This is a genomic window from Micromonospora sp. DT68 (genome assembly GCF_049847245.1).
Classification (GTDB): domain Bacteria; phylum Actinomycetota; class Actinomycetes; order Mycobacteriales; family Micromonosporaceae; genus Micromonospora; species Micromonospora profundi.
The window spans coordinates 56,297-110,389 of record NZ_JBNCNZ010000017.1 but is presented as its reverse complement, the minus strand read 5'-3'; the positions used below and the strand labels follow the sequence as shown (position 1 = coordinate 110,389).

The window sequence follows — 54,093 nt, the reverse complement described above, 5'->3', positions numbered from 1 at the left end:
GGGGGCACGAGATGGCGAGCACGTACGGCGGTGGCCGCCTGCGGCGGATCGCGGCGGTGACCGCGCTGTCCGCCACCGGGCTGCTGCTCTGGTCCGGCACGGCGGCGTACGCGGCGGATGTGACGACCACTCCGACCCAGGCCCGGCAGGGTGACGCGGTACGGCTGGAGTTCAACGTGCCCGAGGACCGGGCCGGCACCACCACCCGCCAGGTGGAGGTCCGGTTGCCAGCCGACGCACCGGTGGCGGAGGTCTACCCGATGTCTGTCGACGGCTGGGCTCCCAAGATCAGCTCCCGTACTCTCGACAAGCCGGTCGCCGGTATGCACGCCCCCGGGGTGACGAGCGTGACCACCGCGGTGACCTGGGTCCGTGTCGGCGCGAGCGCGCCTGGCCCGGCCCGCCTGGCTCTGTCCATGGGGCCGTTGCCGCAGACCGAGCGGCTCACCTTCGAGGTCGTCCAGACGTACGCCGATGGCACGGTCATCCGCTGGACGGGCACGGACGGCCCGCACCCGGCCCCGGTGCTCACCCTCCTGCCCGCGGCGGCAGGCGCGGGCGGACCCGCCGGGCATGGCGGCCACGGCGCTCCGGCAGCCGGCGCGGCATCCGGCCCGGGAGCCGACGCGGACGGCGGCAGCGTCGGCGGCGCTGGTCGTGACGGCGGCACTGGTCGTGACGGCGCGGCGGTGGCCGGGGCGGACGCCGCGGGTGGGGAGTCTGGCAGCGCCGACGCCATGTTGGCTGCCGGTCTGTTGGCAGGGCTGGGTGGCGGCGCGGCGATCGGCTGGCTGGTCAGCCGGTTGCGCCGCCGCGACCCGGCCGAACGCGCGGCGCTGGCCGAGGTGACCGACGCGGCGGAGGCCGAATCGGTGCCGGCAGCTACGCCGCCCGACAGCCCGGCCTCGTCCACGGGGCCGGCCGCCGCAGAACTGGCCTCGGCAGCAACTCCCGCCCGCAGCAGCTGACGCAGCTCACCGGCAGGCCTTCCCTCGGCCCGAGCGAGCGAACCCCGGGGCCCCCATGCGTCCTTTGCTCTGCTTCAACCCGCGCAACAGTTTGAGGGCCTTTGTGTTGCGTAGGTTGAAGCAGAGCAAAGGTGACGTGACCCCCCGGCGGGCTGTCGAGCGCAGCCTGTGAGGCCAGGCAACCAAGCGGTCACGACGCCCCACGGTCACGACGCCCCACGGTCACGACGCCCACGCGGTCACGACGCCCGCCAGTTAGAGCACTCCCAGCTTGGCGGTCAGGGCAGCCAGTGGGGCAGCGGCTCGCGCGCCGCCAGCCAGGCCTTGGGCACTCCCCCGGGCGTGCCGACACCGGTGTACGCGGCGACGACCGCGCCTGCGATGGCGGCGGTGGTGTCGACGTCCCCGCCGGCCTGAACGCAGACCCGGATCGCCGCCGGGTAGTCGTCGAGGTACGTGGCCGCGACCCAGAGGGTGAACCCGACGGTGTCCTGGGCGGTCACGCGCGAGCCGTTGCCGAGCGCCGCCACCACCCGGGGCAGCGGCCGGCCGAGCAGCCCGATGGCCCGCTGCACACAGCGGTGCACCTCGGTGCCCGGGTCGATGGCGGCGGCGATGCCGGCGAGCAGCCGGTCCGGTGCGGGCCGATGGCCGTCGAGGCGGGCTCGGGCGGCGAGCGCGGCGGCGACGGCCACGGCGACCGCGCCGGCGATCCCCTCGGAGTGCGCGTGGGTCACCTCGGCCGAGGCGCGGGCCTGCGCTGCGGCACGGGCCGTGGAGTCGGCGAAGTACGCGCCGAGCGGGCCGACCCGCATGGCCGCACCATTGCCGCAGGAGCCCTGCCCGTCGAAGGCGGAGGCGGCGGCCACCGGCCACGGGGTGCCGGTGCGGATCAACCGCAGGATCATCATCGCGCCGGGGCCGTAGCCCCGCTGTGCGGCGCAGCGCTCGGCGAACGCCAGTGCCAGTCGGTCCCTGTCGATGCTGCCGGACGCGGCCAGCTCGGCGACCACCGAGCAGGCCATCTCGGTGTCGTCGGTCCACTCCCATGGCGCCGGCGGCAGGGTCGCCTCGGTGAGCTGCTCCAGCGCCGGCCCCGACAGGAAGAACTGCGCGCCGAGCGCGTCGCCGGTGGAGAGGCCGGCGAGGCTGTCCCGGGCGAGCGCCAGGCGGGCGTCGGCAAACAGGGTGAAGGACATCGTTGTACCAGCTTGCCCCGTTCCCAGGTACGTCGCAACGCGATCAACTTGCCAGGCAAAGTACGGTCTTGTCGTGGCCTCCGTACTCCTGGTCGAAGACGATCACGTCGTACGCGGCGCGATGCTGCGGTCCCTCGCTGACCGGGGGCACGCGGTGCACGCCGTGGGCACCGCGCTGGACGCGCTGCGCCGGGTCGCCGCGGAGACACCTGACCTGGTCGTCCTGGACCTCGGCCTGCCCGACCTGGACGGCTCGGACGCGTTGCGGATGCTGCGGGGCATCACCGACATCCCGATCATCATCGCCACCGCTCGCGACGACGAGCAGTCGGTGGTCAAGCTGCTGCGCGCCGGTGCCGACGACTACATGGTGAAGCCTTTCACCGGCGCGCACCTGGATGCCCGGATCACCACGGTGCTGCGTCGGGCCGGGCGGGCCAGCCGCACGGTGCAGCCTGCGGTGCACACGGTGGGCGGGCTGCGGGTGGACGTCGGTGAGCGCAGCGCCGTCCTCGACGGGGAGCCGCTGGCGCTGACCCGCAAGGAATTCGACCTGCTGGCCTATCTCGCCGCACGACCCGGGCGGGTAGTGTCCCGCCGCGAACTCTTGGAGGAGGTATGGCGGCAGCCATCGGTCGGCGAGGATCAGACCATCGACGTTCACCTGTACTGGCTTCGCCGAAAGATGGGCGAGTCCGCGGCGAAGCCGCGCTACCTGCGCACCGTGCGGGGGGTCGGGTTCCGGCTGGTGGCACCGGACTGAGGACGGCGCTGGCCCTCCTCACGGCCGGCATGTGCAGCCTCGTCGCGCTCGTCTTCCTGGTTCCCCTGGGGTTGAGCCTGCGTGAGCAGACCCGCGAGGAGGCGATCGCCGACGCGGCCCGCCGCAGCGCGCTGGTGACCGGGGCGCTGGCGGTGAGCACCGACCCGGCGGTGGTCGAGCGGGCAGTGGTGGCCAGCGCCGAGGGCGCGCCGACGCGCCCGGTGGTGCACGGGCTCGGGTTGGACGAGTCCGACGGCCGGGCCAGCGGCAGCGACCTGGCGCAGGCCCGCGCCGACCTGCGCTCGCTTGTCGCTGACGTCGACGGCGGGGTGGTCCGCCTCGACCCGGTGGTCCTGGGCGACCAGACGGCGGTGGTCGAGGTTTTCGTACCGGATTCCCGGCTGGGCGAGGGTGCCGGCGGCACGTGGTTGCTGCTGTTCGCCGTCGGCGCGGCGATGGTCGGCGCGGCGGTGCTTGTTGTCGACCGGGTCGCCGCCCGCGCGGTGGACTCCACACGGGGTCTGGTCAAGGCGGCGCTCTCGATCGGCGACGGCGACCTGGGCGTACGCGTGGAGCCGACCGGCCCCCGCGAGCTGGCCGAGGCCGGGTACGCGTTCAACCGGATGGCCGATCGGCTGGACGCGGCGCGTACCGACGAGCGGGAGTTGGTGGCGGACCTGTCGCACCGGCTGCGTACGCCGTTGACAGTGCTCCGGCTGGACGCCGAGGCGTTGGAGTCCGACGACACGAGCGTGGGTTCGTTCAGTCAGGCGGAGCTGGACCGGCTGCGGGGCATCCGGCGGATCCGGCAGGCGATCGTCACCCTTGAGGGTGAGATCGACGTGCTGATCAAGACCACCCGCAAGGCGGTGGCGCACGAGGCCGGGCCTGCGATGTGTGACGTCAGCGAGGTGGTCCGGGACCGGATGGTCTTCTGGGCCGCGCTGGCCGGCGACCAGAACCGCCCGCACCGGGTGATCGGCGCTCAGCTGCGCATTCCCGCTCCGGTGCCGCGCTCCGAGTTGGCCGCCGCCCTCGACGCGGTGATCGGCAACGTCTTCCGCTACACCCCGCAGGGGACGGCGTTCGAGGTTGCCGTGTCCCGCCGCGACGGGTACGTGGCGATCCGGGTCGACGACGCGGGCCCCGGCATCCCCGACCCGGACCGGGCGCTACGCCGGGGCACCAGCGACCAGGGCTCGACAGGGCTCGGCCTGGATATCGCCAAGCGTGTGTCGTTGCAGGCCAACGGGTCGGTGAGCATCGACCGGGCTCGGCTGGGCGGCGCCAGCGTGGTGATGTTGCTCGCCGACCCGGAGGCGACGCCCCGTCAGGTCAACCGGTTCGGCCTGGTCGGGCGGATGGCGCGGGACGCCCGGGACCCGAAGACGAGCGGCCGGCGCTGGCCTCGGCAGCGCCCCACCGACACCTGATCGGCGCCCTCCCGAGGGCGGCTGACGGGCGCGGGCTGTGCGCTGGCGCAAGTCTTCCTTAGATCGCAATTAACGAGCGTGATGGAGCGGTCGCGGGCTGCCAGGATCGGTAAACGAACCCACCAGTTCCACCGGTCAGCGCGCAGCGCACCCACGGGCCGGTGGAGCCGCGCGCGCGGCGGGAGTCCAGGTCCCCCCACACCCCACGCTCCCGCCGCGCGCCCTGCTCCCCCGCCGCGAACGCCCGCTCGGCCCGCGCCCAGTGGGCTCAGCTCGCGGCGGCGAGGTGGGCGTCGATCTCGGCGAGGATCCGCTGCTTGCCGGCGGGGTCGAGGAACGACGCGGTCACCGCGTTGCGGGCCAGCCCGGCCACCTCTCGCGGGCCCGCCGCGAGCAGACGGGCCGCCACCGCGTACTCGTCGTTGAGGGTGGTGCCGAACATCGGCGGGTCGTCGGAGTTGATCGTGACGAGCAGTCCGGCCTCGACCAGCCGGGGTAGCGGGTGCTCGTCGAGGTTCCCCACGGCCCGGGTCCGTACGTTGGACGTCGGGCAGATCTCCATCCCGATCTGCCGCTCGGCCAGGTACGTGAGCAGTTCCGGGTCCTGTGCGGCGGAGATGCCGTGCCCGATCCGCTCGGCGCCCAGCTCGCGCAGCGCGTCCCAGACCGTCTGCGGGCCGGTGGTCTCGCCGGCGTGCGGCACCGAGCGGAGCCCGGCGGCGCGGGCCTGGTCGAAGAAGGGCCGGAACTGCGGCCGGGGTACGCCGATCTCCGGGCCGCCCAGCCCGAAGCTGATCAGCCCGTCGGGGCGCTGGTCGAGCGCGATGCGCAGCGTCTCCTCGGCGGCGGGCAAGCCTGCCTCACCGGGGATGTCGAAGCACCAGCGCAGGTCGAGGCCGAAGTCGGCGGCGGCGCGTTTACGGGCGTCCTCGATCGCCTCGCAGAACGCGGGCGCGGGGATGCCCCTGCTCACGTGCGAGTAGGGGGTGATGGTCAGCTCGGCGTACCGGACCTGCTGGCGGGCCAACTCCCGGGCCACCTCGTGGGTGAGGATCCAGACGTCCTCCGGGTCGCGGATGAGGTCGACGACGCTCAGGTAGACCTCGATGAAGTGCGCGAAGTCACGGAACTCGAAGTAGTCGGCGAGCGCCTCGGGGTCGGCCGGCACCGGCGTGCGTCCCTCGTGCCGGGCGGCCAGCTCGGCGACGATCCGGGGCGAGGCGGAGCCGACGTGGTGCACGTGCAGCTCCACCTTGGGCAGGCCGGCGATGAAGGTGGACAGGTCGGTCACGGATTCTCCTGGGCACGGTCGCCGGTGCGGGCGACGACGAAGACACGACGGAACGGGAAGTACACCTGACCCTGCCGCACCGGGTACGCGGCGGCGAGCCGTACCCCCAGTTCGGCCCGGAAGGCCGACCAGCCGGCGGCGTCCAGCGCGGCCCGGACCGGGCGTAGCGCGGTGCCTTCCATCCAGGCCAGCACCGGGTGGTCGGCGGCGGGTCCGGCCGGCAACAGATGCACGTAGGTAGTTTCCCAGGCGTCCACGGCGCATCCGACGGCGGTCAGCAGCTGCGCGTAGTCGGCAGGGTCGTCGACCGGGTCGGCGCGCAGCAGCGGGGCCAGCGCGGCCTGCCACACCTGCCGGTTGGCGACCTCGCGCAGCGCCCGGTGCGACGGCGCGTCGAAGTTGCCGGGGACCTGCATGGCGAGCCAGGCACCGGCCGGCAGGTCGGCGGCCCACCGTCGCAGCAGCTCCTGGTGGCCGGGCACCCACTGCAACGCCGCGTTGGTGACGACCACGTCCTCGTCGCCTGTCGGCCGCCAGTCGCGCAGGTCGGCCACGGTGTACTCGACGGGCGTCGGCAGGGCTTTGGCCTGGTCGATCATCTCGGGTGCGGAGTCGAGCCCGAGGACCCGGGCGGTGGGCCACCGCTCGGCGAGGGTCGCGGTGAGCTGGCCGGGGCCGCAACCGAGGTCGACCACCGCGCGGGGTCGGGTCGCCCCGACCCGGGCCACCAGGTCGTGAAACGGCCGGGAGCGCTCGTCGCCATAGCGCAGGTACGTCGTCGGATCCCACATCGCAGCCTCCCAAACCGTACGTCCGTCTTGTTTGACGATATGACTCGCGTGGCAGGCCGGCAACCCGATCACTAGGCTCGGGGCATGGAACAGCGCAGCTTCAACCGGCTCGGCCGGACCGTCGGAGTGGTCGGCCTGGGTGCCTGGCAACTCGGCGCCGACTGGGGCACCGTCAGCGAGGCCGACGCCACGGCGGTGCTGACCGCCGCCGTCGACGCCGGGGTCACCTTCCTGGACACCGCCGACGTGTACGGCGACGGCCGCAGCGAGCAGCTCATCGGCCGCTTCCTGCGCTCCCGTCCCGACGCCGGCCTGACAGTGGCCACCAAGATGGGCCGCCGGGTCGAGCAGCGCCCGGAGGCGTACACCCTCGCCAACTTCCGGCAGTGGACCGACAGGTCCCGGGCCAACCTCGGCATGGACACCCTGGACCTGGTCCAGCTGCACTGCCCGCCCACCGCCGTCTTCGCCGACGACGCGGTCTTCGACGCCCTGGACACCCTCGTCGCCGAGAAGGCAATCGCCGGGTACGGCGTCAGCGTGGAGACCTGCGACCAGGCGCTCACGGCCATCGCCCGGCCCGGCGTGGCGAGCGTCCAGATCATCCTGAACGCGGTTCGGCACAAGCCGCTGGAGCAGGTGCTTCCGGCGGCGGCGCAGGCCGGGGTCGGCATCATCGCCCGGGTGCCACTGGCCAGCGGCCTGCTCTCCGGCCGGTACGACGAGAACACCGAGTTCCCGGCCGACGACCACCGCAACTTCAACCGGCACGGCGCGGCGTTCGACGTCGGCGAGACGTTCTCCGGCGTCGACTACGCGCAGGGCCTGGCCGCGGTCCGCCGGCTCGCGCCTCTCGTCGACTCCGACCGCACGATGGCGCAGTTCGCGCTGCGTTGGGTGCTCGACCAGGCCGGCGTCACAGTCGTCATCCCCGGTGCCCGCGACGCCGAGCAGGCCCGGCGCAACGCCGCCGCCGCCGACCTGCCGGCCCTCACGGACGCGCAACTGGCCGGGGTACGCGAGGTCTACGACGAGCTGATCCGCCCGCAGGTGCACGACCGGTGGTGATCCGCGCACCGGGGATGCCCGCGCCGTCCGGCTCGAACGGCCAGGCTGAGGCGTCCCAGCCGCGTACGGCCGGATCCGGTGTGGAGGGAGCACGATGAGGGGCTGGCTGACACTCACCCTCGGCCTGCTCGCGCTTGTGGTCGGTGCCCTGTGGACGGTGCAGGGCCTCGGGTACGTCGGCGGCAGCGTGATGACCGACGAGCCGCTCTGGGCCGTACTCGGGCCGATCGTGGCCGTGCTCGGGCTGGCGACGCTCTGGTGGGGTCTGCGCTCCCGGCGCCGCTGACCCGCACCGCCGTCCACAGTGTCGCGTGGTGCGCGGCCACCGGCTGGCCCGGTGGTCGGCCGGTCGCCTCTGGCGTGGAAGCCCCGCATCCCGGGCAGGATGCGGGGCTTCCCAACTACCCCTGGTCGGATCGTCTTACTGGCCGGTGGGGGCCGACCAGTTTTGTCAGAGCGGACGGACCTGCTCGGCCTGCGGGCCCTTCTGACCCTGAGCGATCTCGAACTCCACCCGCTGGTTCTCCTCCAGCGTGCGGTAGCCGCTGGTCTGGATGGCCGAGAAGTGGACGAACACGTCAGCACCCCCGCCGTCGACGGTGATGAAGCCGAAGCCCTTGTCAGCGTTGAACCACTTCACGGTTCCCTGCGCCATGTGTATCTCCTTCTAAAACTGGCGGCCGTGCACGCCGTGCGGCCGATTGGCCGTTTTCGAGCAGCGGCGTCTGAGGCGGCCCCCACGAAGGAGACTTCTCTCAACCCACGCCATCTCGCAACAGCGTGGAACAGCAAATCACGTACGCAAAAAGTCTGCACGACCTGTCCGACGAATTTCTCCGACATGTGACCTGACGGATGCCTGACATCGCTGGGCGGTCCGCCAAGGTATGCGAAAGGCCCCCTTCCCGCTGTTGCGGAAAGGAGGCCTTCGAGTCATACGCCGTCAGTCCGGCCAGTGGCCGGTCATGCGGCGGACGCCCACCGCCCCGCCCCGGTCCACTGCGGCCCGGACGACAGCGAAGATGGCCCCCTGCAACGCCGCGGCGGCCAGGATCTCGCCCCAGCGACGGTCCTCGTCGGTCGCATTGGGCGCCTCACCGTCGCCCGCCGTGACCTTCCAGACCTGCCGGAAGATCGCGCCGGCCACCGTGCCCGCCGCGATTCCCAACAGCACGCCGACCGGCCGGTACGCGGTCCTGCCGATGCTCTTGCTCACCTACGCCTCCCCCGCACGATCATCAGCACGACCACGGTGACCACCGCGCCGGCGGCGATCGCCGCCCACGGCACCGGGTTGCGCCGAACCAACTCGCCCTTCTCGTGCGCCTGTGCGCGCACCAGCCCACCCTTGTCGTACGCCTGCGCGCGGGCCACCTCGGCGCCGCGCGCGGCCTGCCCGCGGACCCGGGCCACGGTCTGCGCCGCCTGCTCGCGCATGCGCGCCCGTGCCTGGTCGGCGGACTCCTTCAGGCGGGCCTTGACGTCCGCCTTGGCGGCCAGCGCCTCCATCGTCTCGCCCAGCTCGACCCGGGTGCGGCGGATCTCCTCACGGAGCGCCTCGGTGTCGCCCGTCCCGTTGCCCGTCATGCCCGTCCCCTGTCCGTCACCGCGGCACCCTTGTCCCGCACCGCGGCTCGTCCGTCCTTCACTGCGGCGGTGACGGTGTCCACGTCAGCCCGGAGGCTGCGGACCGTGGCCGCCGGCACCGGCGGGACCGCACGGCTGACCTGCTTCTTGCCGACCAGGGCAAGGATGCCGGCCACCAGGAAGAGCGCCACCGCCACGATCAGCGCGGCAGCCCAGGCGGGCAGCACCAGGTCGAGCAGCAGGATCGCCGTGACGACCAACGCGCCCAGCCCGTAGAACGCCAGTGCGCCCCCGCCGCCGAACAGACCGATCCCGATGCCGGCGTGCTTGCCCTTCTGGGTCAACTCCGCCCGGGCCAGCGCCAGTTCGTCCCGCACCAGGCGGGAAACCTGTTCGGTGGCCCGTTGCACCAACTCGGCGGTGGAGGGCTCACTCCCATTGCGGGACGTGCGGGAATTCGTCACGTCAGCCATGCTGTCCTCCTTTCCTCATCACCGCGCTGTATGCCCGGAGTTGCCGCTCGTCAATCCTAGAGCGCACCGAGCGAGTAGCTGTCCGCGTTGTCCGGTAGCCACGCCGCCAATCCGCCGCGCAACCCGGACCGGGAAAGACACCCGGCAGCAGATCCCCGCCCCAAGCCCAACCAAACCTCCCACCTCACCCCACTCCACCCCGCCCGCCGGCCTCCCCACCCACCCCGGGGCCTGTTGATCATGAGGTTGGCGGATCAGCAGGGCTGGTCGGGCCCCGCCAACCTCATGATCATCGGGTCGGGGGGACGGGGACGGTGGACGGGGGCTGGGCGAGGGCTGCGGGTGCGGTTTGGGTTTCATCTGGGCCGATGAAAGCTTCGCTGCGGGCTTCGCCGTCGTCGCTGCCGCCGAAGACCCGCGCGTCGTCGGGGACCTCGGTGTCGCTCGGACGGCGGGCCGGGCGGCGAGGCTGCACCCACTGCCAGGGAAGGTTGCTTGTGGCATCGCCCAACTCGGTACGCATCCGGGGCATGGCGGTGGGGCGGTTGTCGCGGACCCAGGCCACCATGTGTTCGCGGACCAGGCAGCGCAGGTCCCACAGGCTGCCCGCGTCGGCGGCGCTTACCAGCGCGCGTAGCCGCACGGTCCCGCCGGTGGCGTCGGTGACCTGAAGGACGCAGACCCGGCCGTCCCACAGCTCGGTGCCCTCGGCCAGGCGGCGCAGTTCCTCGCGCATGACCTGCACCGGCACCGCCCAGTCCACGTCGAACTCGGCGGTGCCGAGCACCGCCGCCTCGGTCCGCGTCCAGTTCTGGAATGGCTTGCTCGTGAAGTACGAGGTGGGCAGGATCAGCCGCCGGTCGTCCCAGATCTGGACCACCACGTAGCTGAGGGTCAGCTCCTCGATCCGACCCCACTCCCCCTCGACGACCACCACGTCGTCGAGGCGGACCGCGTCGCTGAACGCGAGTTGCAGGCCGGCGAAGACGTTGCCGAGCAGGCTCTGCGCGGCAAGCGCGGCGACCACACCGACGACACCAGCGGACGTCAGCACGCCGGCGCCGATGCCGCGCACGCTCGGGAAGGTCATCAGCATGACGCCGACGGTCAGGATGACGATCACCGCGATGGTCAGCCGGCGCAGCATCACCACCTGGGTACGTACCCGTCGGGCGTGCCGGTTGTCGGGTACGTCGACCCGGAACCGGGCCAGCGCGGTGTCCTCCACGACCACCAGCAGCGACGCCACGAGCCAGGCCGCGCTGGCGATGGCGCAGAGCACAAGCAGGTGCAGCAGTACCTTGCGCCAGGGGGTGCCGATCGCGTACCCGGTGCTGAACCGAACGCCGAGTTGCACGGCCAGGACGGTCACCGCGACCTGGAACGGGCGGTGCGCGTGGTCGGTCAGCTCGGTCAGCAGCAGCGACCGGCGACCGAACCGCCGGGTGAGGCGGTGGGTGACAGCGGCCAGGAAGAGAGCGACCGCCGCCGCGGCGAGCGCGGCGACGGCCGTTACGAGATAACTCTGCACGGGTGTGGTGCTTCCCTTCGACCAGGGGGACGGATCTCGGGCAAAAGCCCAATAGTGCCCGGCGCCCCCGGGATCGGCCAGCTCAGACCTTGCGGTACCGGGACTGGAGGAAGCAGTAGATGCCGAAGGCGGCGATGCCGAGAGCGACGAGGGCCAGCAGGAACGTGCCGTAGGACTGCTCGCGCAGCGTGTGCAGCGCGGCGTCCAGACCGCGTGCCTTCTCCGGGTCGTAGTTCACCGCCGCAACGATGATCAGCAGGCCGGAGATGCCGAACGCGGTGCCCTTGGCGACGTACCCGGCCATGCCGAGGCGGCGGGCCAACTGCCGGGTCTTCGGGCTCATCTCGCCGGTCTTCAGGTGCTTCTCGAACTTCTTGCGGATGCCGTAGATCACCAGGCCGACACCGAGCGCGGCGAGACCCAGCCCGGCCAGACCGACGAGCCAGCGACCACCGGTGGAGGTCATCAGCTGACCGGTCAGGGCCTCCTGGTTGTCGGCGCTGTTCGAGTCGGCGTCGGAGAAGACCTTGAACGCGGTCCAGGCGAAGTAGAGGTAGACGATGGTCCGCCCGACCGAGGCGACCCGTTCCATGACCCGTTCCTTGCCCCGCTCGGCGCGGTGCCCGACCGCCGCCTCCAGCGCCTGCCAGATCGCCATGGCGAGCAGACCGACAGCGATGGCGATGACGAGGAACTTGCCCAGCGGCTGCTGGGCAAGCGTCCGCAGCGCACCGGACTGGTCTCCGTCCTCGGAGGGCGAGCCGAATGCGATCTGCAACGCCAGCCAGGCGAAGAGCAGGTGCACGATGCCGTAGCCGATGAAACCGGCACGGGCTAGCAGTTCCAGCCACCTGCTGTCCGCCGTGCGGGAGGCGGTGGCTTCGGCGTTACGAGTAAGTGACATGGCGCCACAATCTCCGATTGGGAAGATTCTCAAACGTCGGCCACCGCCGCCCGCCCCAGGTCAGTTGCCCGGGTTACGCGAAACGCGAATCTTGACCTGCTGGTCAGTGACGCTGTCCAGCGTGACAGCGAAGCCACCGGCCTCGGTGGCCTGCTGGCCGGTGGTGAGGGTGAGCTGCTCGCCGGCGACCTCGATGGTCACCTGGTCTCCTTCGGCGCCGACCAGTTTGGCCTCGACGCCCAGGATCGTGGCGCTCGCCTCGACACCTCGCTCGAAGGTGACAGTGCAGGCGTCCAGCCCGCAGTCGGTGGAGGCGCCCTGCGAGCTGCAGCCAGCCAGCACGGCGAGGCCGAGCGCCAGACCGGCGAACAGGCCGGCGGCGCGGCGGACGGGAGGAATCGGTTTGGTGGCGGGTCTGTTCGTCACGCCGCCAAGCGTACGAGACCGCCGCGAGGCCACCTCCTCCGTCGATCAACACGGTGGCTGACCGGCGGCGCGAGCGCACCGGCTAGGGTCCCGGCATGGCCTTCGACATCGCCCGCACCCGGGCCGCATATCCCGCCCTGGCCGAGGGCTTCGTCCACTTCGATGGGGCCGGAGGCACGCAGACAGCGGTCGGCGTGATCGACGCGGTCACCGACGCCATGCGTACGGCCCTCGGCAACCGCAGCGCCGCGTTCGTACCGGGCCGCCGTTCCCTGGAGATGGTGGCCGCCGCCCGCTCGGCGGTGGCCGACCTGCTCGGCGCCGACCCGGCAGGGGTGGTGCTCGGTCCGAGCGCCACAGCGCTGACGTACACCCTGGCCCGGACGCTCGGCGCGGGCTGGCGGCCGGGCGACGAGGTGGTGGTCTCGCGGCTCGACCACGACGCGAACGTGCGCCCGTGGGTGCAGGCCGCCGAGGCGGCCGGCGCCACGGTGCGCTGGGCCGAGTTCGACCGGGCCACCGGTGAGCTGCCCGTCGGGCAGTACGCCGATCTCGTGGGTGAGCGGACGCGGGTGGTGGCGGTGACCGGGGGCAGCAACGCCATCGGCACCGTGCCGGACGTGCCGGCGATCGCCAAGGTGGCGCACGCGGTCGGCGCGCTCGTCTACGTCGACGGGGTGCACGCGGTGCCGCACGGGCCGACCGACCTGGCATCGCTCGGCGCCGACGTGCTCGTCACCAGCGCCTACAAGTGGTCCGGGCCGCACCTGGCCGCGATGGTGGCTGCCGACCCGGCCCGGCTGGCGGCGCTGCGTCCGGCGAAGCTGATCCCGTCGCCCGACGCGGTACCGGATCGCTTCGAGTACGGCACCCCGAGCTTCGCGCTGCTGGCCGGCGTGACAGCAGCTGTGGATCACCTGGCCGGGCTGGACCCGGACGCGGTCGGGGACCGGCGGGCGCGGCTGCGTGCCGGGCTGACCGCCGCGCAGGCGCACGAGGCGGCCCTGCTGGACCGGCTGCTGGCCGGGCTCGCCGAGCGGCCGGCCGTCACCGTGTACGGGTCACCGGCCCGGCGCTGCCCGACGATCTCCTTCCGGGTCGCCGGGATGTCGCCGGTGGCCACCCAGGAGGCGCTGGGGGCCGCCGGGTTCTGCCTGTCGTCGGGTGACTACTACGCCTACGAGTACTTCCAGACGATGGGGCTGCGTGACAGCGGTGGCGCGGTGCGGGCCAGCATCTACCACTACAACACTGCCGACGAGGTGGACCGGTTGCTCACCGAACTGGATGCGGTGGCCGCCGACGGGGAGAGAATGGCCAGGTGAGCACCCTCGTCGAGGACAACCCCGCCAAGAACCGTTTCGAGATCCTGGTCGACGACGCGCTGGCCGGTTTCACAGCGTACGTACCGCGCGGGGAGGTGCTGGTCTTCACGCACACCGAGGTGGACCGGGCCTTCCAGGGCAAGGGCGTCGGTGGCGCGCTGATCCGGGGCACGCTGGACCAGGTCCGCGCCCGGGGCGGCCGGTTGGTGCCGCAGTGCCCGTTCGTGGCCGCGTTCATCGACAAGCACCCCGAGTACGCCGACCTGGTCGTCGAAGCGCCGTGACCCCGGGGCCGCCAGCCGTGAGCTGACGGCCTCGGTGCGCGGATGGGGTCAGCGGAGGCGGCCGGTAAGCGTCTCGGCGGCGGCCTGCCCGCTGGCCTGGGTGCCGCTGTGGGTGGCCAGGTGCACCGCCCCGGCGACCAGTTCGGGCACGCCCAGCTCGACCACGATCCCGTCGGGCCGGGCGGCCAGCGCCCGGTGCACGGCGGCGCGCATCCACTCGTGCCGGTGCAGGTCGCGGACCACGAGCACCAGCGGGCGGTCGCCGGCCGCGACGCCCGGGTCGGCAGGTACGTCGGGCTCGCCGTAGCGGACCGTCGTCGTGCCGGGCAGCATGTCGCCGAGCGGCTCGCCGATGCCCCACGGTGTCTCCGCTCCGATGGCGATGTTGCGGGGCGCCTCGAACTCGACCACGTACGCTGCGCGGGTCAGCGGCAGCGTTTCCCGGCCTGCCGGCGCGGTGGTGACGCGTACGGCTCGGCGGGCGGCGACCAGCCCGACGTCGCTGCCGCCGCGCGGTGCGGCGTTGCGGGCGTTGCGGGCGGCGACGGTCCAGGCCGCGAGTTGTCCGACCCGTTTGGCCGCTTCGGCGAGGCGCTCTTCGGGCAGTTCGCCGGAGACGACCGCTGCCACGATGGCGTCGCGCAGTTCGCGGGCGGCCTGCTCGTCGGCCCGTTCGCCGCCGATACAGATCGCGTCGGCACCGGCGGCGAGTGCCCGGACCGCAGCCCCGGCGAAGCCGTAGCGGTCGGCGACGGCGCGCATCTCCACCGCGTCGGTCACCACCACGCCGGAGAAGCCCAGCTCGTCGCGGAGCAGGCCGCCCAGGATGCGGTGGCTCAGCGTGGCCGGAAGCTCCTCGTCGAGTGCGGGCACCAGCAGGTGGCCGGTCATCACCGCCTGCACTCCGGCGGCGATGGCGGCCCGGAACGGCGCCAATTCGCAGGCGTCCAGCCGTTCCCGGTCGGCGGTGATGCGGGGCAGGTCGTGGTGGGAGTCGACCCGGGTGTCGCCGTGCCCGGGGAAGTGTTTGGCACAGCCGGCGACGCCACCGGACTGGAGGCCGCGTACCCAGGCGGCGGTGTGCCGGGCCACCAACTGCGGGTCGGCCCCGAACGAGCGGACGCCGATCACCGGGTTCTCCGGGTTGGAGTTGACGTCGGCGTCCGGGGCGTAGTCGAGGGTGATGCCTGCTGCCGCCAGTTCGATGCCGAGGTCCCGGGCGACCGCCTCGGTCAACTGCGGGTCGTCCACAGCGCCGAGGGCGAAGTTGCCAGGCCGGGAACTGCCCCGCGCCGACTCGATCCGGGTGACGTCGCCGGCCTCCTCGTCGATCGCCACGATGACGTCCGGCCGCTCGGCGCGAAGCGTCGCGGTCAGGGTCGCCACCTGGGCGGTGTCGACGACGTTGCGGGCGAAGAGCACCACCGAGCCGAGCCCTTCGCCGAGCCAGCGGCACACCCACTGTGGTGGGGTGGTGCCGACGAACCCGGGTTGCAGGACGCCTGCGGCGAGCTCCGACAGGTGCCCGGTCGGCGCGGTCACGCCGCCCCCTCGTGGCGGTCGGCGTCGGTCGCCGGTGCCGGCGCGGTTGCGTCGACCCGCTGGTTGCGCTCGCTCATGCGGCCCCGTACCCCATCTCTTCGCGCGCCGTAGGCGCACCGCCACGGGCAGGCGGTGCTGCCATGGTCACACCGAGCGATTGAATAGTCAATAAACCTTACAGTTGCCCGGCGGCAGGTCCCCCGGGGAGAGTGCGGGGATGGAACCCGTTCTCCTGGCCGACGCGACGAGCCCTGCCGACATCCCCGGCGTACGCCTGCTCGGCCTGGTGGTCGGCGCCCTGCTGCTGCTCGCCGCGATCCGGGCGATGTTCGGTAAGCGCTGAACGCGGCCCTCCGACCCGCCCCGGTGTGACCGGCGGCGACCGGGGTACGGCTCTCCCCATCAGCAGGCTCGCGTGCCGGAGGGAAAGCCATGAAGATCGGTTACTTTTTGTCCAGTGAGGAGTACACGCCCGCCGAGTTGCTGGCGCAGGCGCGCGGTGCCGAGGAAGCCGGCTTCGAGGCGCTGTGGATCTCCGACCACTACCACCCGTGGGTGGACGCCCAGGGCCAGAGCCCGTTCGTCTGGTCGATGATCGGCGCGCTCAGCCAGGTCTGCTCGCTGCCTGTCACCACGGCGGTGACCTGCCCGACCGTGCGGATCCACCCCGCCGTCATCGCCCAGGCGGCGGCGACAAGCGCGGTGCTGCACGGCGGGCGGTTCGTGCTCGGCGTCGGCACCGGTGAGGCACTCAACGAGCACATCTTCGGCGACGCCTGGCCGCAGGCCGACGTCCGGCTGGAGATGCTGGAGGAGGCCGTCGAGGTGCTCCGGAAGCTGTGGGAGGGCGGCTTCGTCAACCACCACGGCAAGCACTACACAGTCGAGCACGCCCGCATCTACACGCTTCCCGACACTCCCCCGCCGATCTACGTCTCGGGGTTCGGCCCGAAGGCCATCGACCTGGCCGCCCGCATCGGCGACGGCTACGTGAGCACGATGCCCGACGGCGACATGGTCCGGCGCTTCCGCGAAAACGGCGGCGGCGACAAGCCGTGCCAGGCCGGGTTCAAGGCGGCGTACGCGGCCAGCGAGGAGGAGGGCCTGCGCATCGCGTACAAGCGGTGGCCCAACGCGGGGGTGCCCGGTGAGCTGTCCCAGGTGCTGCCCTCGCCCCGCCACTTCGAGCAGGCCTCGGAGCTTGTCACGCCGGAGATGGTCAAGGACGCGTTCGTCTGCGGCAACAACGCCGAGGCGCACCTGGAGATGATCGACAAGTACGCCAAGGCCGGCTTCGACGAGGTGTACCTGGCAAACACCGGCCCGCACTTCCAAGGGCTTTTCGACCTGTACCAGCGCGAGGTCCTGCCCCGCCTGCGCTGAGTCCAGCACCAGCGAGCCCATGATCGTCGAACAGGGTTTCGACGGTCATGGGCTCGGGTACCTCCGGCCCTCGATGAAACTGTCCACGCACTCGATGACGTTGCGCCGCGCGGCGCGGAGCCTCTTCGGCTGGACCGCGCTACGGCCCAACCAGTTGGCCGCCATGCGCGCGGTCATGAAGCGACGTGACGCTCTGGTGGTGTTGCCCACCGGCGCTGGCAAGTCGGCCATCTACCAGATCCCGGCGAGCCTGATCCCTGGGCCGACAGTGGTGATCTCCCCGCTGCTGGCGCTGCAACAGGACCAGATCGCGGCTCTCAACGAGCGCCAGCGCCCCGAGCTGCGGGCGGTGCGGATCAGCTCGAACGAGTCGGCCGCCCAGCAGGCCGAGGCGATCACCGAGATCCGCGAGGGCCGGGCGGAGTTCCTGTTCATCACCCCTGAGCAGTTGAGCAACCCGGACCGGATGGCCGAGGTCGCCGCGCTCAAGCCGGCGCTGGTGGCGATCGACGAGGCGCACTGCATCTCGGCGTGGGGGCACGACTTCCGCCCTGACTACCTGGCGCTCGGTCACCTCATCGAGGGCATCGGCCGTCCCCCGGTTGTCGCGTTGACAGCCACTGCCTCCCCGCCGGTACGCGACGACATCATCGCCCGGCTTCGGCTGCGCGAGCCGGAGGTCGTGGTGTCCGGGTTGGACAGGCCCAACCTGTTCCTGGAGGTGGCGCACTGCCCCACCGAGGACTACCGGTGGCGGCGGCTGATCACGTTGCTCCAGGACGACGAGCGACCCGGGATCATCTACGTGCCGACGCGCCGCTCGGCCGAGGAGTTGGCCACCCGGTTGACGGACGCCGGCTTCCCGGCGCAGTTCTACCACGGTGGAATGGCGGCCGGCGCGCGCAACGAGCTGCACGAGGCCTTCCTCGCCGACGAGGTGCCGATCATGGTGGCCACCTCGGCGTTCGGCATGGGCATCGACAAGCCGAACATCGCCTGGGTGGTGCACATGGCACTGCCCGACTCGCCGGACAGCTACTTCCAGGAGATCGGCCGTGCCGGGCGTGACGGGCAGCCGGCCCGGGTGCTGCTGCTCTGGCAGGCCGAGGATGTCGGTCTGCAACGGTTCTTCAGCGGTGGCCTGCCGGACGAGAACGAGCTGCGGGACCTGGCCGCGCTGCTGCGCCGCAAGCCGGCCACCAAGACCGAACTGCGCGAGGTCAGCGGCCTCGGGCCGCGCAAGCTTGGCCAGTACCTCTCCCTGTTGGAGCAGGTCGGCGCCGCCGAGCCGCGCGCCCGCCAACGCATCGGCGCACCTCGCTACGCCCCTGCTCCGGTGGACGCGGCGGCGGCGGCGCTTGCCGAGGCCGAGCGGCAGCAGACCGTCACCCGGTCCCGCACCGACATGATGCGGGCCTTCGCCGAGACCACCGCCTGCCGGGGGCAGACGCTGCTCGCCTACTTCGGCGAGCAGATGACGAAGGTCTGCGCGCACTGCGACAACTGCCACAACGGCACCAGCACGGCCGACCAGGGCGCGGTGGGGCCCTTCCCGGTGCACAGCCAGGTGCGTCACCCGGAGTGGGGGCGCGGCATGGTGCTCTCCTACGAGGAGGACAAGATGACGGTTCTCTTCGATGAGGTCGGGTACAAGACGCTGTCGGTGCGCGTGGTGTCCGAGCAGGGTCTGCTGACGCTGGACTAGCCTGACCCGGCCAACCGATTGACCAGAGCAGAGCAGAGCAGGGCGGAAGGGGCGTTGCCGTGATCGAGCAGCCGGCGTACACCGGTTTCGGTTTCTCCGACGGGGAGTGGGGGCTGCTTGTCGGCCTGCCTCAGTCGGTGTTGACCGCGGCGAGCGCCGCCGAGTCCGACGGCACCCGCCGGACCATGGCGGAGAACGCGGCAGGACTGGAGACCATCGCCGCCGGCCGGGAGTCGGCCAGCCCGCTGGTCGCCGCCGTGGCCGGCGAGATCGTGACCCGGGTCGGCGACCCGGAGAGCGGTGAGGAACTGCCGGTCATCGCGCCGGCCGACCCGCGCGCGATGATCGACGACGTGCTGGTGCGCGCCGGCGAGGCGTCCGCGTTGCTGGCCGCCCGGGTCGACGAGGGTGAGGCCGGGGCGTACAAGCACTGGCTGGTCAAGATCGCCGAGCAGGTGGTCGGCGCCGCGTCCAGCGGCGGGCTGCTCGGCCTCGGCGGCGAGGCGGTCAGCGACTCGGAGCGGCGCTTCCGCGACCGGCTCGCGCACGTGCTCAACGACTGATCGACGCGTCAGGCGACGTGCCGGCCGGCGCGGCCGGCACGTCGTCGGGCACCGCCGCGGGATCCACGGGTCGGATGCCCCGCAATGCCGCCAACGCCGTCACGGCGCCCAGCAGCATCGCCGCCAGGGCGACGATCGCTGCGAGATGCAGACCGTCGGTGAACGCGAACCGGGCCGCGTGCCGCACCGCCTCGCCCAACTCCGCCGGCAGCCCTCGCGCCACCGCCAGCGCACCTGCCAGGGTCTCCCCGGCCGCGTCCCGGGCGTCCGCCGGCAGCCCGGCCGGCAGGTCGTCGAGGACCTTCCGGCGGTAGATGGCCGCGCCCGCGCTGCCCAGGATCGCCATTCCCAGCGCGCCGCCCAACTCGCTGCTGGACTCGGTAAGCGCGGAGGCGACGCCGGCCTGCTCGGGCGGCGCAGCGCCCAGGACCAGCTCGGTGACGAGTGACATCACCATCACCAAGCCGCCGGCGTAGACGCTGGCACCGAGCAGCAGCAGCCACAGCGGTGTCTCGGGCGTCACCCGGGCCAGCACCACGAAGCCGAGCATCGCGATGCCGAAGCCGGCACCGATCAGGTACGCCCGTTCGACGCGCCGGGCCAGCACGGCGGCGGCCGGGGCGACCCCACCCACGGCGAGTGACGGCACGAGGCTCCACAGCGCCGCCCGCAGAGGGCTCAGGCCGAGCACCAGTTGCAGGTGCTGGGTGGTGAAGACGGCGAAGCCGACGATGGCGAACATCGCCAGCAGGTTGACCGCTAACGACCCGGCGAAGCCGGGCCGGCGAAACAGGGCCAGGTCGATCATCGGGTACGCCCGTGTGCGTTGCCGGTGCACGAAGAGCGCGGCGACGAGCAGTCCGGCGACGATGGCCAGCGCCCGTGCGGCGGTCACGCCGTCGCGGGCCATCTCCTTGATGCCGTAGATCACCGGCAGCAGCGCGGCGAGCGACAGCACCGCGCCGACCCCGTCGAACCGGCCGGCGCCCGGGTTGCGGGACTCGGGCACCAGAGCCGGGGCGAACACCAGCAGCAGGAGCATCGCCGGAATGTTGATCAGGAAGACGGAGCCCCACCAGAAGTGTTCCAGCAGGACGCCGCTGAGCACCGGGCCGAGGGCGATGCCGCCGGTGAGCGTGGCGGTCCAGATGCCGATCGCGGTGCCGCGCTGGCGGGCGTCGTGGAACATGTTGCGCACCAGGGCGAGCGTGGACGGCATCAGGGTGGCCCCGCCGACGCCGAGTACGGCACGCGCGGCGATCAAGGTGGCGGCGCTGTCGGCGTACGCGGCCAGCAGGGACGCCGCGCCGAACGCGGTGGCGCCGATAAGCAGCAGTCGGCGTCTGCCGATCCGGTCGCCGAGGGCGCCCATGGAGATCAGCAGCCCGGCCAGCACGAAGCCGTAGATGTCGAAGATCCAGAGCTGTTGGGTGGCGGTGGGGCGCAGCTCCTCGCTTATGAACGGGACGGCGAAGTAGAGCACCGACACGTCCATCGAGACCAGGAGCAGCGGCAGCATCAGCACCGCGAACCCGATCCATTCCCGCCGGCCGGCGCGGAGTGCCGGGGTTGTCGTCGTCATGCGAACTCCTTCTGCGTATGGCATACGCATTTATGCGTGGACCATACGCAGAACTAGGATGGCGAGGCAAGGAGGACAGGTGACGGCGAAAGACGGCGTGAACGGCCCGGTGATCCCCCCGGCCATCGAGAGCGCGTGGGGCCTGCGCGAGCGGCCACCCAGAGGCCCCCGGCCGGGGCTGAGCGTCCCCGGCATCGTGGAGGCCGCCGTGCGGGTGGCCGACGCCGACGGGTTGGCTGCCGTCTCGATGAGCAGAGTGGCGAAGGAACTGGGCGCCGGCACCATGGCCCTCTACCGGCACATCGCCTCGAAGGACGAACTGCTCCTGCTCATGGTCGACCTCGGGTACGGCCCGGCACCCGAGCCGGCCGCGCCCCAGCACGACTGGCGTGCCGGCCTCACCCGCTGGGCCTGGGCCGAACACGCTGTCCTGCGGCAGCGCCCCTGGCTGCTGCACGTGCCGATCACCGGCCCGCCGATAACGCCGCGGCAACTCGGCTGGCTGGAGGCCGGGCTGCGCTGCCTCGACGACACCCCGCTGCCCGAGGGCGAGAAGATGTCGGTGCTCCTGCTGATCACCGGGTACGTCCGCACCGAGGCAACCCTCACCAACCAGATCGCCGAGGGCAGCCGGGCAGCAGGCGTCAAGCCGGACGAGATGATGCCGGCGTACGGCCGGATGGTGGGCCGCCTCATCGACCCGGTCCGCTTCCCCGCGCTGCACCGGGTGCTGCGCACCGGGGTTCTCGACCAGTCCGACGACCCGGCGGACGAGTTCGCCTTCGGCCTGGACCGGATCCTCGACGGCATCGAGGCCCTTGTCCACCGACGAGCCGCCTAAGGAGGCCAGATGCTGCACCGGGACACCGTCGACACCACAGTGCTGCCGCCAGGAGAGCGGTTCGGGATGTGGCTCGACCTGGTCGCGCGCACCTCGGCGCCACTGCGGATCCAGTCCGCGCACAGTGACGACTTCGCCGCCCGCGCCGACTTCATCGACCTCGGGCCGATCCAGTTGGTGGAATACCGGTACCCGTCGCTGGACGCCACCCGCACCCGCAAGCTGATCCAGCGCTCCGACCCGGAGTTGTACGTCCTCGCCCTCACCACCCAGGGCGTCGGTACCTCCAGCCAGGACGGTCGCCACAGCGAGATCCGGACCGGTGAGTTCACCTTCTACGACGCGTCGCGCCCGCACGTCGTCTGCCACCACGCGAACGAACCGGAACGGGACCGGGCCCACTCGACCATCATGCTGATCCCGCACGCCGCGCTGCCGCTGTCGCCGCAGCGGATCGCCACCCTCTACGGCGGCCGGATGTCCGGCAGCGAGGGCATCGGGGCGCTGCTGGCGCAGTTCCTGCTCCAGATCATCGGGCATCCTGAGCAGTACCACGCCGCCGACGCCCTCCGGCTCGGCACGGTGGGCCTGGACCTGGCCACCACACTGCTCGGACGGCACCTGGTCGCCGAAGACGCGGTGCCCACCGAGGTCCGGCGACGCGCGCTCGTCACACAGGTGCAGGCGTACGTCCACAGGCACCTCGGCAGCCCGGCGCTCACCCCGCAGGTCGTCGCGGACGCCCACCACATCTCGCTGCGCTCCCTGCACAGACTCTTCGAAGGTGAGGAGTCCACAGTGGCGTCGTACATCCGGGACCTGCGGCTGGCGCGGTGCCGGCGTGACCTCGCCGACCCGACGCTGCGCACCCAGCCCGTGCAGGCCATCGCCGCGCGCTGGGGATTCTCCGACAAGGCCCACTTCAGCCGGGTGTTCCGGGCCGCCCACGGGCTGAGCCCGCAGGCGTACCGCGAGGCCCACTCCGATCCGGCGCGGATCGTCAATCGGCAGGCATCCACTGACAACCTGCCCCTGGCAGACTTTCAATCACGGCAGCCGACCTGACGCCCACCGCCCAGCGGAGGGGCTTCCGGTCGACCGCCAACGGGGGCCGCGGCGAGGCGCCCGCCGCCACGCGCGGCGGGCGGCCGCCCGGTGTGGCCTCCGGCGGCACGAGCCGACGCTCCGGCCCTGTCGCCTTCTCCCCAGGATCGCCGGCAGGGCCGGTCAGGCCTTCTCCAGCAACTCCAACACGATCCGCTCGGCCTCCTCACGCGGGGCCCCCGGGTCAAGTGGCGCCACCACCCCGTCGTGGTACAGGTCGACCACCCGGGGATCCACGTACGAGGTCCGGGCCACAGTGGCGGTGTTGCCCAGCAGTTCGGCCACCTCACGCATCACCGCCACGACGGCCTTGCGCCTGGCGGTCACCGAACGCGCCGGGCCGACGGTCGCCAGCTCGGTGGCGGCCAGCACTGTGGCGTGCCAGGTGCGGAAGTCCTTGGCTGTCATCTCCCCGCCGCTGGCGTCACGCAGGTAGCCGTTCACCTCGTCGCTGCGTACGTCGCGCCACTCCCGGCCGTCCCAGTAACCGAACAGCCGGTCGGCCTTGCGCCGGCGGCGGCGCAGGTTGGTGAGCACCTGGCACAGCTCCGGGTCCTCGATACGGCGTACCTGCTCGATGCCGCCCTTGGCGGGAAACTCGAAGACCACGCAGCCACCCCGGGACCGGGCGTGCTCGGGCCGCAGGGTGGACACGCCGAACGTCGGCTCGTCGCCGGCCGCGTACTGGTCGCTGCCGACCCGGAACGTCCCCATGTCGAGCAGCCGGGCCACGGTTGCCAGCACCCGACCCCGCCCGAGCCCCCGACCGCCCAGGTCGCGCCCCACCCGCTCGCGCAGCACCGGCAGCCGGCGGGCCACCTCCAGCACATGGTCGAACTTCGCCTCGTCCTGCTTCTCCCGCCACTGCGGGTGGTACACGTACTGCTTGCGGCCGGCCGCGTCGACGCCCGTCGCCTGGATGTGCCCATTCGGGTACGGCGAGATCCAGACGTCCTGCCAGGCCGGCGGGATGACAAGCTCGCGCAGCCGGGCCAGGACGTCGGCGTCAGTGACCGGGGCACCGGTCGGATCGACGAAGAGCCAGCCCTTGCCGCGCCGCCGACGGCCGTATCCCGGCCGACCCGGATCGCTACGCCGCAACCGCACCGGAGACCCGCACCACCCGTTCCACCTCACCCACGGCCGCCAGCACCTCGTCGAGGTGCACGGCCGCCAACGTCGGGTGGCTTCCTACCCCGTCCCACCTGGGCCAATCCCGGTCGCCAGCCCAGAGGACGCGGTGCCGGGGCCGGTCCGGCGGTGGACCCCAGCGGGCCGGCGGCACCGGCCCGAACAGCACCACCGACGGTGTGCCGTAGCCGGTGGCCAGATGCGCCACGCCGGTGTCCCCGCTGACCACCAGCCGGGCGTCGGCGACAAGCCCGGCCAGCGCGCCGAGGTCGGTGCGGCCGGCAAGCACCGCCTCGGGTGGCAGGCCGGCCTCGTCGGCCACCCGGGCGGCCAGCGCCCGCTCGTCGACCGAGCCGGTGAGCAGCACCAGGTGCCCCCGGTCGGTGAGCGTCCGCGCCAGCGCGGCGAACCGCTCGGCGGGCCACCGCTTCGCGGGGACGTTGCTGCCGGGATGCAGCACTGTGGCCCCGGCGGGCAGCCCGGTCGGCGCGGGCCGGCGCAGCGCGAGGTCAGAGCGGTCGGCCGGTATCCCGTACCAGGACAGCAGCCGGCACCACCGGTCCACCTCGTGCTCGTCGTCGACCCAGCGCGGGCCGTCGGCGAACCCGGCGTCGGCGTTGGCGAAGGCCAACAGCCGCGCGGGACCTGCGGCAGCCAGCAGCCGGTGCGACTGCGGGCCGCGTCCGTGCAGGTTGACAGCGATCCCGGGGGCCGGGCCCGGCCAGGCCGGCCCGTCCAGGCCGGAGGTGTCCACCAGCCTGTCGACGCCGCCGACCAGGTCGACAAGCGGGGCCAGCGCGGCGGGAGCGGCGAGCGCCACCTCTCGACCGGGGTACGCCGCCCGCAGCGCCCGCAGCGCGGGCACCGCCGTGACCAGGTCGCCGACGCCGAGGGCGCGCAGAACGAGGATCACGGGTACGACGTCTCCTGCTCGGCGCAGACCACCAGCTCGCGGACCGCGCAGCCGGGCGGCTGGTTGAGCGCGAACATGATCGCCGCCGCGGTGTCCACGGGGTCGTTGAGGTTGGCGTCCGGCCCCGGTTTGTACTGCGGGTCGCGCTCGTCGAAGAACGCGGTCCGCATCCCCCCGGGAATGAGCAGGGTGACCCCGACCTGACCGGCCAGCTCGGCGGCGAGAGCCCGGGTGAAGCCGACGACGCCGAACTTCGCCGCGCAGTACGCGGTGGCGTCGCTGACCGCCTTGACACCCAGTGTGGAGGCGACAGTGACGATGCGGCCCCCGGAGGTCTGCAGGAACGGCAGGGCGGCCCGGATCACGGCGGCGGTGGCCAGCAGGTCGACGGCGACGATCCGGTCCCAGGTCTCCCCCGGCACGTCGGCGAGGCGACCCGGCACGTCCATGCCGGCTGCGGTGACCACCGCGTCGAGGCCCCCGGCCTGCTCGGCGAGGTGCCGGGTGGCCGCCTCGGCGGTCCGGGTGTCGGCCAGGTCGCACTCCGTCCACGACACCCCGTCGGCCGGCGGCTGCCGGTCCAGCACCAGCGGGCGGCCACCGGACGCGGCGACAGCGGCGACCACCGCCGCGCCGAGACCGCTGGAGCCGCCGGTGACCAGGACTGTGGGGCCGGCGCCGGGGCTCTTCGCGGTCATCGGGTCCCCTCCCGCGTCATCGACGCCGACACCGCGGCCGGTTGCCCGAATGCGGGCTCGGTCCCGGTGGTCCGACCTCCGGAGCGGGCGATCATGTCGGTGGTGGACCTACCGTCCAGATAGGGCACCACCACAGTGTTGCCACCCCAGCGGCGCAGGACCTCCGCCTCGGGCAGCGCTGTGGAGTCCCCGCCGCCGGTGGCGTAGTCCCCGCCCTTGACCCAGACGTCGGGGCGCACCCAGGACAGCACCGCGTCCGGCGTCGGCTCCTCGAAGATCAGGACGGCGTCCACGCAGCCCAACGCGGCCAGCAGCCGCGCGCGGTCACCCTCGGCCATCACCGGCCGGTCCGGGCCCTTGAGCCCGGCGACACTGGCGTCGGAGTTCACGCACACGATCAGGCAGTCGCCCAACTGCCGGGCCGCCTGGAGGGTGGCCACGTGCCCGGCGTGCAGCAGGTCGAAGCACCCTCCGGTGGCCACCACGGTGCCGCCCGCGGCCCGCACCTCGGCGAGCAGCGCCGCGACCGCCGCGACGCCCACCCGGTCCCCGGCGACGCCGGACAGGCTCGTCACCGACCGGGGTGCCCGCGATGCCGTCTCCCGGACCGGTCGCACCGGCGGCGGCAGGGCCGCCGCAACTCCCCCACCTGCCACGTACGCGGACGCCTCGGCGACAGCCGCCTGCACCGCCTCGGAGACAAGCGCGCCGCCGGCCAGAGCCAGACTGGCGGCGGCGGCGAACCGGTCGCCGGCCCCGCAGGTGTCCCCCTCGGCGCTGCCCGGCGTGGGCACCACAAGCGGCGTCGAGCCGGCGTGGCAGAGCAGCGCGCCGTCCCCGCCCAGGGTCACCGCCACCGCGCCGGCCCGCCAGCGCCGCCGCAGCCCCTGGGCGCCCCGGGAGGCGGTGGCCAGCCGCGACGCTCCGGGCAGCGCGGGGACCAGGTCGCGTACCTCCGCCTCGTTCGGGGTGGCCAGGTGCACACCGGGCACGGCGGCCGGGCCGCGCGGGTGCGGGTCCCACACCACCGGCGCGCGGGTGGCGGCCAGCGCGGCCCGCAGCGCTGGTTGCCGTGCCACACCTCGGCCGTAGTCGCTGACCAGCACCGCCGAAGCCGCGCCGATCACCCGCAGCACCTCGTCGGAGGGCTCACCCGGGTCACCGGAGGCGCCGCCACGGTCGTGACGCAGCAGCACCCGGCCTCTCGCCCGCAGACGGATCTTCTCCGGTGTCGCGCCGCGCAGCGCCAGCGGATACACAAGTACCCCGGCGGCGGCGAGCAGCGAGCTGAGCCGCGCGCCGCCGGCGTCGTCGGCGAGCGCGGTCACCAGCACCACGTCGGCGCCCTGCGCGGCCGCGAACACCGCCGCCAGGCCGGCGCCACCGGGCCTGTCGACAGCCGACGTCTCGTCGAGCACCGGCACCGGGGAGTCCGGGCAGAGGCGGTTCACCACCCCCTCCACGTCCCGGTCGAGCAGGGTGTCCCCGACCACCACCACGGGTCCCCTCACGCTTTCCTCCTCATCCTCACGCGTCGACCTGCCGTCCCGTACCGCCGTCGAGCACCACCTCGACCCCGGTGCGCACCGGTCCCCCGGATGGCAGCCGACCGGCCGGCGCGGGCTCGGCCGGCACCGGGCCGGCGGGTACGGCGGCGGCGAGCGCGGCCGGCAGCTCCTGTTCGAGGTACTCGCACAGCAGGTGGCCGGTCACCAGGTGCAGCTCCTGCACGACCTGGGTGTCGGCCGACGGCACGGCGAGCGCCTCGTCGCACACGTCCGCGAGGGGATTGGGTACGGGGCCGGTCAGCGCCCAGGTGGTGAGGCCGACCTCGCGGGCGGCGTGCGCGGCGGCGAGCAGGTTGGGGCTGGCGCCGCTCGTGCTGAGCAGCAGCAGGACGTCGCCCGGACGGCCGTGGGCGCGCACCTGGCGCGCGTAGACGGCGTCGTAGCCGTAGTCGTTGGCGATGGCGGTCACGGCACTGGTCTCGGCGTGCAGGGCGATGGCCGACAGCGGCTGACGGTCGTCGTGCAGCCTGCCCACCAGTTCGGCGGTGAGGTGCTGGGCCTCGGCGGCGCTGCCACCGTTTCCGGCCACCAGCAAGCGGCCGCCGCCAGCCAGCCGGTGCGCCAGGTCCGCGCCCCAGCGCGCCAGTTGCGGCTCACACCGCCGGTACGGCGTCAGCGCCGCGGCGAGGTTGCCAAGGTGGGTGTCGAGCAGGCTACCCGCCGGCATCAGGCCACCACCCGCGTCGGCCGGTGCACCGCCGCCACCTCGCCGTAGATCTCGGCCAGGCGTTCCGCGGTGGCCGCCCACGAGTACCGCGACCGGGCGCGCTCGCTCGCCGCCGTCGCGTACCGGAAGCGCCGGATCCGATCGTCGAGCAGCCGCTGGATGGCGGTGGCCAGGGCGTGCGGGTCGCGGGCCGGCACGAGGTCACCTGTCGTCCCGTCGACCACAGTGTCACGGATGCCGCCCACGGCGGTGCCGACGACAGGTACGCCGCAGGCCATCGCCTCCAGCGGGGTCAACCCGAACGGCTCGTACCAGGGTGCGGCGACCAGCAGGTCCGCCGAGCGGTACCAGCGGCCCATCTCCTCCCGGGGCACCGCGCCGACGAGGTGGACCCGGTCGGCGACGCCGCACGAGTCGGCGAGCGCCCGCAGCCGCCGGGCGTACGGGTCGGTCTCCAGCAGCCCTTCGGGCGGCCCGCCGACCACCACGCATTCGGCGTCCGGGACCAGCGCCATGGCGCGTACCACAGTCTGGAAGCCCTTGCGTTCGACGAGCCGGCCCACGGTCAGGATGCGCGCCCGACCCGGTTCGCGGTCGGCGGCCGGCCCGAGCGGGGTGAACGAGGCGAGGTTGACCCCGGACGGGACGACAGTCATCCGCGACCGGGGCACACCCATCCGGACCAGTTCCCCGACCTCGTCGCGGCACTGGGCCACGACCCGGTCCACCGAACGGCCCAACTCCCGCTCGTAGGAGATGCGCCGGGCCGGGCTGGTGTCCTGCACGCCCTGGTAGCGACGCTTCACGGTGCCCAACGCGTGGTACGTCTGCACGACAGGCACCCCGGTCTGGCGGCCGGCCGTCAACGCCGCCAGGCCGCTCATCCAGAAGTGGGCGTGGATCACCTCGGGGACCCAGTCGCCACCCCGCCACCGTTCGACGAGCCACCTGCTGAACTCCCGCATGTGCGGCAGCAGCGCGTCCTTGACGACCGGCTCGGCCGGGCCGGCTGGCACGTGCACCACGTCGTACCCGTCGGGGGTGCGGACTGTCACCGGCAGGTCGGGGGCGTCGCGTCGGGTGTAGACCCGCACCTCGTGCCCTGCCGCGGCGAGCGCGGCGGACAGTTCCGCGACGTGGGTGTTCTGGCCGCCGGCATCCTCGCCTCCGAGGATGGCGAGCGGGCTGGCGTGCTCCGAGATCATCGCGATCCGCATACTTCCTCCTCCAGCAGCCGGTCCCAGTCAGCGAGGAAACGGTCGAGGCCGTACCTGTCACGCGCGGCGGTCCGCGCCGCCGCGCCCGCCTGACGTGCGGCGGCCGGTTCGGCGATGAACCGGCTGGCGGCGTCGAGCAGGGTGTCCATCCGGGTGGCGAGGGCTCCCGCCTCGGGCGGAACCGCTGTCACCGCCTCGGTGGTGGCGAGCGCGACGACAGGCATGCCGATCGCCATCGCCTCGATGAGGCTCAGCCCGAGTGACGTCCAGCGGCACAGGTGCAGGTACGCGCGCCGCCGCGCCAACTCGGCGTGCATCTGGTCCTGGGGTACGTCGTCGTGGCTGGTCAGCCGGTCGGCTGGCAGCCCGAGGTGGTCGGCGAGGCCGGCGACGCCCATGCCGTACACGTCAAGCGGCGCGATCTCGGCGAAGCGGGGCAGCAGGTCGGTGCCGGTGACCCGTCCCCGCCGTACCGGCTCGTTGATGACCACGGCCAGCCGGTCCAGTTCCCCGGTGTACGACACGGCCGGCGCGACGATGCCGTGGTCCACGACGCTGGTGCGGGTGGCGCCGGTGTCCCAGAAGATCTGGTTGAACCCGGTGACGTGGGCGATGAGCAGGTCCGTGCGGTCGGCCATCGGGTGGCGGGTGTTCGGCACGTCGCCCTTCGGCGTGTTGTGCTCCACGTAGATGGCGGGGACGTCGCGGCCGGGCCGCCGACCCAGCCACTGCTCGGCCAGGTCGACCTCTTCCGGGCGTTGCAGGATGACCACGTCGACGTCGGTGTCCGGCAGGTCGTCGGGGGCGACCTCGACGGCGCTGTCCGGCCAGGGATAGGTGCGGGCCCGGCCGAGTCCGTACGGGCCGCGGTCGGGTGTCGTGGGGATCAGGTAGCGGTGGGCGCCGTGCACGAACGACGTGGTCCAGGAGCCGTGCACGTGCCAGAGGAGGATGTTCATCGGCCGCCACCACTGCTGACGGCGAGCGTCCGGACCGCGTCGACCACCTCGGCCGGGTCGACGCCGCTGAGGCAGGGGTGCCCGGGGACCGGGCAGGTGGCCGCCCGGGTGTCCCGGCAGGCCGCGCCGGCGTCGCCGAGGCGGACTGTGGGCACCCGGTAGGGCCCCCACTGCCCGAAGGGGACAGTCGGTGCGAAGAGGCTCACGACCGGCACCCCTGCGGCGGCGGCCAGGTGCGCGGGGCCGGTGTTGCCGACCACTACCGCCCCGGCGTCGGCCACTATCGCGGCGAGCCCGGCGAGGTCGGTCCGGCCGCCCAGGTCGATGCCGCCGGCCGCCGCGACACGCGCGGTGACCGCCTGCTCGTCGGGGCCGCCGGTGACAAGCACGCGGTGCCCGGCGGCGGTCAGGGCGCCGGCGATCCGGGTCGCCAGCTCGGTCGGGCAGGCCCGGCTCGACGCGGCGGACCCCGGGTGCAGCACCACGTAGCCGGGGTCGCCGGCGTCGACCGGGCGGGGTGGCACGACGTCGGAGCGAAGCCGGAGCACCGGTTCGTCGCCGTCGGGCAGCCGGAATCCGGCGGCGGCGGCGAGGGAGAGCGCGCGTTCGGGTTCGGGTATGCCCACCGGCACCCGGTGACGGATGTCCACGAGGGACCCCGGGTAGTCGTCGCTGATCGCTGCGATCCGTGCGATCCCGGCCATCCGCAGCAGCAACGCCAGCGGCAGCGCGGACTGGTGGAACGACGTGAACACCACCGCCTGGTCGGCGCCGACGGCGGCGAGGCGGTCGGTCAGGGTCCGCATGGCGGCCGGGTCGACGGGCCCCGGCGCGGGGTCGATCCACGGCAACGGATGCTCGACGATCTCGTCGACGCCGGGCAGCAGGTCGGCGGCCGCCCGCCCGCGTGGTCCGCACAGCAGCACCACCCGCTGCGCGCCGGCCGCGACGGCGCGGATCGCCGGCCCGGTGACCAGCACGTCCCCGGCCGAGTCCGAGCGCACCACAAGTGCCGTGCCCACCCGCTCACCGACCCGGGCGGGCCGCACCGCCTCCTGGCGGCGCAGGATCTCCTCCACAGCCGAAGGCAGGTCGCCGGCCACCCACCCGGCGGCGGCGATCTCCTCCGGTCGGGTCACCGGCGTCGGCACCAGCACACCTGCCGCGCCGGCTGCCAGCGCGGCGGCCACGTCGCGGCCGATGTCGCCCACCACCACGCACCGCGACGGGCTCGTGCCCAACTCCCGGGCGGCGGCGTGCACCAGACCGGGTGCCGGCTTACGGCAGTCGCACCCGTCCGCGTCGTCGTGCGGGCAGACCAGCCACGCGTCGAAGCGACCCAGCAACTCCTCGACGCGGGCGTGCACCGCCCGCATCTGCTCCTCGCTGAAATAGCCCCTGGCCAGGCCCGACTGGTTGGTCACCACGGCCAGGCGCAGGCCGGCGGCCCGCAATCGGTCCAGCGCCGCCCGCGCTCCGGGCACCGGCCGCACCTTCTCCGGGTCGCCGTTGTACGGCACGTCCTCGATCAGGGTGCCGTCGCGGTCCAGCAGCACCGCGTCGTACAGGACGCCCGGGGAGGACCCGACAGCGCCCGAGGGGGACCCGACAAACCCGGAAGCGGCCCGGCCAGCACCCGTATAAACCCGGGCTGACCTGCGCTGATACGGATCATCCTGGTCCTGTCGCACAGCCGGCGGGTTCCCGACGCCTTCAGGAGTAAACGTCGTCGGCGGCGCGGTGGGGCGGCGACTGCGCGGCACCCGCGTCGGCCTTACCCGCAGCCCCGGAGAAGCTAACCCGACCTGCCCGTTAGCCGCCTACGCGGCGAGGGTATGGGAGTCCAGTGGCGATAGTGGAGAAAGTGATCGACGCTCCCCCGCAGCAGGTGTTCGACGTGCTTGCCGACGGGTGGACGTACAGCGACTGGGTGGTCGGTACGGCACATGTCCGCGACGTGGACGACGCCTGGCCGCGGGTGGGCAGCCGGCTGCACCACCGGGCGGGGCCGTGGCCGTTCTCGTTGCAGGACGCCTCGACGGTGCTCGTCTGCGAGCCACCGCACCGCCTGGTGCTGCGGGCCGGACTCTGGCCCGCCGGCGAGGCGATCGTGGCGTTCACCCTGGAACCGGTCGACGGTGGCGCCACCCGGGTCCGTCTCGGGGAGGATTTCGCCGCCGGCCCGCTGCGCTGGGTCCGTACGAAGGTCAACGACCTCGTGCTGCACCTGCGTAACCGGGAGACGCTGAATCGGCTTTCCGACATCGCCACCCGGCAGAAGGGGCCGCAGTGACGCGGTCGCGGTGACGAGGGCATACCCGCGCCACGGCCTGCGGCCAGCGCGACGGTGTCCGGGCGGGGAGCCTTTTCAATCCGGATCGGGTAACTGGCTACGCTCTGGGGTAGCCGTGTCCGCAAACCGAGGATGTCCGACATGATCGAACCCGTCCAGCTGCCGTCGCCGTGGCGAGACGCACACCTGACCGTCGTGGTGCCGACCTACAACGAGGCGGGCAACCTCCCGGCGCTGGTCGAGCGGCTGCTCGCACTGCCGCTGCCGGGTCTGCGCATTCTCGTCGCCGACGACAACTCGCCCGACGGCACCGGCGACGTGGCCGACAAGCTGGCCATCGAGCACCCGGAGCGGATCGAGGTGATGCACCGGGCCGGCAAGGAGGGCCTGGGTCGGGCGTACGTGGACGGGATGACCAGGGCGCTGGAGGGCGGCGCGGAGTTCGTGGCGCAGATGGACGCCGACCTGTCGCACCCGCCGGAGGCGCTGCCGGGAATGCTCGGCGCGCTGCTCTCCACCCAGGCCGGCGTGGTGATCGGCTCCCGGTACGTGCCCGGTGGCGAGCTGGACGAGAACTGGCCGCTGTACCGTCGGGCGCTCAGCGGTTGGGCGAACCTCTACGTGCACACGCTGCTGCGGGTGCGGATCCGGGACCTCACGGCCGGCTTCAAGATCTGGCGGGCGGACGCGCTCAAGGACATCGGCCTGCACCGGGTGCAGTCAAACGGCTACAGCTTCCAGGTGGAGATGCACTACCTGGCCACCAAGCTCGGGCACACCATCCTTGAGGTGCCGATCCGCTTCGAGGAGCGCCGCGACGGCGTCTCGAAGATGACCACCGCGACAAAGGTCGAGAGCGCGTTGATGCCGTTCCGGCTGCGCAGCAAGCACCGCAACATCACCGGCTGACCCACGCCCGACCGGCACCACCGCGAGGCGGGCCGGCCGGGTCCTTCAGTCGGGATAGACGGCGCGGTGGGCGGTGGCGATGGCCGCGGCGTAAGCCCGCCCGGTGAGGGCGCGGTCGCGGGCCAGCGCGGCGCGGGCCGCGTTCGCGCCCGGAGCGCCGTGCACCCCTCCACCGGGGTGCGCCGACGCGCTGGCCAGGAAGAGCCTGTCCACCGGGGTGTCCGCGCGGCCCAGGCCGGGGATCGGGCGCAGGAACAGCTGCTGGTACGCGGCGGCGGTGCCACCGCCGAGCGCGCCGCCGACAAGGCTCGGGTTGCTTTTCTCCAGGTCTGCGGGCCCGGCCACGTGCCGGCCGACGACGAGCTGCCGGAAGCCCGGCGCCGCAGCCTCCAGCACGTCCTCCATCCGGCGCACGTGCCCGGCGATGTCCTCGGCCCGCCAGTCCCGCCGAAACGGCAGATGGGTGTACGCCCACAGCGACTCGGTGCCCGGCGGGGAGTGGCTGGGGTCGGCCACTGACATCTGCCCCACCAGCAGGAACGGGTCCCGGGGCAGCTCGCCGCGGGCCAGCTCACCGGCGTAGGAGGTCAACCCGTTGAGGTCCGCGCCGAGGTGCACGGTGCCCGCGCCGGCGACCTGCCGGTTGGTCCACGGCACCGGCGCGGAGAGCGCCCAGTCGACCTTCAGCGTCGAGCCGTCCCACCGGAAGTGCGCCAGGTCCTCCACCAGCCGGCTCGGCAGCACTGCCGCCCCGACGAGGTCGAGGTACAGCGCCGGTGCCGGCACGTCGGCGAGGACGGCCCGGCGGGCACGCCACAGCGTGCCGCCCTCGGTGCGTACGCCCATGGCGCGGCCTCGGGCGGTGAGCACCCTGTCGACGCGGGCGCCGTAGAGGATGCGGCCGCCGCGTTCCTGCAACCGGGCCACGAGCGCCTCGGTGATCCGCCGCGCGCCGCCGTCGGGCACCGGCCAGCCGACCTGCTGCCCGAGCATGGCCAGCAGCCAGCCGTACACGCCGGAGCCGGCCTCCTCGGGCGACAGGTCGGTGTGCAGGGCGCAGCCGGCGAGCAGCGCGGGCCCGCCGGGGCCGTCGAACAGTTCGTCGCCGAGCTTGCGGACCGGCACCACAAGGCGCCGGGCCAGCCGCAGGGCGCCCGCGATCCGCAGTTGGCGCAGCAGGCCGAGCCCGCCGCGCACCGGCGGGAACGGCGTGGTGATCGTGGTGAGCATCGGGTCGGCCACGTCGAGCCAGTCGCTGTACGCGTCGAGCCAGCGCTTGCCGTCGCCGGGTGCGAACTGTTCGAGCGATGCGGCAGTGACGTCCGGGTCCCGGTTCACCACCGCGGCCCGGCCGTCGGGCAGCAGGTGCGCCAGCACGTCAGGTGCGTGACGCCAGCGCAGCCCGTACCGGTCCAGGCCGAGCCCGTGCAGCACTGGTGATGCGTACCCGAGGGGGTAGAACGAGCTGTAGAGGTCGCTGAGGTAGCCCGGAGCGGTCACCTCGGCGGACTGGACAGCGCCGCCGGGCACCGCCGTGGCCTCCAGCACCACCACGTCCCATTCTGCGTCGGCGAGCAGGTTGGCCGCGACGAGACCGTTGTGGCCGGCCCCGACGACGACGGCGTCCGCGCTCTGCGCGCCGGTGGTGGTCATCGGATCCGCCTACCCGGCGGGCAACCGGGCGAAACGCGTTTGCCTCCCCCGGGCCGGGGCATGCAGCGCCGCATGTACACGGTTGCGCAGTTGGTGGGCGGAGTGTGGGGCACCGGCGGTGCGGGCGGCGAACTGGTCGTCCACGATCCGGCGGACGGCTCCCCGGTCAGCTCGGTGCCGGTGGCCACTGCCGACGAGGTCGGCAAGGCGGCGCAGGCGGCACGTGAGGCGGCGGCCGAGTGGGCGGCGACAGCGCCGGCCGAGCGTGCGGCGGCGCTGCACCGGGCGGCGGACGCGGTGACGGCGGCCATCGACGAGCTGGCGGAGGCGGTGACCGCCGAGATGGGCAAGCCTCTCGCGGACGCGCGGGGCGGGGTCGAGGCGGGCATCGGCACTCTCCGACAGTACGCGGAGCTGGCCCCGCTGCGCGGTGGGCGGACCCTGCACGGGGCCGTGGACGCGGTGGACTTCATGACCCCGCAGCCGCGTGGTGTGGTGGCAGCGATCACCCCGTGGAACGACCCGGTGGCGGTGTCCTGCGGGCTGCTCGGCGCGGCACTGGTCACCGGCAACGTGGTGCTCTACAAGCCCAGCGAGCGGACGCCCGCGACGGGTTGGCTGCTGGCCCGCGCCCTGGACGGGGCGCTGCCGGCGGGTGTGCTGTCGCTGCTCACCGGCGGCCCGGAGGTCGGCGCGGCGCTTGCCGCCCAGGACGTCGACGTGGTGGCGCACGTGGGTTCCACAGCGACCGGACGGGCGATCGCCGCCGCCGCGGCCCGGACCGGCGCGAAGGTGCTGCTGGAGAACGGTGGCAGCGACCCGTTGATCGTCGATGCCGACGTCGACCCGCTGTGGGCGGCCGGTCAGGCCGCGCTCGGCGCGTTCGCAAACGCCGGGCAGATCTGCGTGGCTGTGGAGCGGATCTACGTGCACCGGCAGGTCGCCGACGATTTCGTGGCAGCGCTCGTGGGGCACGCCGACGCGCTGCGGGTCGGGCCGGGGCGGGACCCGGGCACCGAGCTGGGCCCGCTTGTCGACAGGCGGCACCGCGACCACGTGCACGGTCAGGTGACGGCGGCGGTGGCCGACGGCGCGCGGGTCCTGGTCGGCGGCGAGGTGCCGGACGGGCCGGGCGCGTTCTACCCGGCCACGGTGGTCACGGACTGCCGACACGACATGCCGCTGGTACGCGAGGAGACCTTCGGGCCTGTCGCACCGGTGGTGGTCGTCGACTCGTTCGACGAGGCCCTGCGCTGCGCGGCGGACTCGCCGTACGGCCTGGCCGCCACGGTGCTGACCGGGTCGATGAGTCACGCCCAGCGCGCCTGGCGGGAGCTGCCGGTAGGCACCGTGAAGGTCAACGCGGTGTTCGGTGGCGCGCCGGGCGGTGCCGCGCACCCACGCCGGGCCAGTGGGCACGGCTTCGGGTACGGCCCGGAGTTGCTCGACGAGTTCACCGCGACGAAGGCGGTGCACATCGAGGCGCCGGGCGGCGGCCACTGGTGAGCGTACGGGCGGGGGCAGGGGTGGCACCCCCGCCCGTACCGGTCGGGCCAACTAGTTGCCGCGCGCCTTGCGGGTGGCGCGGTCGTTGGCCTTCTCGATGGCCTTGACCAGTTCCGGCTTCGTCATGCTGGACCGGCCGGCCACGTCCAACTTGCGGGCCACCGACAGCAGGTGGTCCTTTGTGGCGTTGGCGTCCACCCCACCCGCTGTGGGTGCCCGTCGCTCCGGGCCGCCGCCGGCGGCCTGCCTGTCGCTCGGGCCCTTGCGACCCTTGGGCTCCCAGTGGTCGCCGACCTTCTCGAACTGGTGCTTGACAGCGGCGAACGCGGCGCGGTGCGACCGCTCCCCCTCGCCGTAGGTCTCCACCGCCGAGTCGTGCGTCTTCTCCCAGGTGCGCTGCGCCTTGTCCGGGGAGCGTCGCAGCGTGCTGGGCATGTCCTCGCGCCCGGGCATCTCGTCCTCCTCCGTGTTCGACAGGGTCCCTGTGACCGTTCCCCGGCGTCCGGACGGCAAACCGTGGGCCGCGTCGGCCCAGCGGGGTTTGTGGATTTCGCCACGTGGGTACCGGCCAGGCCCGACCGGGTGAGCGGTCATCCGGCGGCCGGGGCACAGGGAGCGGGCATGACGACCACAGAGCCCGGTACGACGCTCGGCGGCTCATTCGGCGCTCGGGTGCCCCGGCGGGTCCGGCAGCTGAGCTGGCGGACCTGGCGCGGGGTGCTGGTCCGCAGCGTGCGTAACTTCGTCGCCGACAACTGCTCGGACTGGGCCGCCGCGCTCACCTACTACGGAGTGTTGGCGCTCTTTCCGTCCACAATCGTGGTGGTGGCCCTTGTCGGCCTGGTGTCCAGCGGCGAGCAGACCGTCGACACGGTGGTCGACCTGGCCCGACAGGTGGGCGCCGGGTCGGTGGTGGCCGACGACGGCGTGGTCGGGGTGATCCGGGCCGTGGTGGTCGAGCAGAGCAACGCCAAGGTGCTGTTGAGCTTCGGTCTGCTCGGCGCGCTCTGGTCGGCGTCGGGTTTCATCGGCGCGTTCACCCGCGCCTCGAACGCGATCTACGGGGTGACCGAGGGCCGGCCGGTGTGGAAGCTGCGGCCGTTGCAGATCGGGCTGGCCGCGATCACGTTGGTGCTGCTCGCCGTGGTGGCACTCGGGCTGATCGTCAGCGGTCCGGTGACCGACGCGGTCGGCGATCTGGTCAACGCCGGTGGTCTGGCCCGCACTGTGTGGAGTGTGGCGAAGTGGCCGGTGCTCGCCATGATCATGATGGCGTTGCTGTCCCTGCTGTTCTGGATCGCCCCCAACGTGCGCCAGCCCCGGTTCCGCTGGCTCACCCCCGGCGGGGCGGTGGCCCTGGTGTCCTGGGTGGCGGTCTCCTTCGGCTTCGGCCTCTACGTGGCCAACTTCGGCTCGTACGACACGACCTACGGCAGTCTGGGCGCGGCCATCGCGTTCCTGGTGTGGCTCTACCTGTCCAACTCGGCCCTGATGCTGGGCGTGCAGATCAACGCCGAGGTGCAGCGAGGTCGGCAGTTGCAGGCCGGCGACCCCGACCCGGAGGAACCGGTGCTGCCGCCACGCAAGTCCGCCGACGCCGACTCCTGACGTCCGGCCCCGGACCGGCCCAGGGGGACGGTTCGTGACCCGGTGCCGGTTTACCCGCCGGGGTGCCGGGTAGCCCAAAAGGCATGGAGCGTGGCAACAGCAAGCACGGACCGAGGATCGACGAGCAGATGAGCCAGGAGGTCAGCGGCCTCGTCCAGGGGCCGGGGACCGGTGGCTCTCGGGTCGACGAGTCCCGGGTGCCGGAGCCGGCCGGCGAGGACCAGCCGGAGGCCACCACGGCCCCGGCCGGTGACCTGCGCACGGGCACCCCGCAGGGGATGAGTTCCGCGGACGTCGAGCAGCGCAGCCGGCTCGGCCGGTTCATCTCGATGAGTGCGCTGCCGGGCGACCGCCTGGTGCTCATCGCCAGTGCCCGCGAGAACGAGGCGCCGGACGACATCGTGGCGGCGCTCGAACGGCTGCCCGAAGGCACCGAGTATCAGACCGTCTCCGAGGTCTGGGCCGCGCTCGGCCACCGCAACGAGACAACCCGCTGGTAAGAGGGATCGCCCCCCGATCCTGACGACGACCGGCGACTGAAGGAGGTTCCTGATGAGTGGCGTTACCGAACACGTCGAGGTTTCCGTACCCGTCCGCACCGCCTACGACCAGTGGACGCAGTTCGAGGAGTTCCCCCACTTCATGGAGGGCGTGCAGGAGGTCCGGCAGCTCTCCGACACGATGACCCACTGGACGGTGGACATCGCCGGCGTCAAGCGTGAGTTCGACGCCGAGATCACCGAGCAGCTCCCCGACGAGCGCGTCGCGTGGCGTTCCACAGGGGGCACCCAGCAGGCCGGTGTGGTGACCTTCCACCGGCTCGACGAGAGCAAGACGCGGGTCACGCTGCAGCTCGAGTTCGAGCCGCACGGGGTCGTCGAGCAGGCCGGCGACAAGCTCGGCATCGTCGACCGGCGGGCCAAGGGCGACCTGGAGCGGTTCAAGACGTACATCGAGCGGCGCGGGCACGAGACCGGCGCCTGGCGCGGCACGGTGGACCGACCGCAGCCGTGAGGATGAGACGCATTCGCGCGATGGCCGCCGGGTTTCCCGGCGGCCATCGCCGTCTCTCCGGCCGGGCCGGCCAGTTTGCGATCATCGCGCCCGGGTACCGCTGATGGCATGACGGACGACAGGGTGTGGCGCAACGAGGAACGGCTTTCGCTCGAGGAGTTGGAGCGCGCCGTGGCGGGCTCCAGCATCGACGGGCAGGCCGATGACGTGACAGGCAACGACGCCGGCGAGGAGGCCGCTTTCGGGCACGGGCCGGCGGCAGCGGACCGTGGTGGCCAGGCCGAGGGCGCCGGCCGGGAGCCGACCGACCCGGACCGCGCCTACCGCCCGTCGACCACCGGACGCACCGGCCCGGACGTCGGATAGTCCCCGGCGGGCGTACCCGTCGCTGTCTGCTTCCCGCCGGCCCTGGGCCCGTGGGCCCCCAGCTCGTAGAGCACGACGAGCGCCAACGCGAGCACCACGAGCGCCGGGCCGAGGGCCTGCACCGACGTGTTGCCGATCAACACGCCCAGCCCGGCCGGGACGAGCGCCGCGCCCAGGCCTGCGGCGCCGATCTGAAGCCCGATGGCCCGGTCCGCGTGCTCCGCGCCGACCCGGTCGGCGGTGGTGAGGGTGAGCAGCGGAAACACCGGCGCCGCGGCGAAGCCGACAACGACCAGACCGAGCACGGCGAGCGCGGCCGACCCGGGTACGGCGATCAACGCCGCGCCGACGACCATGCCGGCCAGGCTGGCGCGCAGGACCAGCCGGGGCCCCAACCGCTCGGCCACCACGCCCTGCACCAGCCGGCCGACGAACAGGCTTCCCCAGTACGCGGAGACGCAGCCGCCGGCCACCGCCGCGCTCAGGCCACGCCCCTCGGTCAGCAGCAGGAACGCCCACAGCCCGGCGGACACCTCGATTGCCACGTACAGCGTGAAGGCGACAGTTCCGGACCACACGGCCGGCAGACGGAGGGTGGCCAGGACCGGAACCCGCACCACCGGCGCTGACGCCTCGTCGCCGGGCGTGGGGGCCGGGGCGGGACGCTGCCAGGCCCGCACTGTGAGCGCGAACGCTGTGGCGAGGACGAGTTGGGCGGCTGCCACGATGCCGTACCCCCACCGCCAGCTCAGCCCGGCGCTCAGGACCGCCGTCATGACGAGCGGTCCGATCGCCACGCCCAGGCCGAAGAAGGCGTGCAGCCAGTTCATGTGGCGCGGCCCGAAGGCACCGGCGGCGTACGCGTTGAGACCGGAGTCGATCGCACCGGAGCCGAGCCCGAGCAGCAGCGCGCAGCCCACGATCACGGCCAGGGCGGGGCTCAGCGCGTAACCGGTGAGCGCCAGGCTGGCCAGCAGGGTGCTGCCGGCCAGTAGCGCGCCCACGCCGAGCCGGGCCAGCGTGAAGCCGGCGAGCACGCTTGAGGTGAGGTAGCCGACGGTGCCCGCGGTGAGGATCAGCCCGACGGCTTCGGTCGGGACGTCGAAATCCGTCCGGATGGACGGCCAGCCGACGCCGAGCAGCCCGTCGGGCAGGCCGAGGCTGACGAACCCGAGATAGGCCAGCAGGAGCAGCGAGGCGCGGGGCGGTGTGGGCGCGGAAGACACGAAACACCATCCTGCCGCAGCGGCAGTTTACCGGCGACGGCAGGCGGCCGTCGGGCACGACGGTGATTGTCGTCCGAACGGTCGAGAAAGCGGACAGCTCATCCAGAATCGGCCGATCGGGTGACGGCAAGCGGGCCGGTTCGCGTAAGAATTTCGGGATGCATCAAGGCTCCGGAATCCTCTCTCCGCGCCAGCGCCGCTTCGCCTGGCTCGGCTTCCTGCTCGCCGCGTTGCAGGCGCCCGTGTCGGCCTGGCTCGTCTCCGACGAGTCGTGGTTGTTCAGTGTCTGCGTCGCGCTCATGGTGGCCACCGTGATCATCGCCGATGACGCGGCCCGCCGTCGGCCGGCGGACGCCGCCACCGGGGACTAGCCCTCGCCGTCCGGCCGGGCCTCATGCCCCGGCCGGCCCCGGCTACGGCGGCGCTCCTTCATCTCCGCCTCGTAGAGGTGGCGCCGCCCACCCACCAACTCGTCACGGGCCTGCCGGTCCAACTCCCGGAACAGCGCGTGGTAGCCGTCGTCGAAGTCCTCGACGATCTGGAACGTCCACCGCCCGGCGATGACATTGCGGCCCAGCAGTTCGGCGTCGATGCGCTCGGCGATCTGCGGATGGCCGGCGGCGCGGAACTGCTCCACCGCGTCGTCGAGCATCAGGTCGGCGTGCCCGATCAGCTGGTGCAGCGAATACAGGTGCCCCCGGGCCCGCTCCACGCACTCCAGCGCCTCGCTGAGCTTGCCGAGCGCTGCCACCGTCGCGTCACTGACCCCCTCGGGCCGCCGGTGCTGCTCGTCCGGCCCGTCCGCCTGTCGCGCCATCGGTACCTCCGTGCCTGTGTCTCTGTGTTCGTGTCGTCGTGCTCGGCCGTCTCCGTGTGCCCTGGTGCCCGGTGCCTCTCCTGCTGCCCCGTCTGTGCCGGATCAACCCTCGCGGCCAGCCCGGGGTCGTCCGGTGGCACCAGCCACAAGCGCCGGGCGGCCGAGGCCGATCCGCTCACCGATCGGTTAGCCTCGGTCACCATGCGTGTGACGTTCAACCGGGTCGCTTCCCGTACCGCTGTCGACTCGGCGCGGTCCACCCTGGCCGCCCTCACCGTGTCCGTGGGCACCGCCGGGCTCGCCGCCGCCGGCGCGCAGCCGGGGCTGCTCGCCCTGGTGGACCAGCACGCGGCCGCCGTCCGGGACAGCCTCGACGGGGACCGCCGGCCGCTGACGGCCGCAGCGCTCGCCGGCTACGCCGAGGGGGTCCACGCAGCGGCGTTGGAGCACGGGTGGGTGCCGCCGAGCGGCCCGGTGAACTGGAGCGAGCCGGAGTGGCCACTCGCCCGGCTGGTCGCGGTGTGCGCACTGGCCCGCTCGCTGCCGGGCGCCTGAGGGCGTGCGCGCGAGAGGGTGCCCGCGCCACAACGCGGACACCCTCCACCTGCCAAGCCGTACTGGTTCGCCCCGCTACGGGCGATACTGCTGGGTTTCGTCGGCCGCACCGGACTGGTACGTGCCGCGCCCGCCGGACATCGTCGACTGCTCGTCGACCCGGGGCATGTTCTGCGTACGGTCGCCGCCACGGTCGGCCATCTGCCGCTCCATGTCGCCGCGCCCGGCCGCGTTGGCCCGCCGGTTCTCCTGCACCGCCCGGGCTTCCTCGGCTGCCCGGTGCAGCCAGCCGTCCCAGCGGTTCTGCATGGGCTTCACCAGACCGCCACCGACACCGACGATCAGGATGCCGGCCACTGTGGCGAGCACCGCGATCAGCACCGGAGTGGTGACCGTCGTGGCGATACCCACCTGGTTCAGCGCGGCGATCACGCCGAGCGCGATGATGAAGATCGCCGTCAGGTCGGCAAGCACCTTGCCGTACGAGAGACCGCCCAGCGCCCCGGTGACCAGATCCCGGACGGCGTTGGCGATCGCAGCCGCCACCACCACCACGATGATCGCGACGAACGCCCGTGGCAGCCAGGCCACGACGCCACTGATCAGGTCACTGATCGCGTTGGGCCCCCAGACGCCGAAGGCGAACTGCAGGGTGAACAGCAGGACGGCGTAGTACGCCAACCTTGCCAGGATGTCGCTGGCGTCGTACTTCGTTCTCTCCAGTGCCCGTTTGATGCCTCCGCGTTCGACCGCTTCGTCGAAGCGCAATCGTTCCAGCACCGTGTCCACGATCTTGAGGACCGCTCTGGCGATCAGCCAGCCGACCACGAGGATGACGATGAAAGCCACTGCCTTCGGGATGAAGAGCAGCACCGATCTCCAGGTGTCGGCGATGGCATCACCGATGTCGGCCTGCCGAACCGCGAGGGTTTTCAGCATGATGTCCCTCCTGTCGCATGGACTGCGCCGGGCGCATACCCGGCCACCGGTGCGACACTCCGCGCGGCTCGCTGCCATTTTTCCGACAAGTCGATAAACAGTGGCCCTGACCTGCCCTAACAGGCATCGCCGCAGGCCCGATGGCGACCCGCGGCCATGATCGGATGCGGCTTTCCGGCGGGCGGCTAGGCTGCGAACATGCCAGGAACGGTCGGGCGAGTCCCCACGCCAGCAACCCCGGCCCCGGGCGCCGCCACCGGGCCCGGCGCGACCGCTGCCGTGCTCGCCCACGACTGGGCAGCCACTGCGCTCGGCCCTCGTGACAGCTGGGACCCGGCGCTGCGGGCCGTGGTCGAGCTGATCCTCGCCTCGCCGATGCCGATGGCGCTGGCGTACGGCGACGACCTCGTCCTGCTCTACAACGACGGCTACGCCGAGTTGCTTGGTTTCCGCCACCCGTCCGCCCTGGGCCGTCCCGCCGGCGAGGTGCACGCCGAGGTCTGGACGCTGCCCGGGTTCGGTGAGGTGGCCGAGCGCGTCTACCGGCAGGGCGTGTCGTTCCTGGAGAAGGAGTCCACGGCGCTCGTGGCCCGTGGCCACTCCGGCGTGGCCGAGCAGATGGTCTTCACCAGGGGCCACTCGGCAGTCCGCGACGGCTCCGGCCGGATCATCGGCGTCCTGACCGTCGCCGCCGAGACCACCCACGTGGCCGAGCAGTTGCAGAGCCTCAGCCAGGTCGCGGCGGCGCTCGCCGGCACCCTCACCCTCGACGACGTGGCCCGGGTCGCCCTGCGCTACACGATCACCACGTTCGACGCCGACCGGGTCTCGTTCGTTGTCGACGAGGGCGGCGGCGGTTGGCGGATGGTCCGCCGGGTACGCGGCGAACTGCTGGACGAGGTAGACGAGCGGTTGCCACCGCTGTGGCGGCGGGCGTCGGCGGACTGGTCCGGCACTGTGGCGCAGGCCGTCCGCTCCGGCGAGCCGTCGTTCACCGGCGACGGGCAGCCGTTGCGCGAGACGGCCGCGGACCGCCATGACCAGAAGGTACGGTCGCTGGCCGTCCTGCCGCTGGGCACCTCGGTGGTCCAGGGCGGGTTGACTGTCGGCTACCAGGCGCCGCACGCCTGGTCGGCCGCCGAACGGGCGCTGCTTGCCGCCTCGGCGGAGTTGATCGGCCAGGCGGCCGAGCGGGCACGCCGGTTCGAGACCCAGCACGGCACCGCCCAGCTGCTGCAACGCAGCATGCTGCCGGAGAACCTCCCGGACCTGCCCCGGCTGCGGGTCGCGGCCCGCTACGAACCGGGGGTGGACGGCAACGCGGCCGGCGGCGACTTCTACGACGCCTTCCTCCTGCCCACCGGCGCCCTCGGGGTGGTGCTCGGCGACGTCGCCGGGCACGACGTCCAGGCCGCGGCACGGATGGGTCAGGTACGGGCGGCACTGCGGGCGCTGGCCCTGTCCGACCCGGCTCCGGACGCGGTGCTGGCCGGGCTGGACCGGCTGGTGACGAGCCTCGGCGCGGAGGCCGGCACACACGAACTGTTCGTCACAGTGGTGTTCGGCGTCATCGACGCGCAGCGGCGGGAGCTGACCCTCGCCAGCGCCGGTCATCCCGCTCCGCTGATCCGTCGGTCCACCCCCGACGGGCGGTCGTACGCCGAGTACGTGGACGTGCCGGCCGGTCCCCCACTGGGGCTGGGCGGGCGACCGACGACGACGACAGTCGCGTTTCCACCCGGCGACACGCTGCTGCTGTTCAGCGACGGTGTGGTGGAGCGTCGCCGACAGAGCCTCACGGCAGGGCTGGACGCTCTCGGCGATGCCGTGGCCAAGGCCGGCAGCAGCGATCCCCGCGCGCTCTGCGCTGTGGCCACCGCCTCGGTGCCCGGCGGTACGGAGGACGACGTGGCAGTGCTGGCGGTCGAGCACGCGCTCAAGCCGAGCCGTTCGGCGGCGATGGAGGTGCCTGCGGAGCCGACCGCGCCGAGCCGGGTCCGGCACTGGATGACCGGCCAGCTGACCGAGTGGCAGGTCGCCGAGTCGGTGATCGGCGCTGCGGTGTTGTGCACGAGCGAGCTGACCACGAACGCGTTGCTGCACGCCGGCACCGCCGCCCGCGTCGAGATCGACCTCAGTCCGGAGCGGTTGCTGGTCTCGGTCGCCGACTCCGGCACCCGGGGCACCGTGACCCGGGCACGCACCGACACGTTGAGCAGTCGCGGGCGTGGCCTGGGCCTGATCGAGGAGCTCAGCGACGCCTGGGGCACCGACCCTTCGGTGCGCGGTAACACTGTCTGGTTCGAGATCCTCGTCCCGCCCACCGAACAGCACTGACGGCCCGAGCCGTACGGTTCAGCAGGCCACGAACGGGTAGGAGCGCCCCCATGGCCACCGAACGCCCCACCGGAGTCCTCTTCGACGTCGACGGAACCCTTGTCGACACCACGTACCTGCACACCGTGAGCTGGTGGGAGGCGCTGCGGCAGGCCGACCAGCCGGTGCCGATGGCGACCGTCCACCGGGCGATCGGGATGGGCGCCGACAAGCTTCTCGACCACCTGCTCGGCCCGGAGCGGGACCGCGACGAGGACCCGAAGCTGCGCGACGCGCACGACACCCTGTACGGCGAGTACTGGGAACGGCTCATGCCGCTGCCGCGGGCGGCGGACCTGCTGCGCGCCTGCGCCGAGCGAGGGCTACGGGTGGTGCTCGCGACCTCCGCGGCGGAGCACGAGGTGGGTGCGCTGCGGCGGGCGCTGAACGCCGACGACGTGATCGACACCGTGACCTCGTCGGCGGACGCGCAGCAGAGCAAACCGGCACCGGACATCCTGGTGGCGGCCCTGGAGCAGTCCGGGTTGGCCGCCGAGCGGGTGGTCTTCGTCGGCGACTCGGTGTGGGACGTCGCGGCGGCCGGCAAGTTGGACATCCCCTGCGTGGGGTTGACCTGCGGCGGCACCAGCCGGGGTGAGCTGGCGGGCGCGGGCGCTGTTGCCGTGTACGACGACCCCGCCGCGCTGCTTGCCGAGTTGGCAGACTCTCCGCTGACCCGGCCGAGATGAGGCTCTCTTCGGATCGGGCCTCCGCGCAGGCATAGCTGTCTATCGTTCGGGGCAAGGTCTGCGCCACCTGCCCGCATCACGCGGGTGCGCCGAGAAGGTGGTGCTGCCGTGGACCCGGTTGACGTCGAGTTCGCGCTCGTGGGTCTGGGAACTCTGCTGGCGGGCGTCCTGCCCCGGGTGCTGGAGCGCCGCCCCCTGTCCATGCCGATAGCGTTCCTCGCCCTGGGCATGGTGGTGTTCCTGCTGCCGATCAACCTGCCGGCGCCGGACCCTCTTGCCCATCCGGATCTGGCCACCCACCTGACCGAGATCGGGGTGATCGTCGCCCTGATGGGCGCCGGCCTGAAGATCGACCGTCCGTTGAGTTGGGCGCGCTGGTCGTCGACCTGGCGGTTGCTGGCCATCGCGATGCCGCTGTGCATCGCGGCGGTGGCGCTGCTGGGGTGGTGGTGGGCGGGCCTGGTGCCGGCCGCGGCGCTGCTGCTGGCCGCCGCGCTGGCACCCACCGATCCGGTGCTCGCCGCCGACGTGCAGGTCGGCGAGCCGACCGATGTGGAGGACTCCGAGGACGAGGTCCGTTTCGCGTTGACCTCGGAGGCCGGTCTGAACGACGGGTTGGCGTTCCCCTTCGTGTACGCGGCCATCGCCATCGCCTCGACGAGCCTCGCCCCGCGCGAGTGGGTGGCTCACTGGTTCGCCGTCGACGTGCTCTGGAAGGTGGGCGTAGGGGTCGGCGGCGGGCTGTTGATCGGCTGGCTGCTGGGCAAGCTGTTCTTCCGGGCGCCCAGCGAGTTGCGGCTGGCCCGGCACGCCGAGGGCTTCCTGGCGCTGGCCGCCACGTTCCTGGCGTACGGGGTTGTGGAGGTGGCCGGCGGGTACGGCTTCCTGGCGGTGTTCGTGGCCGCTCGGGCGATCCGGGCCGCCGAGCGGACCCACGAGTTCCATGCGGTGCTGCACGACTTCGCCGAGCAGATCGAACGGTTGCTGACACTTGTGCTGTTGCTGCTGCTGGGCGGCGCGATCGTGACTGGCCTGCTCGCCCCGCTGACCTGGCAGGCGGCGACCGTCGGGCTGCTGCTGGTCTTCCTGATCCGGCCGGTCATCGGCTGGTTGTCGCTGCGCGGCGCGCCGGGCCGGCCGGCCGAGCACTGGGTGATCTCGCTGTTCGGCATCCGCGGGGTGGGCTCGTTCTACTACCTCGCGTACGCCACCACGCAGGCGGACTTTCCGCAGGCGGAGCTGCTGTGGGCCACTGTCGGGCTGGTGGTGCTGGTCTCCGTGGTGGTGCACGGGATCGCGGCGACCCCGGTCATGCAGTTGTTGGACCGCAAGGGCGAGCGCACCGCGGACCCGTCCGAACGCAGCGGCGACGCCCGGCCCGTCGGCGCGGGCCACGCCTGAGCCCGGGGCGGCCGGTCAGCCGAGCCGGGCCGCCAGGGCGCGACCGAGGTCGCGGCCGGACCGCCAGGCGCTCTGCACCCGGGGCTTGCCGAACGCGTCGCCGGCCAGACCTATGCCGTCGGCGTCGAGGTGGCAGGTGTCGCCGGTGGCGTCGCCGGCCGGCTTCGCGTACGTCCAGCGGTGCACGTGCACGTCTGCCGCCTCCTCGTGCAGGCCGAGCAGGTCCCGCACGGCCTGTGCGATCGCCGGGCCGGCCGCGGTTGGCTGGGCGAGGTGTCGGGCGGCGAACTCCGGCACCGTGTGCGCGACAAGGACCGGCGCGTCGTCACCCCGCCGGTCGCCGTCGTCGCAGACGAGGCTGAGCACCGGGTGGTCGTTGACGAACGCGCCCTGGAAGGCGGCCCAGTGCCGGGACCGGAACCGCAGCACGGCGGCCAACGACGGCGACCAGGTCTGTGCCTGTACGACAGCTGTGGCATCGGCCAGTGCGGGGTCGAGCAGCAGGGCGGCCTGCGGGCCGGGCATGGCCAGGGCGACCGCGCCGACCCGCTCGCCGTCGACGGTCGGCCCGGGTCCCACGCTGAGCACCAGCCGGTCGACGGTCACCGGCAGTGGCGCGGCCAGGTGTTCGACGAGCGACCGCAGTCCGCGCGGCGCGGCGTAGCGCATCGGGCCGGGCACCTCGTGGCGGCCGTTCGTGTCGTACGACTGGAAGGTGTCGGTCCACTCGCGGACCAGGCCTGCGGCGCGCCACGTGTCGACCACCGCGGCGAAGTCGCTGTCGCTCACTGTGAAGTACGCGGCGCCGATGTCGGCGGGTCGACCCGCGAAGCGTTTGCTTGCCATCCGGCCGCCGCAGACGTGCCCCCGCTCGCGGACCCGCACCGGCACGCCGGCCCGGATCAACTCCGCCGCGCAGGCCACCCCCGCGATGCCCGCACCGACCACCACCGCACCCCGGTCCACACTCACCGGCCGATCGTAGGCGTCCGGGGCGGCATGAAGCGGGACCGATCGGGGTACTGGCACACCTGTTCGAAGAAAGGTGGGATGAGATGACGGACCGCAGCAACGAACAGGCCGACCCGCGCGGCGCGATCAAGGACCCGGACGAGTGGGTCACCGGTGACGAGCCGCCCACGGCCGCCCAGGAGTCGTACCTGGCGACGCTCGCCCGGGAGGCGGACGCGACGCTACCGGACGACCTCACCAAGGCGGAGGCTTCCAAGCGGATCGACGAACTCCAGGCCGAGACGGGTCGGGGCCAGTAGGGCCGGTGGGCTCAGCGGCGGGCGGGCAGTCGGTGCAGCTCGACAGCTGCCAGCCGCGCGTCACGGATCTCGGCGGTGAGGTACGTGGCGTGCGGCTGGGCGCGGCGGTCGGTGGGTGAGCCGGGGTTGAGCAAACGCAGCCCGCCCGGGGCCACGGTGTCCCACGGGATGTGGGAGTGCCCGAAGACCAGCAGGTCGGTGTCGGGAAAGCGTGCCGCGCACCGCTGTTCGCGGCCGGTCCGGGGGCCGGTTTCGTGCACCACGGCGATCCGCAGCCCGTCGAGGTCGACCCGGGCCACCTCCGGCAGTCGGGCGCGCAGCGCCGGGCCGTCGTTGTTGCCGTAGACCCCGACGAGGCGCCGCGATCGCGCGGTCATCGCGTCGAGCAGCGACTCGTCGACCCAGTCGCCGGCGTGCACGACCACGTCGGCCGCCTCGATGGCGGTCCAGAGCTGCGCGGGCAGATCCCGGGCACGCTTGGGCAGATGGGTGTCCGCCGTGAGCACCAACCGCATCCCGGCATTCTCCCGCGTCAGGGGCGGCCCGGCGAGCCGGGATCACTCAGGACCGCACCGGCGTGAAGTGCGGCGGCGGCGAGCCGCGCAGCGCCGGGTCGTGTTCCATGTCGGTGAGGATGCCTGCGGCATTGATCAGCCCGATGTGCGAGAACGCCTGGGGGAAGTTGCCGAGCTGCTCCCCGGTCAGCGGGTCTATCTGCTCGGCGAACAGGCCCAGGTCGTTGACCCGGGCGGCCAACGCACCGAACAGCTGATGCGCCCGATCCCGCTCACCGGCGAGCGCCAGACACCCCACCAGCCAGAACGAGCAGATGACGAACCCCGCCGGGTCGCCGTCCCAGCGCCGCAGCAGGCCGTCGTGCGACAGCTGCCGCTGCACTGCACGGACCGTCGACAGCATCCGCGGGTCGTCCGCCGGCAGGAACCCCACGAGCGGCATCACCAGCACCGACGCGTCGAGCTCGTCGGAATCGAAAACCCCTGTGTACGCCCCGAGCTGCTCGTTCCAGCCCCGCGCCAGCACGGCGGCGCGCACCTCGTCGCGGGTGGCCGCCCAGCGGGCCACCTCCTGCGGTGAGCCCAGCCGGTCGCCGAAGCGGACCGCCCGGTCCAGTGCGACCCAGCACTGCACCTTCGACGACACGTGGTGGTGCTCGATCCCACGCTCCTCCCACATGCCCGCGTCCGGCAGCCGCCAGTCCCGCATGGCCTCGTTGGCGAGGAGCCGGAGCAGGTGGCGGATCTCCGGGTCGAACGGCTCCAGCCTGTCGCGCATCAGCCAGGCGGCATCCAGCGCCTCACCGAAGATGTCGGTCTGCCGCTGCCGCCACGCGTCGTTGCCGATCATCACCGGGGTGCTGTCGCGGTAGCCGCCGAGCTGTTCCAGGCGATGCTCGGTGAGGTCCCGCTCCCCCTGCACCCCGTACATGATGGGCACCGGCTGGTCGTCGACCCGGCCCATCGCCCGGCTCAGCCACGCGAACTGCCGCTGCACCTCGTCGAAGCACGCCGACCGCCACAGCGCGCGCAGGGTGAGGCTGAAGTCGCGTACCCAGACGTAGCGGTAGTCGTAGTTGCGGTCCCCGCCGATCTTCTCCGGCAGTGAGGTGGTCGCCGAGGCCACCACCGCCCCGCCCGGCCGGTACGTCATGCCCTGCACCACGAGCGCGCTGCGCCGTACCTGCGCGGCGTACGGGCCCTGGTAGTCGTGCTCACGCACCCAGGAGCGCCATCCTTCGACGGTGTCGGCGATCGTCTGGTCGGCGTTCGGAACGTCCGGCGGCGGGGAGTCGTACGTCGGGGCGTACCCGAGGGAGAAGTTGTGGATCGTGCCCACGCGGGCGGTGAACGTCGCGGTGGCGTCGCCGGCACCGCAGCTCAACCGCACGCTGCCGCGCAGCGTGAGCCGGCTGGCTCCGGCGACGGCCTCCAGAGCGCCGTTGCGCTCGACCAGGTACGCCGCGGTCCGCCCGTACTCGAAGCAGGGCCGGTAGTGCATCCGCATCGGCACCTCGCCGGTGAGGCCCCGCACGCTGCGGACCAGCACCTGCGGCGAGTGCAGGCCGAGGTCGTGCCCCCGCGCGCCGGGTTCCAGGGCGAGCGCGTCGGTAAGGGCCACCTCCCCCTGGTCGGTGCGGAAGACGGTCCGCAGCACCAGGCTGTCGTCGAGGTAGCGGCGTTCGACGGTGAAGTCGGCCACCGGCCGGATCGACCAGTGCCCGGCGTCGTCGTCCAGCAGCCGCGCGAACACCGACGGCGCGTCATAGCGGCCCGGGCACCACCAGTTCACCGAGCCCGAGCGGTCGACCAGCGCCGCGCTGCGGCCGTCGGCGAGGAAGCCGTGGTCGCTGATCTGTCCGCTCCACACCCGGCTACCTACCCGCCGTGGTCTGGCGCATGCCCCACCCCGGGCCGGCATCGCCGGGACCGGATGGCGTTACCGCTCGACGCTTGCGGGAACTCGCCTCGCTGACGAGGGAGGATGCTCATGACCTCAGCTTCGGGGCCGACCGCCGCATGGCGGCCCGGCACACAGAACGGCAATCTGCTTCCGGCCGGTCCGGGAGGACGACTGTCCGCACCGGCCGGTGATGGGCACGGGCCGGAGAGCGGCCCGCCCACCGTGACGATCGGCTCGTATCCGGACTATCCAGCCGCGCAGCGGGTTGTCGACCATCTGGCCGACAACCGCTTCCCGGTGGAGCACAGCGCCATCGTCGGCACCAACCTCACGCTCGTGGAGACGGTGCTCGGCCGGATGACCACCGGTCGCGCCGCCCTGCTCGGCGCCGGCACCGGCGCCTGGTTCGGGCTCTTCATCGGCCTGCTGTTCGGCATCTTCACCGTCGGTAACTGGATTGCGGTGATCCTTGTCGGCCTGGTCATCGGTGCGATCTGGGGCGCCGTCTTCGGCGCTGTCGCGCACGCAATGACCGGCGGGCAGCGGGACTTCACCTCGGCAAGCTCACTACGAGCCGGCCAGTACGCGGTGATCGTCGACGCGCAGCTCGCCGACCAGGCCCGGCAGGTGCTGTCCCGGCTACAGATGCCCCAGCCGGCGCACTCTCACTGATCCACGGCCGTCGACCGGCCGTCCCGGCAGCACGCCGGGGCGGCCGGTCAGTCGTGGTACGCGAGTTCGCCGGCGCGCAGCGGCACGTCGAGGCGGTTCTCCGGCGGCGCCAACGGGCAGGCCCAACGGTCGTCGTAGGCGCAGCTCGGGTTGTAGAGGAAGTTGGCGTCCAGCCGGACCCGGTCGCCGGGCAGCAGCTCGACGCCCCGACCGAAGGTGCCCTTCACCGTGTCGGTGAGGTACCGGCCCCCGCCATAGGTGTCCTGCCCACAGGTGCCGTCGTGCACGGGCACGAACAGCCCACCTCCGTACGCCTCGATCCACCACAGCGTCAGCGGTCCCCACGGCGTCTCGGCCACCGCGATCCGCCGGTACGCGACGACCCCGTCCGGGCCGCCCGTGTCGACGTGCAGCTCGCCGGTGGCGGGCCGCAGCGGCGCCTCGACCACCGCCTCGGGGTTGGGCGGGAAGTAGCGCAGCCCTGTGAAGCCGGGCCGGTCGGTCTCCGGGATCGGGCTCTGCGGGTGGGTGGCGAAGAGGTCGTCGCGGCCGGCGCGGAAGCCGGCGAGGTCGACGTCGGACAGGTACAGCCGGGCCACGCGCTCGCGCCAGTCGGCCAACTCCAGATCCCGCACCCCACGAGCCTAGGCGGTGGGCGTCGAGGCGTCGGAGCGCGCCGGCCAGTTGCTCAGGACGGCGTGCAGGGCGTCGAGGGTGCGCGCCCAGGAGTCGTCCGCGCTGCGGGGCGTGTGGCGGAACCCGCCGGTCCGCTCCAGGCTCACGAACCCGTGAAAGGTGCTGTGCATCATCCGTACGGCGTCGGTCTGGTCCGGCTCGGTGAGCTGGTAGCCGCGCAGGATCGCCCGGGTCATCTCGGCGTGCCGGACGCCGGCGCTCGCGGCGGCGGTTTCCGGATCGAGGTCGATCTGCATTGCGGCGTACCGACCGGGGTGCTGTGTGGCGTAGGCCCGGTACGCGTTGGCGAAGGCCACGAGCGCGTCCTTGCCGGCGCGGCCGGCGAGCGCGTCGGCGACCCGGTCGGCAAGCTCCGCGAGCGCCAGCAGCGCAACCCTGACCCGCAGTTCCTGCGCGTTCCTGATGTGGAAGTAGAGGCTCGCGTCCTTGACGCCGAAGTGCCGGGCCAGCGCCGCGAGGGTGACGTTGGGCATGCCCACCTCGTCGGCCAGGTCGGCGGCGGCAAGCGTCAGGCGCTCGGCGGTCATCCCTGCACGTGCCACGCGGCAGCCTCCAAAACTAACCTTGTTAATCGTTTGCCTAGGAGAGCTAGGCTACAACCTATGTTAGCCATTTCCGAGCCCGCCATCCGCGCGTCCTTCGTCAACTGCACGCAGGGCGAGGCGAAGCGGCTGGCCATACCCAATGATCTTGATTTGCGACCGTGGGCCGACCTGGACTTCCTCGGCTGGCGGGACCCTGCCGCGACGCAGCGGGCCTACCTGGTGGCCGAGACCGACGGCGGGCTCGTCGGTGTGGCGCTGCGGGTCGCGGCGCAGCAGACCGGGCGCGCACGACGGAGCATGTGCTCGCTGTGCCTGACCACGCACACCGGCGACGGCGTCGCGCTGATGTCCGCCCGCAAGGCCGGGCCGGGCGGCCGGCAGGGCAACTCGGTGGGCGCGTACATCTGCTCCGACCTGGGCTGCTCGCTGTATCTGCGAGGCAAGAAGGACGCCGGTCGGCGCATCGACGAGACCATCACCCTGGACGAGAAGATCGAACGCACCACTGGGCACCTCGCGGCGTTCCTGCGCCGGGTGACCGAGTGACGCCGGACGCCGCCTAACGGTCGGTCGCCAGGCGGGCGTGCAGGTGCTCGTCGTGGCGGCGGCCGTCGCCGTACTGGTACGACTCGCGAAGCGTTCCCTCCGCGAGGTAGCCGGCCCGGTCGGCGACCCGGCAGGAGGCCGGGTTGGCTACCGCGTGGCACAACTCCACCCGATGCAGCCGGAGGTCGGCGAACGCCCACTCGGTGAGCCGGCCGACGGCACGCACCGCCACGCCACGGCCCCGCGCCGCCGGCACCGTCCAGTAGCCGATGGAGGCGTCGCCGTGGCGGATGTGGTGCAGCGAGACCGAGCCCAGCAGCTCACCGCCGTTCGCGGCGGTCACCGCCAGGGAAGCGTGGTCGCCGGCCGACCAGTCGGCCCGCCGCCGGACCCAGAGCAGGGCGGCCCTGTCGTCGATCGGGCCGCCACCCTGCGGGTTCCACTGGGCGATGGCCCTGTCGTTCAGAGCGTCACGCACCACCGGGGCGTCCTCGTCCGACCAGGGGCGCAGCAGCAGGTCGGCGGCGGCGAGTTCCACGTGTTCCACGAGGCGGGAGTCTGGCACACCCCGCGTCAGCCGCGCCGCCCCCTTTTCCGCAGGCTTCCTTAAAAGCTGCACGAACTGCATCGCTGGACCGCATCAGGGCGACATGGGAGAGGCCAGACGACACTAGTTA

General features: G+C 72.8%; 59 protein-coding genes. 28 read left to right on the top strand and 31 right to left on the bottom strand.

Going from position 1 to position 54,093, the window contains the following annotated elements; translation table 11 throughout:
- The first annotated feature begins 11 nt into the window (after positions 1-11).
- Positions 12-968 carry a YcnI family protein gene (locus ACPXB1_RS25470; RefSeq protein WP_355595569.1) on the top strand — a complete coding sequence of 319 codons (957 nt, stop codon included), beginning with the start codon at positions 12-14 and terminating at the stop codon, positions 966-968.
- Positions 969-1,246: 278 nt separating this feature from the next.
- Here ACPXB1_RS25470 and ACPXB1_RS25465 read toward each other — a convergent pair whose 3' ends face one another.
- Positions 1,247-2,167: an ADP-ribosylglycohydrolase family protein gene (locus ACPXB1_RS25465; RefSeq protein ID WP_355595571.1), complete on the bottom strand. Its 921-nt coding sequence runs from the start codon at positions 2,165-2,167 to the stop codon at positions 1,247-1,249.
- 73 nt (positions 2,168-2,240) lie between these two features.
- Here ACPXB1_RS25465 and ACPXB1_RS25460 point away from each other — a divergent pair, with 73 nt between their 5' ends.
- Both ACPXB1_RS25460 and ACPXB1_RS25455 read left to right on the top strand, forming a co-directional pair.
- Positions 2,241-2,930, top strand: a complete 690-nt coding sequence (locus tag ACPXB1_RS25460) for a response regulator transcription factor (RefSeq protein ID WP_355595573.1) — start codon at positions 2,241-2,243, stop codon at positions 2,928-2,930.
- A 29-nt stretch (positions 2,931-2,959) separates the two neighbouring features.
- The gene (locus ACPXB1_RS25455) at positions 2,960-4,363 is read left to right on the top strand and encodes an ATP-binding protein (RefSeq protein WP_425735886.1); all 1,404 of its coding nucleotides are present in this window, start codon (positions 2,960-2,962) and stop codon (positions 4,361-4,363) included.
- A gap of 268 nt (positions 4,364-4,631) precedes the next feature.
- Here the strand turns inward: ACPXB1_RS25455 and ACPXB1_RS25450 are convergent, their stop codons facing one another.
- The gene (locus tag ACPXB1_RS25450; protein WP_355595577.1) at positions 4,632-5,654 is read right to left on the bottom strand and encodes an adenosine deaminase; all 1,023 of its coding nucleotides are present in this window, start codon (positions 5,652-5,654) and stop codon (positions 4,632-4,634) included.
- Positions 5,651-6,445 carry a trans-aconitate 2-methyltransferase gene (locus ACPXB1_RS25445; RefSeq protein ID WP_355630198.1) on the bottom strand — a complete coding sequence of 265 codons (795 nt, stop codon included), beginning with the start codon at positions 6,443-6,445 and terminating at the stop codon, positions 5,651-5,653. The genes ACPXB1_RS25450 and ACPXB1_RS25445 overlap by 4 nt, the downstream gene beginning before the upstream one ends.
- An 84-nt stretch (positions 6,446-6,529) precedes the next feature.
- Here ACPXB1_RS25445 and ACPXB1_RS25440 point away from each other — a divergent pair, with 84 nt between their 5' ends.
- Complete coding sequence (locus ACPXB1_RS25440) at positions 6,530-7,513, top strand: aldo/keto reductase (protein ID WP_355595581.1); 984 nt, start codon at positions 6,530-6,532, stop codon at positions 7,511-7,513.
- A 94-nt stretch (positions 7,514-7,607) separates the two neighbouring features.
- Positions 7,608-7,799: a hypothetical protein gene (locus tag ACPXB1_RS25435; protein ID WP_355595583.1), complete on the top strand. Its 192-nt coding sequence runs from the start codon at positions 7,608-7,610 to the stop codon at positions 7,797-7,799.
- Positions 7,800-7,964: 165 nt separating this feature from the next.
- Here the strand turns inward: ACPXB1_RS25435 and ACPXB1_RS25430 are convergent, their stop codons facing one another.
- The 7 genes from ACPXB1_RS25430 to ACPXB1_RS25400 all read right to left on the bottom strand — a co-directional run bounded on the left by ACPXB1_RS25430 (position 7,965) and on the right by ACPXB1_RS25400 (position 12,434).
- Positions 7,965-8,168, bottom strand: a complete 204-nt coding sequence (locus ACPXB1_RS25430) for a cold-shock protein (protein WP_011905669.1) — start codon at positions 8,166-8,168, stop codon at positions 7,965-7,967.
- A gap of 288 nt (positions 8,169-8,456) precedes the next feature.
- Positions 8,457-8,729 (bottom strand): DUF4235 domain-containing protein, encoded by a 273-nt coding sequence (locus ACPXB1_RS25425; protein ID WP_053653463.1) that lies wholly within the window; start codon positions 8,727-8,729, stop codon positions 8,457-8,459.
- A complete protein-coding gene (locus ACPXB1_RS25420; RefSeq protein WP_355595586.1) occupies positions 8,726-9,100 on the bottom strand; it encodes a DUF3618 domain-containing protein in 375 nt (124 codons plus the stop codon). Before ACPXB1_RS25420 ends, ACPXB1_RS25425 begins: the two co-directional genes overlap by 4 nt.
- On the bottom strand, positions 9,097-9,573 hold the full coding sequence (locus tag ACPXB1_RS25415) for a phage holin family protein (protein WP_355595588.1): 477 nt from the start codon (positions 9,571-9,573) through the stop codon (positions 9,097-9,099). The genes ACPXB1_RS25420 and ACPXB1_RS25415 overlap by 4 nt, the downstream gene beginning before the upstream one ends.
- Positions 9,574-9,862: 289 nt before the next feature.
- Positions 9,863-11,104, bottom strand: a complete 1,242-nt coding sequence (locus ACPXB1_RS25410) for a mechanosensitive ion channel family protein (RefSeq protein ID WP_355595590.1) — start codon at positions 11,102-11,104, stop codon at positions 9,863-9,865.
- Positions 11,105-11,186: 82 nt separating this feature from the next.
- Positions 11,187-12,008: a DUF1206 domain-containing protein gene (locus ACPXB1_RS25405; RefSeq protein WP_355595592.1), complete on the bottom strand. Its 822-nt coding sequence runs from the start codon at positions 12,006-12,008 to the stop codon at positions 11,187-11,189.
- 60 nt (positions 12,009-12,068) lie between these two features.
- Complete coding sequence (locus tag ACPXB1_RS25400) at positions 12,069-12,434, bottom strand: hypothetical protein (protein ID WP_355595594.1); 366 nt, start codon at positions 12,432-12,434, stop codon at positions 12,069-12,071.
- Between the two features lie 95 nt (positions 12,435-12,529).
- Between ACPXB1_RS25400 and ACPXB1_RS25395 the strand changes: the two genes are divergently transcribed.
- Together ACPXB1_RS25395 and ACPXB1_RS25390 are read left to right on the top strand one after the other, a co-directional pair.
- Positions 12,530-13,759 carry a cysteine desulfurase-like protein gene (locus ACPXB1_RS25395; RefSeq protein ID WP_355630195.1) on the top strand — a complete coding sequence of 410 codons (1,230 nt, stop codon included), beginning with the start codon at positions 12,530-12,532 and terminating at the stop codon, positions 13,757-13,759.
- Entirely contained in the window at positions 13,756-14,043 is a 288-nt protein-coding gene (locus tag ACPXB1_RS25390) for a GNAT family N-acetyltransferase (protein ID WP_355595598.1), read from the top strand. Before ACPXB1_RS25395 ends, ACPXB1_RS25390 begins: the two co-directional genes overlap by 4 nt.
- A 48-nt stretch (positions 14,044-14,091) precedes the next feature.
- Here ACPXB1_RS25390 and ACPXB1_RS25385 read toward each other — a convergent pair whose 3' ends face one another.
- On the bottom strand, positions 14,092-15,585 hold the full coding sequence (locus tag ACPXB1_RS25385; protein WP_425735885.1) for a glycoside hydrolase family 3 protein: 1,494 nt from the start codon (positions 15,583-15,585) through the stop codon (positions 14,092-14,094).
- Positions 15,586-15,802: 217 nt separating this feature from the next.
- On the opposite strand from ACPXB1_RS25385, the gene ACPXB1_RS25380 reads away from it, so the two are divergent.
- From ACPXB1_RS25380 to ACPXB1_RS25365, 4 genes are all read left to right on the top strand, one after another.
- The gene (locus ACPXB1_RS25380; protein WP_355595602.1) at positions 15,803-15,928 is read left to right on the top strand and encodes a hypothetical protein; all 126 of its coding nucleotides are present in this window, start codon (positions 15,803-15,805) and stop codon (positions 15,926-15,928) included.
- Positions 15,929-16,017: 89 nt separating this feature from the next.
- Positions 16,018-16,968 (top strand): TIGR03557 family F420-dependent LLM class oxidoreductase, encoded by a 951-nt coding sequence (locus ACPXB1_RS25375; protein ID WP_425735884.1) that lies wholly within the window; start codon positions 16,018-16,020, stop codon positions 16,966-16,968.
- 73 nt (positions 16,969-17,041) lie between these two features.
- The gene (locus ACPXB1_RS25370) at positions 17,042-18,673 is read left to right on the top strand and encodes a RecQ family ATP-dependent DNA helicase (protein WP_425735889.1); all 1,632 of its coding nucleotides are present in this window, start codon (positions 17,042-17,044) and stop codon (positions 18,671-18,673) included.
- A 59-nt stretch (positions 18,674-18,732) separates the two neighbouring features.
- Entirely contained in the window at positions 18,733-19,236 is a 504-nt protein-coding gene (locus tag ACPXB1_RS25365; RefSeq protein WP_355595606.1) for a hypothetical protein, read from the top strand.
- Here the strand turns inward: ACPXB1_RS25365 and ACPXB1_RS25360 are convergent.
- Positions 19,226-20,818, bottom strand: coding sequence for an MFS transporter (locus ACPXB1_RS25360; RefSeq protein ID WP_355595608.1), 1,593 nt, complete (start codon positions 20,816-20,818; stop codon positions 19,226-19,228). The two genes, ACPXB1_RS25365 and ACPXB1_RS25360, sit on opposite strands and share 11 nt — an antisense overlap.
- A 79-nt stretch (positions 20,819-20,897) precedes the next feature.
- Between ACPXB1_RS25360 and ACPXB1_RS25355 the strand changes: the two genes are divergently transcribed.
- On the top strand, positions 20,898-21,659 hold the full coding sequence (locus ACPXB1_RS25355) for a TetR/AcrR family transcriptional regulator (protein ID WP_355595610.1): 762 nt from the start codon (positions 20,898-20,900) through the stop codon (positions 21,657-21,659).
- 9 nt (positions 21,660-21,668) lie between these two features.
- A complete protein-coding gene (locus ACPXB1_RS25350; protein ID WP_355595612.1) occupies positions 21,669-22,724 on the top strand; it encodes a helix-turn-helix domain-containing protein in 1,056 nt (351 codons plus the stop codon).
- Between the two features lie 162 nt (positions 22,725-22,886).
- Here ACPXB1_RS25350 and ACPXB1_RS25345 read toward each other — a convergent pair whose 3' ends face one another.
- From ACPXB1_RS25345 to ACPXB1_RS25310, 8 genes are read right to left on the bottom strand one after another with little or no spacing between them, the layout of a single operon-like run.
- Positions 22,887-23,870, bottom strand: coding sequence for a DNA topoisomerase IB (locus ACPXB1_RS25345; protein WP_355595614.1), 984 nt, complete (start codon positions 23,868-23,870; stop codon positions 22,887-22,889).
- Complete coding sequence (locus tag ACPXB1_RS25340) at positions 23,854-24,807, bottom strand: glycosyltransferase family 9 protein (RefSeq protein ID WP_425735883.1); 954 nt, start codon at positions 24,805-24,807, stop codon at positions 23,854-23,856. Before ACPXB1_RS25340 ends, ACPXB1_RS25345 begins: the two co-directional genes overlap by 17 nt.
- A complete protein-coding gene (locus tag ACPXB1_RS25335) occupies positions 24,804-25,505 on the bottom strand; it encodes an SDR family oxidoreductase (protein ID WP_425735882.1) in 702 nt (233 codons plus the stop codon). The genes ACPXB1_RS25340 and ACPXB1_RS25335 overlap by 4 nt, the downstream gene beginning before the upstream one ends.
- Positions 25,502-27,016 (bottom strand): PfkB family carbohydrate kinase, encoded by a 1,515-nt coding sequence (locus tag ACPXB1_RS25330; protein ID WP_355595620.1) that lies wholly within the window; start codon positions 27,014-27,016, stop codon positions 25,502-25,504. The genes ACPXB1_RS25335 and ACPXB1_RS25330 overlap by 4 nt, the downstream gene beginning before the upstream one ends.
- Positions 27,017-27,032: 16 nt before the next feature.
- Positions 27,033-27,743: a D-sedoheptulose-7-phosphate isomerase gene (locus tag ACPXB1_RS25325; protein ID WP_425735888.1), complete on the bottom strand. Its 711-nt coding sequence runs from the start codon at positions 27,741-27,743 to the stop codon at positions 27,033-27,035.
- Positions 27,740-28,957 (bottom strand): glycosyltransferase, encoded by a 1,218-nt coding sequence (locus ACPXB1_RS25320; RefSeq protein WP_355595622.1) that lies wholly within the window; start codon positions 28,955-28,957, stop codon positions 27,740-27,742. Before ACPXB1_RS25320 ends, ACPXB1_RS25325 begins: the two co-directional genes overlap by 4 nt.
- Positions 28,942-29,916 carry a glycosyltransferase family protein gene (locus tag ACPXB1_RS25315; RefSeq protein WP_355595624.1) on the bottom strand — a complete coding sequence of 325 codons (975 nt, stop codon included), beginning with the start codon at positions 29,914-29,916 and terminating at the stop codon, positions 28,942-28,944. The genes ACPXB1_RS25320 and ACPXB1_RS25315 overlap by 16 nt, the downstream gene beginning before the upstream one ends.
- Positions 29,913-31,607: an HAD-IIIA family hydrolase gene (locus ACPXB1_RS25310; protein ID WP_425735881.1), complete on the bottom strand. Its 1,695-nt coding sequence runs from the start codon at positions 31,605-31,607 to the stop codon at positions 29,913-29,915. Before ACPXB1_RS25310 ends, ACPXB1_RS25315 begins: the two co-directional genes overlap by 4 nt.
- 155 nt (positions 31,608-31,762) lie before the next feature.
- On the opposite strand from ACPXB1_RS25310, the gene ACPXB1_RS25305 reads away from it, so the two are divergent.
- Together ACPXB1_RS25305 and ACPXB1_RS25300 are read left to right on the top strand one after the other, a co-directional pair.
- On the top strand, positions 31,763-32,209 hold the full coding sequence (locus ACPXB1_RS25305; protein WP_355595628.1) for an SRPBCC family protein: 447 nt from the start codon (positions 31,763-31,765) through the stop codon (positions 32,207-32,209).
- A 141-nt stretch (positions 32,210-32,350) separates the two neighbouring features.
- On the top strand, positions 32,351-33,118 hold the full coding sequence (locus ACPXB1_RS25300) for a polyprenol monophosphomannose synthase (protein ID WP_053653488.1): 768 nt from the start codon (positions 32,351-32,353) through the stop codon (positions 33,116-33,118).
- Between the two features lie 45 nt (positions 33,119-33,163).
- Here ACPXB1_RS25300 and ACPXB1_RS25295 read toward each other — a convergent pair whose 3' ends face one another.
- On the bottom strand, positions 33,164-34,771 hold the full coding sequence (locus ACPXB1_RS25295) for a phytoene desaturase family protein (RefSeq protein WP_425735880.1): 1,608 nt from the start codon (positions 34,769-34,771) through the stop codon (positions 33,164-33,166).
- 72 nt (positions 34,772-34,843) lie between these two features.
- Here ACPXB1_RS25295 and ACPXB1_RS25290 point away from each other — a divergent pair, with 72 nt between their 5' ends.
- The gene (locus ACPXB1_RS25290) at positions 34,844-36,277 is read left to right on the top strand and encodes an aldehyde dehydrogenase family protein (RefSeq protein WP_355595632.1); all 1,434 of its coding nucleotides are present in this window, start codon (positions 34,844-34,846) and stop codon (positions 36,275-36,277) included.
- 51 nt (positions 36,278-36,328) lie between these two features.
- Here ACPXB1_RS25290 and ACPXB1_RS25285 read toward each other — a convergent pair whose 3' ends face one another.
- A complete protein-coding gene (locus ACPXB1_RS25285; protein ID WP_355595634.1) occupies positions 36,329-36,730 on the bottom strand; it encodes a ChaB family protein in 402 nt (133 codons plus the stop codon).
- Positions 36,731-36,898: 168 nt separating this feature from the next.
- Here ACPXB1_RS25285 and ACPXB1_RS25280 point away from each other — a divergent pair, with 168 nt between their 5' ends.
- The 4 genes from ACPXB1_RS25280 (at position 36,899) to ACPXB1_RS25265 (ending at position 39,265) form a co-directional block, all read left to right on the top strand.
- Positions 36,899-37,885: a YihY/virulence factor BrkB family protein gene (locus ACPXB1_RS25280; RefSeq protein WP_355595636.1), complete on the top strand. Its 987-nt coding sequence runs from the start codon at positions 36,899-36,901 to the stop codon at positions 37,883-37,885.
- 83 nt (positions 37,886-37,968) lie between these two features.
- Positions 37,969-38,385 carry a DUF2795 domain-containing protein gene (locus ACPXB1_RS25275; protein ID WP_355595638.1) on the top strand — a complete coding sequence of 139 codons (417 nt, stop codon included), beginning with the start codon at positions 37,969-37,971 and terminating at the stop codon, positions 38,383-38,385.
- A gap of 52 nt (positions 38,386-38,437) precedes the next feature.
- The gene (locus ACPXB1_RS25270) at positions 38,438-38,899 is read left to right on the top strand and encodes an SRPBCC family protein (protein ID WP_355595640.1); all 462 of its coding nucleotides are present in this window, start codon (positions 38,438-38,440) and stop codon (positions 38,897-38,899) included.
- A gap of 108 nt (positions 38,900-39,007) precedes the next feature.
- Positions 39,008-39,265, top strand: coding sequence for a hypothetical protein (locus ACPXB1_RS25265; protein WP_053653440.1), 258 nt, complete (start codon positions 39,008-39,010; stop codon positions 39,263-39,265).
- Here ACPXB1_RS25265 and ACPXB1_RS25260 read toward each other — a convergent pair.
- A complete protein-coding gene (locus ACPXB1_RS25260) occupies positions 39,220-40,491 on the bottom strand; it encodes an MFS transporter (protein WP_355595642.1) in 1,272 nt (423 codons plus the stop codon). The two genes, ACPXB1_RS25265 and ACPXB1_RS25260, sit on opposite strands and share 46 nt — an antisense overlap.
- 158 nt (positions 40,492-40,649) lie before the next feature.
- On the opposite strand from ACPXB1_RS25260, the gene ACPXB1_RS25255 reads away from it, so the two are divergent.
- Positions 40,650-40,862, top strand: a complete 213-nt coding sequence (locus ACPXB1_RS25255; protein ID WP_355595644.1) for a hypothetical protein — start codon at positions 40,650-40,652, stop codon at positions 40,860-40,862.
- Here the strand turns inward: ACPXB1_RS25255 and ACPXB1_RS25250 are convergent.
- On the bottom strand, positions 40,859-41,308 hold the full coding sequence (locus ACPXB1_RS25250; RefSeq protein ID WP_355595646.1) for a hypothetical protein: 450 nt from the start codon (positions 41,306-41,308) through the stop codon (positions 40,859-40,861). The genes ACPXB1_RS25255 and ACPXB1_RS25250 overlap by 4 nt on opposite strands.
- A 201-nt stretch (positions 41,309-41,509) precedes the next feature.
- On the opposite strand from ACPXB1_RS25250, the gene ACPXB1_RS25245 reads away from it, so the two are divergent.
- Positions 41,510-41,863 (top strand): DUF6401 family natural product biosynthesis protein, encoded by a 354-nt coding sequence (locus ACPXB1_RS25245; RefSeq protein WP_425735879.1) that lies wholly within the window; start codon positions 41,510-41,512, stop codon positions 41,861-41,863.
- A 75-nt stretch (positions 41,864-41,938) separates the two neighbouring features.
- On the opposite strand, the gene ACPXB1_RS25240 is transcribed toward ACPXB1_RS25245, so the two are convergent.
- On the bottom strand, positions 41,939-42,802 hold the full coding sequence (locus tag ACPXB1_RS25240) for a mechanosensitive ion channel family protein (protein WP_355595650.1): 864 nt from the start codon (positions 42,800-42,802) through the stop codon (positions 41,939-41,941).
- 198 nt (positions 42,803-43,000) lie between these two features.
- Between ACPXB1_RS25240 and ACPXB1_RS25235 the strand changes: the two genes are divergently transcribed.
- From ACPXB1_RS25235 to ACPXB1_RS25225, 3 genes are all read left to right on the top strand, one after another.
- Entirely contained in the window at positions 43,001-45,139 is a 2,139-nt protein-coding gene (locus tag ACPXB1_RS25235; protein ID WP_425735878.1) for an ATP-binding SpoIIE family protein phosphatase, read from the top strand.
- A gap of 50 nt (positions 45,140-45,189) precedes the next feature.
- A complete protein-coding gene (locus ACPXB1_RS25230; protein WP_355595654.1) occupies positions 45,190-45,867 on the top strand; it encodes an HAD family hydrolase in 678 nt (225 codons plus the stop codon).
- Between the two features lie 108 nt (positions 45,868-45,975).
- Entirely contained in the window at positions 45,976-47,268 is a 1,293-nt protein-coding gene (locus ACPXB1_RS25225) for a cation:proton antiporter (RefSeq protein WP_355595656.1), read from the top strand.
- 15 nt (positions 47,269-47,283) lie between these two features.
- Here ACPXB1_RS25225 and ACPXB1_RS25220 read toward each other — a convergent pair whose 3' ends face one another.
- Positions 47,284-48,240, bottom strand: a complete 957-nt coding sequence (locus tag ACPXB1_RS25220; protein WP_425735877.1) for an NAD(P)/FAD-dependent oxidoreductase — start codon at positions 48,238-48,240, stop codon at positions 47,284-47,286.
- 83 nt (positions 48,241-48,323) lie between these two features.
- Between ACPXB1_RS25220 and ACPXB1_RS25215 the strand changes: the two genes are divergently transcribed.
- Complete coding sequence (locus ACPXB1_RS25215) at positions 48,324-48,539, top strand: DUF3072 domain-containing protein (protein ID WP_334549942.1); 216 nt, start codon at positions 48,324-48,326, stop codon at positions 48,537-48,539.
- Positions 48,540-48,550: 11 nt separating this feature from the next.
- On the opposite strand, the gene ACPXB1_RS25210 is transcribed toward ACPXB1_RS25215, so the two are convergent.
- Positions 48,551-49,054 carry a metallophosphoesterase family protein gene (locus tag ACPXB1_RS25210; RefSeq protein ID WP_355595660.1) on the bottom strand — a complete coding sequence of 168 codons (504 nt, stop codon included), beginning with the start codon at positions 49,052-49,054 and terminating at the stop codon, positions 48,551-48,553.
- 46 nt (positions 49,055-49,100) lie between these two features.
- Complete coding sequence (locus ACPXB1_RS25205) at positions 49,101-50,924, bottom strand: glycoside hydrolase family 15 protein (protein ID WP_425735876.1); 1,824 nt, start codon at positions 50,922-50,924, stop codon at positions 49,101-49,103.
- Between the two features lie 120 nt (positions 50,925-51,044).
- On the opposite strand from ACPXB1_RS25205, the gene ACPXB1_RS25200 reads away from it, so the two are divergent.
- Complete coding sequence (locus ACPXB1_RS25200) at positions 51,045-51,629, top strand: general stress protein (protein WP_425735875.1); 585 nt, start codon at positions 51,045-51,047, stop codon at positions 51,627-51,629.
- Positions 51,630-51,676: 47 nt separating this feature from the next.
- Here ACPXB1_RS25200 and ACPXB1_RS25195 read toward each other — a convergent pair whose 3' ends face one another.
- Both ACPXB1_RS25195 and ACPXB1_RS25190 read right to left on the bottom strand, forming a co-directional pair.
- A complete protein-coding gene (locus ACPXB1_RS25195) occupies positions 51,677-52,264 on the bottom strand; it encodes a DUF1684 domain-containing protein (RefSeq protein ID WP_425735874.1) in 588 nt (195 codons plus the stop codon).
- A gap of 9 nt (positions 52,265-52,273) precedes the next feature.
- Positions 52,274-52,852: a TetR/AcrR family transcriptional regulator gene (locus ACPXB1_RS25190; RefSeq protein WP_425735873.1), complete on the bottom strand. Its 579-nt coding sequence runs from the start codon at positions 52,850-52,852 to the stop codon at positions 52,274-52,276.
- Between the two features lie 75 nt (positions 52,853-52,927).
- Here ACPXB1_RS25190 and ACPXB1_RS25185 point away from each other — a divergent pair, with 75 nt between their 5' ends.
- Positions 52,928-53,416: an FBP domain-containing protein gene (locus tag ACPXB1_RS25185; protein ID WP_425735872.1), complete on the top strand. Its 489-nt coding sequence runs from the start codon at positions 52,928-52,930 to the stop codon at positions 53,414-53,416.
- 13 nt (positions 53,417-53,429) lie between these two features.
- Here ACPXB1_RS25185 and ACPXB1_RS25180 read toward each other — a convergent pair whose 3' ends face one another.
- Positions 53,430-53,963: a GNAT family N-acetyltransferase gene (locus ACPXB1_RS25180; RefSeq protein ID WP_425735871.1), complete on the bottom strand. Its 534-nt coding sequence runs from the start codon at positions 53,961-53,963 to the stop codon at positions 53,430-53,432.
- Positions 53,964-54,093: the final 130 nt, after the last annotated feature.

Bases quoted from the DNA above. Each gene is read 5' to 3' on its own strand.
- ACPXB1_RS25470 (WP_355595569.1), top strand. From the start codon at position 12: ATGGCGAGCACGTACGGCGGTGGCCGCCTGCGGCGGATCGCGGCGGTG.
- ACPXB1_RS25215 (WP_334549942.1), top strand. From the start codon at position 48,324: ATGACGGACCGCAGCAACGAACAGGCCGACCCGCGCGGCGCGATCAAG.
- ACPXB1_RS25420 (WP_355595586.1), bottom strand. From the start codon at position 9,100: ATGACGGGCAACGGGACGGGCGACACCGAGGCGCTCCGTGAGGAGATC.
- ACPXB1_RS25360 (WP_355595608.1), bottom strand. From the start codon at position 20,818: ATGACGACGACAACCCCGGCACTCCGCGCCGGCCGGCGGGAATGGATC.
- ACPXB1_RS25210 (WP_355595660.1), bottom strand. From the start codon at position 49,054: ATGCGGTTGGTGCTCACGGCGGACACCCATCTGCCCAAGCGTGCCCGG.
- ACPXB1_RS25275 (WP_355595638.1), top strand. From the start codon at position 37,969: ATGGAGCGTGGCAACAGCAAGCACGGACCGAGGATCGACGAGCAGATG.
- ACPXB1_RS25465 (WP_355595571.1), bottom strand. From the start codon at position 2,167: ATGTCCTTCACCCTGTTTGCCGACGCCCGCCTGGCGCTCGCCCGGGAC.
- ACPXB1_RS25280 (WP_355595636.1), top strand. From the start codon at position 36,899: ATGACGACCACAGAGCCCGGTACGACGCTCGGCGGCTCATTCGGCGCT.
- ACPXB1_RS25230 (WP_355595654.1), top strand. From the start codon at position 45,190: ATGGCCACCGAACGCCCCACCGGAGTCCTCTTCGACGTCGACGGAACC.
- ACPXB1_RS25380 (WP_355595602.1), top strand. From the start codon at position 15,803: ATGGAACCCGTTCTCCTGGCCGACGCGACGAGCCCTGCCGACATCCCC.
- ACPXB1_RS25235 (WP_425735878.1), top strand. From the start codon at position 43,001: ATGCCAGGAACGGTCGGGCGAGTCCCCACGCCAGCAACCCCGGCCCCG.
- ACPXB1_RS25190 (WP_425735873.1), bottom strand. From the start codon at position 52,852: ATGACCGCCGAGCGCCTGACGCTTGCCGCCGCCGACCTGGCCGACGAG.
- ACPXB1_RS25350 (WP_355595612.1), top strand. From the start codon at position 21,669: ATGCTGCACCGGGACACCGTCGACACCACAGTGCTGCCGCCAGGAGAG.
- ACPXB1_RS25335 (WP_425735882.1), bottom strand. From the start codon at position 25,505: ATGACCGCGAAGAGCCCCGGCGCCGGCCCCACAGTCCTGGTCACCGGC.
- ACPXB1_RS25370 (WP_425735889.1), top strand. From the start codon at position 17,042: ATGAAACTGTCCACGCACTCGATGACGTTGCGCCGCGCGGCGCGGAGC.
- ACPXB1_RS25185 (WP_425735872.1), top strand. From the start codon at position 52,928: ATGTTAGCCATTTCCGAGCCCGCCATCCGCGCGTCCTTCGTCAACTGC.
- ACPXB1_RS25295 (WP_425735880.1), bottom strand. From the start codon at position 34,771: ATGACCACCACCGGCGCGCAGAGCGCGGACGCCGTCGTCGTCGGGGCC.
- ACPXB1_RS25265 (WP_053653440.1), top strand. From the start codon at position 39,008: ATGACGGACGACAGGGTGTGGCGCAACGAGGAACGGCTTTCGCTCGAG.
- ACPXB1_RS25430 (WP_011905669.1), bottom strand. From the start codon at position 8,168: ATGGCGCAGGGAACCGTGAAGTGGTTCAACGCTGACAAGGGCTTCGGC.
- ACPXB1_RS25255 (WP_355595644.1), top strand. From the start codon at position 40,650: ATGCATCAAGGCTCCGGAATCCTCTCTCCGCGCCAGCGCCGCTTCGCC.
- ACPXB1_RS25435 (WP_355595583.1), top strand. From the start codon at position 7,608: ATGAGGGGCTGGCTGACACTCACCCTCGGCCTGCTCGCGCTTGTGGTC.
- ACPXB1_RS25395 (WP_355630195.1), top strand. From the start codon at position 12,530: ATGGCCTTCGACATCGCCCGCACCCGGGCCGCATATCCCGCCCTGGCC.
- ACPXB1_RS25320 (WP_355595622.1), bottom strand. From the start codon at position 28,957: ATGCGGATCGCGATGATCTCGGAGCACGCCAGCCCGCTCGCCATCCTC.
- ACPXB1_RS25405 (WP_355595592.1), bottom strand. From the start codon at position 12,008: ATGTCACTTACTCGTAACGCCGAAGCCACCGCCTCCCGCACGGCGGAC.
- ACPXB1_RS25415 (WP_355595588.1), bottom strand. From the start codon at position 9,573: ATGGCTGACGTGACGAATTCCCGCACGTCCCGCAATGGGAGTGAGCCC.
- ACPXB1_RS25240 (WP_355595650.1), bottom strand. From the start codon at position 42,802: ATGCTGAAAACCCTCGCGGTTCGGCAGGCCGACATCGGTGATGCCATC.
- ACPXB1_RS25290 (WP_355595632.1), top strand. From the start codon at position 34,844: ATGTACACGGTTGCGCAGTTGGTGGGCGGAGTGTGGGGCACCGGCGGT.
- ACPXB1_RS25315 (WP_355595624.1), bottom strand. From the start codon at position 29,916: ATGAACATCCTCCTCTGGCACGTGCACGGCTCCTGGACCACGTCGTTC.
- ACPXB1_RS25300 (WP_053653488.1), top strand. From the start codon at position 32,351: ATGATCGAACCCGTCCAGCTGCCGTCGCCGTGGCGAGACGCACACCTG.
- ACPXB1_RS25245 (WP_425735879.1), top strand. From the start codon at position 41,510: ATGCGTGTGACGTTCAACCGGGTCGCTTCCCGTACCGCTGTCGACTCG.
- ACPXB1_RS25270 (WP_355595640.1), top strand. From the start codon at position 38,438: ATGAGTGGCGTTACCGAACACGTCGAGGTTTCCGTACCCGTCCGCACC.
- ACPXB1_RS25250 (WP_355595646.1), bottom strand. From the start codon at position 41,308: ATGGCGCGACAGGCGGACGGGCCGGACGAGCAGCACCGGCGGCCCGAG.
- ACPXB1_RS25285 (WP_355595634.1), bottom strand. From the start codon at position 36,730: ATGCCCGGGCGCGAGGACATGCCCAGCACGCTGCGACGCTCCCCGGAC.
- ACPXB1_RS25455 (WP_425735886.1), top strand. From the start codon at position 2,960: ATGTGCAGCCTCGTCGCGCTCGTCTTCCTGGTTCCCCTGGGGTTGAGC.
- ACPXB1_RS25375 (WP_425735884.1), top strand. From the start codon at position 16,018: ATGAAGATCGGTTACTTTTTGTCCAGTGAGGAGTACACGCCCGCCGAG.
- ACPXB1_RS25200 (WP_425735875.1), top strand. From the start codon at position 51,045: ATGACCTCAGCTTCGGGGCCGACCGCCGCATGGCGGCCCGGCACACAG.
- ACPXB1_RS25440 (WP_355595581.1), top strand. From the start codon at position 6,530: ATGGAACAGCGCAGCTTCAACCGGCTCGGCCGGACCGTCGGAGTGGTC.
- ACPXB1_RS25445 (WP_355630198.1), bottom strand. From the start codon at position 6,445: ATGTGGGATCCGACGACGTACCTGCGCTATGGCGACGAGCGCTCCCGG.